This window comes from Pedobacter sp. MC2016-05, from assembly GCF_026239735.1.
Taxonomy (GTDB): domain Bacteria; phylum Bacteroidota; class Bacteroidia; order Sphingobacteriales; family Sphingobacteriaceae; genus Pedobacter.
Window position 1 is genome coordinate 57,672 of record NZ_JAPIVT010000014.1, and the last position, 57,671, is coordinate 115,342.

Below are 57,671 nucleotides of genomic sequence, written 5' to 3' on the forward strand. Positions count from 1 at the left end.
ATAGATATGCCATCCCTGCAATACCCAAAAATAATGCAATGGCTAAAATGATAATTTTTTTCATGTGCGTGCAACAAATTTAATTTATTACATTGATTACAGCGAAGTTCTATGTCATTTTATTAATTTAGCGATTGCTTCAAGCAATAACTATGAATAAACGAATTATACTTACTGCTTCTTTTTTTGGCGTAGTGGCTGTTTTACTTGGCGCTTTCGGTGCTCATGGTTTAAAGGCCGTAATAGATCAACCCTCAATAGAAATTTGGCAGAAAGGGGTAGAATATCAATTTTATCACACCTTTGCGCTTTTGTACCTTTCAACTTTTGCCAGATATAGAAACAAGTTAATCAACATTGCCTATTTCTGTTTTACATTCGGAATTGTTCTCTTCTCGGGATCTTTGTACTTGTTGGCAACCCGAAGTATGTTAAAGTTGGATTTTGTCAATCTAATAGGCCCAATCACGCCTATTGGTGGTCTTTTGTTTGTTTTAGGTTGGATAATGCTGTTCTTCGCTGCATTTAAAGATAAATAATGGATAGCTTTGGAAACGATATTTTTGCAGAAAGAGAAACACTTTTTGTTGAAGTTATCTTGCCTTTGTCTTTGGCAATAAACTATACCTATAGGGTACCATTTGATTTAAATGATCAGGTTGCGATTGGGAAAAGAGTTGTTGTTCAGTTTGGTAAGCATAAAATATACACCGCTTTAATCAGTGCCATTTCTAAGAATCCTCCCGGAGTTTATGAGGCGAAATATATAATCGATATAATTGACAGTGAGCCGGTAGTAACCCCCACCCAACTAAAGTTTTGGAGTTGGATGACGAATTATTATATGTGTAATGAAGGAGATGTGATGTCTGCGGCGTTACCCGCTAGTTTGAAACTTGCCAGCGAAACCATACTCGTTCTTCGCGATGATTTTACGGATGAGATTGTACTTACCGAAAAAGAGGAGATAATTATTTCGGCGCTAAAAAAGCAAGCAAAACTGACAGTAAATGATGTTTCAAAATTGTTAGGTCAAAAAACAATTTATCCAATCATAAATCATTTATTAGAAAAAGAGCTAATTCTGGTGGCAGAAGAAGTGGTGCAAAAGTACAAACCTCTTTTGAAATCGTTTGTGACTTTAAATGAGTTCTATACGGATGAAGAGAATTTAAAGGAACTTTTTAACGTTCTTGAGAAAGCACCAAAACAACTTGATGCTTTACTTGCCTATCTGAAACTGCAAAAATTAAATCTTCCAATCTCTAAAGAACAGCTTTTAGAAGAGAGCAACTGTGGTGTAAGTGCCTTAAAATCACTAACAGATAAAGAGATTTTTATAGTGATGAAACGTCCTGTAAGTAGGTTAGCTAATCATGATGAAGAGTTTAGTGTCAATTTTCAATTAAATACCGGACAACAGACCGCTTTAAATCTGATCAATCAATCGTTCGAAGAAAAGGATGTTGTTTTACTTCACGGAGTAACTGCTTCGGGGAAAACACAGGTTTATATTAAATTAATTGAAGAAATTATTCAAAACACTGATGGACAAGTTCTATTCTTATTACCTGAAATTGCTTTAACCACTCAAATAGTTGAGCGTATTAAGCGTTATTTTGGAAATGCAATTGGCGTTTATCATTCGAAATTTAATAATAGCGAAAGGGTTGAAATTTGGAATAAGGTAAGGACAGGCGCATATAAGGTAATACTTGGAGCAAGGTCAGCCGTATTTCTACCATTTCAACACTTAAAATTAATTGTGGTAGATGAAGAGCATGAGCCATCTTACAAACAATATGATCCCGCTCCTAGATATCAGGCGAGAGATGCCTCGATTTATCTCGCTCATTTGCATCAGGCTAAGGTTATTTTGGGCTCTGCAACTCCATCACTAGAAAGTTACTATAATGCGCTGCAAGGAAAGTATGGGTTAGTTGAGATGAAGGATCGCTTTGGCGGTGTGCAATTACCCAATCAGCAGGTGGTTAGTATTGCTGAGGAAACCAAGCGTAAAACCATGGTTTCATACTTCTCTAGCGTATTAATTAAAGATATTGATCTTGCCTTATCAAAAAAGGAGCAAATTGTTCTTTTTCAAAATAGAAGAGGCTACGCAACCATTTTAATTTGTGCAACCTGTGGCTATACTCCAAAATGTGTGAATTGCGATGTAAGCTTAACCTATCATAAAAGTAGTGGTAAACTGCATTGCCACTATTGCGGTTTTCAACAGAGCAGCGTTAATATTTGTCCGGCATGTGGCTCTGTTCACGTAGAGCAGAAAGGCTTTGGAACGGAGCGTATCGAAGAGGAGCTAAAATTACTGTATCCAGATATTACTATTGCCCGTTTGGATATGGACAGCACACGGACAAAAAATGGTTTGCAACAAATTTTAACCGATTTCCAGGAAAAGAAAACGGATATTCTGATCGGTACGCAGATGGTTGCTAAAGGCTTAGATTTCGATAATTTAAATTTGATTGGCGTTATTAACGCAGATACACTTTTGGGTTATCCAGATTTTAGGGCTTATGAACGTAGTTTTCAGCTGTTAGCGCAGGTTGCAGGAAGGGCTGGGAGACGAGCTGACCAAGGAAATGTTTGCATTCAAACTTACGATGCCGATAATCGGATTATTAAACAAGTTGTTAATAACGATTACGAAGGCATGTACAATGATGAAATAGCAGAGCGTGATAAATTTCTATATCCGCCATTTTCTCGGATGATATTTCTTTACGTCAAACATAAAGATTCTCATGTATTAGATCATGCAGCACTAACATTGGCAAATATTCTTAAAGCTAAATTCGGTAAACGTGTATTAGGACCGGAGCAGCCATTAATCAGCCGTGTACGTAATCTGTACATCAAACAAATTATCATTAAAGCCGACAAGCATACCGCCATTCAAAAAGTTAAAGATGCGCTTCGTGAAACACTAACGCAATTCAATGCTACTAAAGATTTTAAAGGCGTTTTTACTCAAATTGATGTAGATCCGTACTAATTTTTACTATTAAAATTAAATTGAATACCTGCAGAAACGGGGTTTAATAGAAATTCCCATTTGTTAAATGTAGTTACAGTTCTATCTGCAACATTTATAGGCGTTCTATCTTGTTTTTCGTAAGAATAATAGAAATCTAAGCTACTTTCGGCGAAGATTGATAGATAGGGTATAATGTTGACCTTAAAGCCTAAAGTGGGCGTAATAACTAATCCGTTTTTTGTAGCATCTGCTGATTGATTCGTGGTTCCTATTGAGCCATTTGTAGGCGTTAATGTACCTGTAAAACGGTTTGATCTGTATCCTAGATCGAATGCAAAATAGGGTTGAATTCTTGAATAGTTGAAGTTTTTTTCAAATCCAATCTTGAATGAGTAATCTGTTACTTTTCCACTAGCTATTTCGCAGGTTTCGCAAGTATTTTGAAAACGAACCATCGGATCGCGAAAATAATTCCCACTTATTCTATAGCTAATTTGATTGTCGTTAAATTTCAAAATTGCACCATTGCCGTACATTTTGGTGTAATCCTGAGTGTTTGTTTGGTTTAAAATTTTGGGCAGCTGCATTAAACTAAAACCTCTAGCGGCTATGGAGTAGTTAAAGTCCGCTCCAGTTTGAGCGAAGCTTGAAAATGAAATACACGCAACAAAAACACTAAGTATAATTTTTTTCATAAAGAAGAAGGCAATTCAATTTGTAATTGGACTCAAAAGTAAAGATAATTCCTTAATACACACAATTGATGCATTTGCTTTGTCAAAAGACAAAGATTTTAGTTTTGATTTACTGTAAGTTATATTAATGTTGATTTCTTTATCTTGTATCACCGCTTGAAAAAGCTAATTTTGAGACTTCATGGCCTATAAATTTGTTGATAATTACCGAGAGCGTGGCGCGAGAAAGAAGTTGGTTGAACTCCTAAAATCTCGCGGAATTGAAGATGAAAATGTACTAAAAGCAATTGGCAAAGTACCACGTCATTTCTTTTTTGATGAGACTTTCTGGAATCAGGCTTACAAAGATATTGCCTTCCCAATTGGTGATGGACAGACCATTTCGCAGCCCTACACTGTTGCCTATCAAAGTGAGTTGTTACACATTAAAAAAGGTGATAAAGTTTTAGAAATCGGAACTGGTTCCGGATATCAAACATGTATTTTAATGGAACTTGGTGCAAATGTTTTTACCATCGAAAGACAAGAGAACATTTATAACCGAACCATTCAGGTATTGCCTGGCATGGGCTACAGACCAACATTTTACTGTGGAGATGGTTCAAAGGGAATTGCAAAACATGCTCCTTACGATAAAATAATTGTTACCGCTGGTGCCCCGCTTGTTCCAGAGATTTTATTGAAACAATTGAAAATTGGAGGTATTTTAGTTATCCCTGTTGGAGATGAAAGCACGCAAAAAATGGTTACCGTTATTAGAGTAAGTGAAACGGATTATGATAAAATAATATTAGATACGTTTAGATTTGTGCCTTTGGTGGGCGATCAGGCATGGTAATAGTTAGCAATTTTCAGTTCAAACTGAACTGAAAATTGCTAACTATAGACTATCTTTTCAATGCTCTATCTAACTCACGTTTAGTATCTCTATCCTTAATGCTATCACGTTTATCAAATTCCTTTTTACCTTGGGCCAACGCAATTTCCATTTTAGCGAAACCTCTTTCGTTAATGAAAATCCTTAAAGGCACTATGGTATAACCCTTTTCTTCACCCTTAAGACGAAGTTTTCTGATTTCCTTTTTTTGAAGTAGTAATGCTCTATCTCTTTTTATATCATGATGATAAAAGGAGCTATGACTATATTCAGAAACATGAAGGTTTCGAACATACAAAATTCCGCCTATGAACATGCAAAACGCATCGGTCATATTGGCTTTACCTTGTCTAATGGCTTTTATTTCTGTTCCCAAAAGTGCAATACCTGCCACATATTTATCAAGTAAATTATAGTCAAAGTATGCTCTTTTATTTTTTATATTGATATCGTTTTTCAAACTATTTGTATTTCTGGGTAGATTTGCTTCTACATTTAAAAACAGCAAAATGCTGGGTTGCAAATATCTTAAAATTTGATGTTATAATTTCGTTTTTATTTATTTCGTTGTCAGCTATTAGTAACACTTTGTTATCTTCATCTGTTTGTAAAAGCTAAACGATAAATCTATTGCTTGTAAAAATTATATTTATGTTTGATTTTTAAACATTATTATGAAATTTAAAATCCTTGTTTTAGCATTATCTTTTTTCTTCTTCGCTCATGTGAAAGCACAGCAACCTACAATTTTGCCGCAATTCACATTTTTTAAATTAGATGGTAAAGCATTTTCGAATAAAAATCTTGTTCCGGGCAAACAGAATCTGTTTATGCTTTTCGATGTAACCTGCGAGCATTGCCAACGAGAAACTAAGCTGCTCGGTGCCAATTATGCCCAATTTAAAAACCTAAATATCTATATGATTACCTTGGATGAGGCTTATATCATTCCACAATTTTTTAATACTTACGCTAAAGGTTTGAATGCAAAACCAAATGTGACCGTTCTTCAAGATAAAAATAAACTTTTCATTCCGTTGTTTTTGCCAAAAATGTATCCCGCTATGTATTTGTATTCTCCAGCAGGAAAACTTATCATTCATAATTCGGGTGATGGAGGAATTAAAAAGTTAATGAAAGTAATTAAAAATTAGTTATCTAATAATTAATACGGGAATATTCACTTTGTGCCTCACCGAATCTACTGTTGTACCAAAAATCAAATCTTTAAGTCCTTTATGACCATGAGCGCCCATTACTAAAAGTTCCAGTTCGTTTTTATTACTAATATCTGCAATTTCTTTAGCAGTGCTTCCAAAACCTATAAATGGCGTTGAATCATAACCCAAGTCTCCTAAGTTAGCTTTGTATTTTTCAAGATTTTCCCGGTCACTTTGTGTTTCATGGTCCATAACTTCTTGGCCGTGATATCTGGCGGCGGCAGTTTCTACTACGTGGATTAGGTAATAGTGAGCATCTTTTCCACCTTGAATAAGTGCGTGTCGGATGGTATTCCGGTCATTTTTAGAAAAATCTACTGCAATACCAATTCTGGAATAGCTAATCTTATCAATTTTCCCAATGTCCAAAGCATTACCATGCGGAACCATTTGCCTGTTTCTATTTTTTTCTTCAATCATCGGATGAAAGAATACATAAAGTAGTAGAAACACAATAAATATTAAGGCGGGAACGATAATTACATAAATCCACCAGGTATTGGCTTCTTTAGTCCACCCACTTATTTCTTCAACTACCAGTTTGACATTTAAGGCGATGATAGCCAATGCACTGGCCCATGCTAATACTTTAACCCATGTTTTTATCGCAAAATCTTTCATCAGTTTTTTATCTGATGTAAAGTGGATTAAGGGTATAATCGCAAAGCCCAGCTGCAAACTCAACACCACCTGACTCAAAACCAAAAGTCCACCCAGAGCATCATCACCATAATGAAGAATAGTGAAAAATGCGGGAATGATTGCCAATAATCGGGTAATCAATCTTCGTAACCAGGGCTGGATTCTTAGATTAATATGTCCCTCCATGATAATCTGACCAGCCAATGTACCCGTAACAGTAGAACTTTGCCCTGCGGCAATTAAAGCAATTGCGAAAAGAGCTGGCGCAACATCACCAAAAATATTTGATAATAATTTGTGTGCATCTTGAATTTCTGCCACTTCGTGTAATCCATTTTTATAAAACGCAGCTGCAGCCAATATCAAAATCGCCGCATTTACGAAAAAAGCCAGGTTCAGTGCAACCGTGGTATCGATTAAATTAAATTTTAAAGCCTCTTTAATGCCTTTATTTGTCCGTTCGATTTTTCTGGTTTGAACCAATGAAGAGTGCAAATACAGGTTGTGTGGCATTACAGTAGCGCCAATAATGCCAATAGCAATATATAAAGCATCGCCGCCTAAAATAGAAGGTTCGAAACCTCTAACAACTTCTTTTAATGAGGGTTCAACAATAAACATTTCCACTAAAAACGATATTCCAACAATGAAAACCATTGAAACTATAAAGCCTTCCATTGCTCGCATTCCTTTGTTAAGAAGAAATAGAAGCAAAATGGTGTCAAATATGGTAATGGAGATTCCCCAAATTAACGGTAAACCAAAAAGTAACTGTAAACCGATTGCCATCCCAATAATTTCAGCTAAATCGCAGGCAATAATAGCGGTCTGCGCTAATCCAAATAAAGGAATATTTGCCCAGCGGGGGTAAGCATGTTTAGAGGCCTGTGCCAAATCTAATCCTCTAACAATGCCTAAACGAGCACTTAACGATTGAAGTAAAAGCGCTATTAGATTTGACATGAGCAACACCCATATCAGTTGATATCCAAATTTACTTCCACCTGCTAAATCTGTAGCCCAGTTTCCTGGGTCCATATAGCCTACGCTTATTAAATAAGCAGGTCCAATAAAAGCTAAAATGCGACGCCAACCTTTTCTTTTGTCTGTGCTTACACTTTGGTGTACCTCACTAAGCGATTCAGTTTTTGCCATTACTGCTAATTAAAATATGCTTTGCCACTTCTCTACTAATATTAATTTGTTTGTCTGAAATCACAATTTCTACAGAACCATCGAAATCGGTAACATCATTAATTTGAATTTGTTTGCCTAAGGTCAATCCCAACTTTTCAAGATGTTTAAGAAATGCTGAACTGTGTTGACTAACACCAGTGATTGTTCCTGAATCCCCGATTTTCAATTCGATCAGTTTTGTAAACTGCGTTTTTGCAAACCTTCCATTTTTATCTGGAATAGGGTCGCCATGAGGATCTGATTTCGGGAAACCAAGAAACTCATCTAACCGTTCGATTAACGCAGTTGATTTTATATGTTCTAATTCCTCGGCAACATCGTGCACTTCATCCCATTTGAAATTAAGTTTGTCAACTAAGAAAACCTCCCAAAGCCGGTGTTTGCGTACAATATCTATAGCGGCATTCCTTCCTTTTTCTGTCATGGTAACGCCTTGATATTTAACATAATCTATAAACCCCTTGTCGGCAAGTTTCTTAATCATATCCGTTACTGATGCGGGTTTGGTCTGCATTTGCTCAGCAATGGCATTGGTTTGTACGTTATTAGTATTTTCTGCTAAATGATAAATTATTTTAAGATAATTCTCTTCAGTAAAACTTTGCATTTATGTCTATCTAATTAAATTTTTAGGTAAATCTAAAAAAAATAATTTAAAATATATTAGATAAATTTTGTTAAAATTTAGAATATAATTTGGTTATGTTTGTGTTCTCAATACCTTTGAACTAATATGGCATCAGAATTAGATAAGATCGATTTTAAAATTTTAAGAATCTTACAAGAAAACGGTAGAATTACTAACTTACTTTTATCACAAGAAATTGGATTATCGCCCGCACCAACTTTGGAGCGTGTTCGTAAATTAGAAATGGCTGGTTTTATTAAAAGCTACCATGCTTTAGTAGACGAAGAAAAATTAGGTTTAGGCATTAAGACTTTTATTCAAATTCAACTTGACTTCCATAAAAACAATACCATTCAGATTTTTCTTGATGAAGTAAACCAAATTAAAGAAATTACTGAGTGTCACCACGTAACAGGCCAGGCAGATTTCCTTTTAAAAGTTTATGTGAAAGACATCAAATCTTATGAACGATTGATTATGGAAAAAATCAGCAAAATTTCTGTTGTTAAAACTTTTCAAACCATGATGATTATGTCGACAACAAAGAAAGAACCTATTGTTCCTTTGGAATATTAACCCAAACCTAAGGAGGAGTTTTTCTAGCCATTGCCATCGATTTTCGATTTTTATCTGAACGGGGCAATCTTATGCGTTGATGATTAATTGATTGATGATCTCCGAGATTTCGGCTGCATTTTGATAAACCATGAAATGGGTTCCATTTTCAATTACAAAATCGGGTTTAGATTTTTTTGAATACAAAATTTTATCTTTCGTGCCGTGAATGTGAAATAATCGTTCAGGTATTAAATTGTTTCTCCAGCTCAAAATACTTCCAATTGCCCATTTTAGGAATCGTCGATCGGTATCGTTAATAATCTTTGTTAGTAGTTTTTTTTCAGCATTTGATTGCGTACCAAAAAAGAAATTCTGGGTAAGCCTGTTAGAGGACTTTATCAACCATGACGGAATTATTTCAACCAACTTCAGCTTACCTGCAAGTTTATAAAGCGGAGGTAATGTATTACTTTGAATGGTACTCGAGATTACAATTGTAAAAACCGGATTTAGAATTTTAGCGATCTCAACCGCAATCATTCCGCCAAAGGAAAGGCCAACCAATGCAAATTCTTCCGAGGTATCTATTATTTCGCTTAACCTTTTGGCATATTCAGACAGCGATTCTTTCCTTAATGGATTGATCCATTCAACATGGATAATGTTAATGCTTCGGTGTAATTTTAAACGAGAAAATATACGTTTATCAGCGCCTAATCCGCTAATGAAATAGGTATTCATTAAGCGGGTAAATTCCAGTCGACTGGTTTCAGATTATTCTGAATCAGCAGCTGGTTTGTTTTTGAGAACGGCCGGGAACCCAAAAAGCCAGTATGTGCAGAAAAAGGAGAGGGGTGAGCAGAAGTTAGAACATAATGTTTTTTTTGATCAATTAAGGTCGCCTTTTGTTGCGCATATTTCCCCCAGAGTAAGAAAACTACATGTCCTAGTTTCTGAGAAATGGCCTTGATAATTTCATCTGTAAAAATTTCCCATCCACGATTCTGGTGTGATCCTGGTGTAGATGCTCTGACTGTTAACGTCGCATTCAATAGCAAAACACCCTGTTCGGCCCAGTGGGTTAAATGACCATGATTAGGAGCTTTGAACCCTTCGATATCGCTTTCCAATTCCTTGTAAATATTTTTTAACGATGGGGGGACAGCCACGCCACGCTGAACAGAAAATGATAATCCATGAGCCTGGCCTGCTCCGTGATACGGATCCTGACCCAGGATCACCACCTTTACCTTATCGAATGGAGTGGTGTTCAGCGCATTAAAAATATCTGCATTTTTAGGATAAATGTTAACACCCGCGTCCTTTTCAGCTTTGAGGAAAGACTTAAGATTGATCATATAATCTTTTTCAAATTCCTGCTCTAAAACAGATAACCAACCAGGTTCGAGTGCTGCAGACATGTATTTATTGTTATATTTTTAAGAGGTAGTAGTTACTTTGTTGGAGGTAAAACCAAAACCCGCACCTAAAAGTTTTATGATTTCTTTTTATAGATTTCCAACAAATCTGCTTCAAGTGTTGCTTTAGGATGTTCCACTATTCTACCCAATTCTTTTCCTTTCTTGTCAAAAACGATAAACGTTGGTACTCTTTGGATATCTAACCCGTCAATAATGCCGTTTTCTGCTTTCTTGTTTCCATCAACAGCAATTATTTCTACATTCTTTTCTTTGAAGTGAAGCGCATCTAAAACTTTGAAAAAATTAGGAACATTCACTTTGCTATCTCCGCACCAAGTGCCGAAAACAATTTTGATCTTTTCGTTCTTAACCAGCTTTTTCAATTCAATCAGTGTAGCTGCATCAGGAACATAAGCCGCATAAATTGGATCGTGCATTTCCTTAAATTCTGGGAATGTGGTGATACCTTCCCTTGTACACACATTTATTAATACATCTTTATTTCTAGCTTGGTCGTGAATTTTTTTGTTGATTTCTTGAGCTGAGACGTTCATGGCAAGTACAATTAGGGTTATGGATAAGAGAATTTTCATATTAATTTGATGAATTGTTTAGACTGTGAAATTTTTAATGAAATTATTGTTTTAAAATCTAAATTATGCCATTTAAAAACGATATTTGCAAAAAAAAATAATTAGAATAAATTTTATGCCAAATATTATCAGATTAATTGCGGGGGTTGCTTTACTGGGTGGCGCAGTAGCTTTATTTATTTTCGGTTTTTGGCCATGGGGAATTGTGGCTATTTTATTAGGGTTAATTATATTGGTAACCTTCTTTTTTAACGAAAACATGCTTTTAGCACAGTGGTTTCTAAGAAAAGACAATATGCCAAAGGCAAAGGCTTACTTAGATAGAATTACAAATTATGAAAAGCAGTTGATTAGGGTGCAACATGGTTATTATAATTTACTTGTTGGTTTAATTGAAAGTAGAACTGCTCCATTAAAATCAGAAAAATATTTTAAAACGGCCTTGAACCTAGGGATGCAGATGGAACATAATGTGGCCTTGGCAAAGTTAAGTTTAGCTGGAATTGCAATGGCTAAGCGCAATAAACGTGAAGCAACGATGTATTTAGCAGAGGCTAAGAAAGCCGATAAAAATAAATTATTAGCTGATCAGATAAAACAAATGAAAGATCAGATGGGGATGATGGACAAACAACAGCAAGTTCGTTATAGATAAATTCCCGATATTGAAATAAATTAAAGCCGATGCGAATCGGCTTTTTTTGTGCTTAAAAATAGACCAATTAAAGTAATAATCTAAAAAATAATTTAGATTAGTCGAAATTATTTAATATTTTGGGGATTTACGTATCCTTCAAGAATATTTATGGAATTATATTACTCTTTCTCCGTTCTCATCGTACTAGCCTCCTTCTTTTCCTACCTCAATCTTCGCTACCTCAAACTACCATCAACCATTGGTATAATGATTATTGCGATGTTAAGTTCAATAGTTTTGGTTTTTACTGGGAGTTTGTTTCCAAAAACCTTCGATCATTTCTCTACTCTATTACAAGATGTAGATTTTACAGAAGTGTTGATGGGAGCGATGTTAAATTTTCTATTATTTGCTGGAGCAATTCACATCAATTTGGTCGATTTGAGAGAGCAACGTGCTCCCGTAATCATATTTTCTACCGTTAGTGTAGTGATATCTACTTTCGCAGTTGGTGCACTAGTGTTTTATATTTCCCCACTATTAGGATTTCAGGTGTCGTTTATTTACAGTTTATTATTTGGAGCCTTGATTTCACCAACCGATCCCATCGCAGTGATGGGTGTTTTGAAGGATGCCAATGTGCAAAAATCTCTGGAAACAAAAGTTGCAGGCGAATCACTATTTAATGATGGTGTTGCAGTAGTAATTTTTGCGGTTATTCTTCAGCTAGCACAGGGAAGTGATATCGCCATCAGTTTCACCAATATTTCCTGGTTACTAATAAAAGAAGCCTTTGGTGGATTTCTATTGGGGACGTTGTTGGGCATTGGTGCTTCTAATGCCATGAGAAAGATTGATGATTACAAAGTTTCAGTTTTGATTACTTTGTCAGTGGTGATGGGCGGTTATTTACTTGCACACTCCATTCATATTTCTGGTCCTTTAACTATGGTTGCTGCAGGTATTGTAATAGGTAATTATGGAAAACGGACTGCAATGTCTGCAGTTACCAAAGATTACCTTAACAAATTTTGGGAGCTTATCGATGAAATCTTGAACGCCATTTTATTTTTATTTATTGGCTTCGAATTGTTAATCATTAGAAATATTACAGATTACTGGTTGATCGGATTATGCGGTATTCTCATCGTCTTGTTTTCACGTTTTCTATCCATTTATATTCCTGTTAAGGTTATTCCATTTAAAAACAAGTTTAGTAGCGGAACCATAAAAGTTTTAGTATGGGGCGGGCTGCGTGGCGGTGTTTCGATTGCACTAGTGTTATCAATGGATGAAGGTCTGTACAAACCACTATTGGTAGGAATAACTTACTTTGTTGTGGTATTTTCTATTATTGTACAGGGATTAACAGTGGGTAAACTGGCCAAGAAAGTTCTTTCTGTCGAAGAAGTTTAGCCTACGTTTGAAAGCCCTGCTTTCACAATTTTGAATATCTAAATTCAGGTTTATGTTTGCTAAACCTGTTAGAACGGTTGTACTTTTTGTTGCACAAAGTTTAAATAAACGATAGCCGCTCGCAAAAAGATATTAGTGATAGCAGGGCGAACTTGGATAGTAGCAATTACATTGCTTTTCAAAATTTAAAACTAAACTCGCATTCTTATTGTAGTAAATAGAAAATTCTATACTATGGCAACATCACAAGAAGGAAGTACTAACAATACTCAGGAAGAAGATAATATTAAAGATTTAGGTGGCAAAGAAGCGGTTGAAAAATTACGCAGCCTTGCTGAAAAGGCAGAAAGCTGCTTTTTTTGTACAAATATTAAAACCGGAGTTCCTTTATCGGTAAGGCCAATGGCTATTCAGCAGGTTGATGATGAAGGAAATATTTGGTTTATGAGTATGAAAGACAGTCATAAGAACGACGAAATAGCTACTGATCCATTTACACACTTACTATTCCAGGCGGGTGCACATTCGGGCTTTGTGAACATTTATGGCATTTCTGAAATTAGCAGAGACCAGGCTAAGATTGATGAGCTGTGGAGTCCATTTATTAAAACCTGGTTTCAAGGTGGGAAAGAGGATCCAAATATCACGTTGATAAAAGTGATCCCATCAGAGGGTTATTATTGGGACACTAAAAATGGAACGGCCGTGGCATTTTTAAAGATGGCAGCCTCGGTTATTACAGGCAAAACAATGGATGATTCGGTGGAAGGTACGTTGGATATAGATTAGTTAGTGAATGGTTAAAAGTTAAATTTTGTATTTACAACTTTTGATTTTTAACCTATTTATCGTCTAAATTATCATATCCTTCTAACTCTTCTCTTTGAGATCTTTTGCTCAAAATATCATCTTCTTCATTTTGAACTTTAGAGAAGAATAATGCTTCGGCTTGTATTCTTTTAATTAATTGGCGGACAAGGGTTAAATCAAATGCATCTTTACTCAGTTTGATGCAGTATTCTCTTTCGTTAATTTCTAAGCTTGAAGTATTCATAAGGCAATCTTTTTCTATTGATTGCTGTAAATATAGAAAAGGCTTGCTAAACAATTGTTAGCAAGCCTTTTAAATTTTTGTTATGTTTATGTTAAGGTTTTTATTTATGCGACAAAAACAAACCTTCGTCGGTTTTGGTAACTTTTAAAACCCCTTTACCGGTAAGACCTTTAAGGGTGGTATCCCACTTTTTGTTGCTCCAATCTGTAAGTTTAGCCTTAACAACGGTTAATAAAAGTTGTTCGTCTTCTTTTACCAAAACAAATAATTCAGTTTCTTCCGGAGATAATTCAATCTTCTTTTGCTCAGGGCGCATTTGTGGGAAGAATAATACTTCCTGAATGGTGCTTTGGTTGGTCATTAACATTACAATTCTGTCGATACCGAAACCTAACCCTGATGTTGGCGGCATACCATATTCCAAAGCACGAACAAAATCTTCATCCATGGCCATTGCCTCATCATCACCACGATCTGCAAGTGTCAATTGATCTTCAAAACGTTCTTTCTGATCGATAGGATCATTTAACTCTGAATAAGCATTTCCGATTTCTTTACCATTTACAAAAATCTCAAAACGTTCTACTAAACCAGGAGCAGACCGGTGTTTTTTAGCTAACGGCGTCATTTCGATAGGATAATCGGTAATGAAAGTAGGCTGAATGAGGTTCGCTTCTACTTTTTCACTGAAAATCTCGTCTACCAATTTACCACGACCCATGGTAGAATCGGTTTGAATACCCAAAGTTGCACAGGTTTGAAGCAACGCTTCTTCATCCATTGCAGAAACGTCAATTCCTGTATATTTTTGAATTGACTCGTACATGGTTAATTTCTCATACGGTCCTTCGAAATTGATATCGTTATCGCCCACTTTAACCACAGCTGAGCCGTTGGTTGCAATCGCTACTTTCTCTAAACATTCTTCAACCATGGCCATCATCCAGATATAATCTTTATAGGCTACATATATTTCCATTGAAGTAAATTCAGGGTTATGGGTACGATCCATTCCTTCATTACGGAACATTTTACCGAATTCATAAACGCCATCGAAACCAGCAACAATCAATCTTTTTAGGTACAACTCATTTGCAATACGCAAATAAAGCGGCATATCTAAAGTATTATGATGCGTAGCAAAAGGACGAGCGGCTGCACCGCCGTGAATTGGTTGAAGAATAGGCGTTTCTACTTCCATCCAACCTTGTTCATCAAAATAGTTGCGCATGGAGTTAATTACCTTACTCCGTTTGATGAAAATTTGTTTGTAATCTGGATTTACGGTTAAATCAACGTAGCGCATTCTATAACGCAATTCCGGATTAGTAAATCCATCGTAAACGTTGCCCTCATCATCCCGTTTAACAATAGGAAGGGGGCGAAGTGATTTCGCTAATACTTTAAATTCGGTAACGTGGATAGAAATTTCACCAGTTTGAGTAGTGAAAACATAGCCTTTAATCCCAATGAAATCGCCAATATCCAAAAGTTTTTTGAATACGGTATTGTATAATGTTTTGTCTTCGCCTGGGCAAAGCTCATCTCTTTTTAAATAAACCTGAATACGGGCAGTAGAATCTTGAATTTCGGCGAAAGAAGCTGCACCCATGATGTTACGCCCCATAATACGACCAGCCAAGCTAACCGTCTTATAAGCAGTTTTATCCTTTTCGTAGTTCTTCAATATATCAGCAGCACTTACATTTACATCATAAGATTCTGCAGGATAGGGCTCGATGCCTAACGCTCGTAATTGTTTTAGCGACTCACGTCGTAATATTTCTTGTTCTGATAATCCTATACTCATTTCGGGTATTTTTTGCAAAAGTAAGAATTTTGCAAGATGTTTAATAATAGTATTTGCCTCTCCTCACGCAGAAAAGATTTATACCTTTTTATTTTTCCTGTTGGAGTTGCTTTTAATTGAAATGGTAAAGGAATATTACGTTGCCGGTATAGGCTGTTTTGGTTTGGCCTTTAATATCAAGATTGGCTTCGATTACCACTTTTGTAATGCCTCTTAAATCAGATATTGCTTTCAGTTTCGCCCTTAATTGAACTTCATCATTTACTAAAACAGGTTTGTTAAACTTAAACTTTTCAATTCCATAGTTTACCTCCATTTTTACATTCTGAATGTCAGCGATTTGTTTCCATAAATAGGGGATAAGAGATAGGGTCAAATAGCCATGAGCAATAGTAGAACCGAATGGTCCTTCATCTTTAGCTTTCTGTTCATCACAGTGGATCCATTGAAAATCCAAAGTTGCCTCGGCAAATTTTGTGATTTGTTGCTGATCTATTTTGTGCCATTGAGAGCTGCCAATTTCTTTTCCCAAAAATGATTCGTACTCTTCGAAACTATTAATTACAACCATATTCACTTCCGTCGGGTTTAAAAGAGTGATGTGAATTACATTACTCTGACAGTTGAAAGGTAGGTAATTTTATAGGATAAAAGAAATTATCAATTTAAAGCCATTAATCGATAATAGCTAGGGTAAATGATGAACGTAATTAATAGCAAGTTACTCTTTATGATTCTGCCTCGATCCCTTCTTCATACATTGAATCGATTGTATCACTATATTTCTTTTCTACAATTCTACGTTTAACCTTCATTGTAGGTGTAATCTCACCTTCATCAATACTAAATGGATTGCGTTTGATTTTGAAATTCTTGATGCGTTCGAATTTGGCAAGTTCGTTTGAGATTTTCTTGATGTCTTGCTCCATCCAGTCAATTATTTCCTGTTCGCGTATAAATGGATCGGCAATCTCGAAATAAGATGATTTTAGTTTAAACGTTTCTTCTAATGTTTCCCTATTTGGAATTATGATAGCGGTAATGAATTCTCGTTTATCTCCTATTAAAAATAACTGATCGATCTTCGGGCTTTTTAGATAGATATTTTCTACAGGAGTTGGGTAAACGTTTTTGCCATACGCATTGACGATCATGTTTTTGAGGCGATCTGTTATTTGTAGGTTACCTTTATAAAATCGACCAATATCACCAGTGTGGAACCACATGTCCCGATCGATTGCTTCAGCTGTTTCTGCTGGTTTATTGAAATATCCTTTCATTACACAGTGGCCCCGAACAATTATCTCGCCTTCAGCGCACTGAAAATCTTCGTTAAATGTGTCATGCGTTTGGATGTTAATGATTTCCTTGCTTTCTACATCCTGAACGCCCACTTCAATACCTGGAATTATGCGACCCACGGTGCCATAAACCTGGCGATGGTATTCGGTTACAGACATTACCGGCGAAGTTTCGGTTAAGCCAAAACCTTCCAATACTTTAATCCCTAAATCGCCGAAAAACTCACCCACATTTTTCGGTAGGGCAGCCCCGCCAGATATCATAAACTTTAAACGGCCTCCGGTTTTCTCCTTAATTTTACTGAAAACTAATTTCTCGGCAACTGCCTTTTTAGTCGAAAGAATAAATCCAGGATTTTCACCTGCCTCTTTTTTTACACGATATTTTTTGCCGTTTTCTAGCGCCCAAGTAAATATTTTAGCCTTAGTACCTCCGCCAGCTTTACCAGATTTAATTGCTTTATCATGTATCCGTTCCAATAATCTAGGTACGCAACTCATTACCGTCGGCCTAACTTCGCCCATATTTTTCGCCAGTAGTTCCAAGCTTTGAGCGAAAGCAATTTTACAGCCTTGAGTGCAACAGACATGATAGGTGGCTGTGCGCTCAAACACATGCGACAGAGGTAAAAATGAAAGGAAAGTTTCGGTTTGATCGATTACCGGGATTTGTTGCAGACAGACCTCCACATTTTTAACAAAATTATGGTGCGTAAGCATTACCCCTTTTGGCGTTCCTGTAGTACCCGAGGTATAAATCAAAGACGACACATCTTCTGGTAGCACTAAACTTCTGCATTGATCTATTTCTGCTTTTTCTGCTGCTGTAGTTTGGTGCTTCAAGGCCAAGATGTCGGAAAAGGATATAATTTCTACATCAACATCTGATGGCACTTTTACTTTCTCGAAATCTTTAAACGCGGGAATAATATATTTTAGATCTTTACAGTTTGAAGCAACTTTTAGTACCTTTCTATAGAGAAAATTGTTACCAACTAATATTCCTTTAATGCCAGAATCATTAATGATGTAGCCTACTTCTTGTTCTGATAGCGTTGGGTAAATAGAAACATTTATTACGCCAATTTGCTGAATGCCTTGATCATAATAGACATATTCGGGTGAGTTTTCGATCATTAATCCTAACCGATCGCCTTTCTTTATTCCTTTTTCCAAAAAGAAAGCAGAAACTGCATCAGCTCTTTTTAAAGTATCTTCAAATGATATCTCCACCCATTCAGCACCTTGTTTATGTATTAAAAAAGTTTCTTCGGGTTTGTGAATGTTTTTTACAACATTTCTTAAAAGGGTAGGGATGGTTGAAAATTCGTTAATTAATGGCATCGCTCGTTATTTGGTAGTCAATATAATTAACAATAATAATGCTTTTTGGTTTAAAAAAGCAAATCGATATACGCTCGCCCGTTTTGATTGGAATATGTTTTCCCGTAGATTAGAGAAATCTACGAAGTTTTGGATTAAAAAATCCGTTATCTTTTTAAAATCTAAGCTCAGAAATCATTTTTAGTCTGCGAGATCTGCGTTAATCAGCGAGAGAAGATATTGATGTTCCTGAGAATTTGATTTATATCATGTTGATAAAATTTATATCCCGCAGATTAACAAGATTTACGCGGATTATAGTATAATCGCCACAGCGAGGAAAAAATTAATCTCCTTTATTCTTTGAAATCAGATTGTTTCATCAGCAATAATAAGTGCTTTAAACGCAAAAAGGCCTCGAAAAATCGAGACCTTTAAATATTATTTGTTAGAAATTCTAAACGGAGAAACTCTCGCCACATCCACAACTGCGACTGGCATTTGGATTGATAAAGTTGAAACCTTTTCCATTCAATCCATCAGTAAAATCTAACTCCGTACCCGCTAGGTAAAGGAAAGATTTCATATCTAATGCGATTTTAATTCCTCTGTCTTCAAAAAACTGATCGCCTTTTTGTTCTTCGTTATCAAAATCCAGGTTATACGATAAGCCAGAACAACCGCCACCTTTTACGGAAACACGTAAGAAATAATCAGAACCCATTTCTGAATCCTGCATTAAATGCGTGATTTTTTCTTTTGCTTTATCTGTTATAGTAATCATTTCTTTTAGTATTTAGTATAAAGTAGCTAGATCAAATTCGTAATCATCCTACCTTTAATAACATTGTAGAAAGACAAATAGCGTACCAATCTAAGTACCCAATACTTTCTACTATATACTTTTCTAGTGGTGTGACTTTTCCAATACAATTGCCTCTAAACCATTTTTAACGCGGTAATCGTTAATGGCAGATTTAATTGCATCTTCTGCCAACACCGAGCAGTGAATTTTTACTGGAGGTAAAGCCAATTCTTCAACAATATCCATGTTATCGATAGATAAAGCTTCATCAATTGTTTTTCCTTTTAACCATTCTGTAGCTAAAGACGAAGATGCGATAGCCGAACCACAACCGAATGTTTTAAATTTAGCATCGGTGATGACATTATCTTCTCCAACCTCAATTTGTAAACGCATCACGTCACCACACTCAGGTGCGCCCACCAGACCAGTTCCTACAAATTTGCTGTCTTTATTTAATGTACCTACGTTGCGTGGGTTATTGTAATGGTCAATTACTTTTTCTGAATATGCCATGATTTATATTTCTTTAAATCCCTTGCGGGATGGTTTTAATTTTTGTTATACGTTTCTAGTTGCGAGTTAAAGGTCAGGTGTCAAACAAGTTGCTTATGCTCCCGGACTTAAAACTTGTGACTTACAACTTTTAACTCATAATTTGCTTCGCAAATTAATGTTCTGCCCACTCAATTTTACTCAAGTCAATTCCTTCTTTAAACATTTCCCAAAGCGGAGAAAGTTCTCTTAAGTGATTAACTGCTTTTTGAGTAACCGCAATTGCCTGGTCAATTTCTTCTTCGGTAGTAAATCTTCCTAAGCCATAACGGATAGAAGAGTGTGCTAAATCATCAGATAAACCTAAGCTCTTTAATACATAAGATGGCTCTAAAGATGCTGAAGTACAAGCTGAACCCGAAGATACCGCTAAATCGCTCATGGCCATCATTAAACCTTCACCCTCAACGTATTTAAAAGAGATGTTTGCTACATGTGGTAAACGGTGTTGTGTATTACCATTAACATAACTTTCTTCCATTTGGTTTAACGTCGATTCTAATTTATCACGTAAACCAGATAAACGAATTGCTTCGCTTTCCATCTCTAAACGACAAAGTTCGCATGCTTTACCCAAACCAACAATACCAGGAACGTTAAGTGTACCAGAACGCATGCCACGCTCGTGGCCTCCGCCATCCATTTGTGAAGTAACTTTAACTCTTGGGTTTTTTCTGCGAACGTAAAGTGCACCAACGCCTTTCGGCCCGTACATTTTATGTGCTGAAAACGCCATTAAGTCGATTCCGTCTGCATTAACATCAACTGGAATCTTACCAACTGCTTGCGTAGCATCCGTCATAAATAAAGCACCATGTTTGTGTGCAATTGCCGAAATTTCTTTAACCGGTTGGATTACGCCAATTTCGTTGTTACCATACATAATCGATACTAAGATCGTTTCCGGAGTCATTGCAGCTTCTAACTCAGCCAAGTCAATTAAACCATCTTCTTTAACGCCTAAGTATGTCACTCTAGCGCCGTTTTTCTCCAGGTGTTTACAAGTATCTAAAACGGCTTTGTGCTCTGTAACCGCAGTAATAATGTGGTTACCTTTATCTTTATACATTTCGAACACACCTTTAATAGCCAAGTTATCAGCTTCGGTTGCGCCCGATGTAAAAATTACTTCTTTTTCAGTACAGCCGATTAATTTGGCTACCTGCTCACGAGCATAATCTACTCCCTCTTCAGCCACCCATCCAAAAGCGTGATTACGGCTTGCGGCATTTCCAAATTTTTCAGTAAAGTAAGGTAGCATCGCTTCCAACACTCTAGGGTCTAAAGGTGTTGTTGCGTTATTATCTAAATATATCGGCTGTTTCATCTCTATTCTGTTAATTATGATCACAAAGATACAAAAAAACTTTTTGAACAATTATAATTAATAGCTATGACCTTATAGATAAAACACGCATTTTTACATTCAACCAACCTTTTTAAACGATGAACAAGATAGAACATATCGGTATTGCCGTAAACAACCTCAATAAATCAGTTCCACTTTATGAACTCTTATTAAATACCTCCTGTTACAAAACGGAAATTGTTGCATTAGAACACGTTAACACTGCATTTCTAAAAGCAGGCGAAAATAAAGTTGAACTTTTAGAAGCGACTTCCGACGATAGTATAATCGCGAAATTTTTGCAGAAAAAAGGAGAGGGGATTCACCATATTGCCTTTGCGGTTGATGACATTATCGAGGAGATGGAGCGACTAAAAGCCAATGGTTTTACACTGCTTAACGACGTTCCAAAAAAAGGCGCCGATAATAAAATGGTATGTTTCGTACATCCAAAAGATACGAATGGAGTTTTAATAGAGCTTTGCCAGGAAATTAAATGGGTTTAGAAAGATAGGTGATGGTTATTGAGAATAGGAATTGACAAGGTTGACGAATGCGACTAATTTGTTTTATTTGAAAATGAACGGTTCTGATTTTATCGCTTACGGCAGGCCTGCTAACCGCTATAATCTCGATGAAGAATCGGGAGCTACCGCTTTTATCAGGTTTAATTTAACGTCATGCAGTAATTCTAACCTAACAAATAACCAAACTAAGCCTAAAATCTTTCAATCCCAAAATCTAGTTTCATGTCGCTAATTAAAATTATAAATAAAGATTTTGATCTTCCTGATGAACTTTCTGAACGCCAACTTCGGGAAACATTGGTTGATGCATTTGCTTACTTAGTGGATAATGACTTTCCTAAACTCGTTCAAATTTTATATAAAGCAGATGTTGATCAGTACAAATTGAAAGAGTTGTTGGAAAATGTGGAGGGAAAAAGTTCAGCAGAAGTAATTGCAGATGCCTATCTCGCCAGACAAATTGCAAAAATTGAAACCTGGAAAAAATATAGTAAGTAGCTGCCGACAAATTTATTATAGTCTAATTATTTGTATTTTGATACCTTTAAATAATGAGTTGCCGTTTCCTGACCATCTTACTGTTTCCTGTTTTAGTTTTGGCTCAAAGAAATTCGAATTCCGAACTTGAGAAGAACGATCAGGATTTCGTTTTAAAAGCATTTAACAATGCTGATCATTACATGAATTCTGATCATTATGACTCTGCACAGCTATGGCTAAATAAAATTTATTTAAAAGTCAGCTATCGTAAACCATCTCTTTTCTCTTATTTCCTAACTTCCCGACAAGCTGAAGTATACTATTACAATAACCTGCATGAACTAGGCTTGCAAGAGGCTTTTAAGGGTGAAAACATCGCATCGATATTAAAAGACAGCATCCTTATGGCCGATGCTTGCAACTTTATCGGCTTGTTTTATATGAATAACAATAAGCTAAACAATGCAGTTAAATATTTTAAACGGGCACTAAATTTTGCTCATCAACCTCCATATCCATCAAAGTATATAGATCTATCCAAACCTCATCATATTTATGGCAATTTGGCCGAGGCATTTGAAAAGCTTAAAAAGCTGGATAGTGCAGTTTATTACAGTCGAGAATCACTCAAAGAGGCAAAAGAAATAATTGCTAAGCGAGGTATTGCCACAGCCTATTTAAATTTAGGTAGCGCTTTCATCCAAAAGAATTCTAATGATAGTGCAAGTAAATATTTTGATTTAACACGTATTGCAGCAATGAATGGGCAAGATTTCGATGTCGAGTTGAATAGTTACAGTGGTTTAGCGAGTTGTGCAGCGAGAACGAATGAAAAAATAATAGCCTTTAATCATTTGAAAAAAGGATTCTCTTTGCTTAAAAGATATCCTCAATTAAATGATTTTTATGCGCTTATTTTTTTAGAAACCGCAATTGAAGTTTACAGGAAATACAATAGTCAGGCAGATTTAATTAATACCCTCGAACTTAAAAATCAAATACAAACGGCTACTTACGCCCGAAATAACACACAAATACAAACCCTTTTATTAACAGGGTTAAAAAATGAAAAACTCATTTTCAATTTAGAACTGGCTAAAGCGGAAAATAAGCAGAGTTTGGCCAATACCAGAGTTTATGTATTGTTGTTAACCTTACTTTCTATCATTATTGCCTTCATTGCTTATCGGTATTATGCACTGCAGCGTTTGCGCTTGGCAAATCTGAGGAGCAAAATCAGTCAAGATTTACACGATGAAGTGGGTGCTACCTTAAGCGGAATAGCCATGTACAGCTACATTACAAAAGAACAAATCAAAAACGAGGAGCATGTCGCCGTTAACAATTCTCTCGATATTATTAAAGACAATGCAGGCGAAATGGTCTCAAAACTTAACGATATTGTTTGGGCTGTTAATCCACATGAGGATAACCTTCTTTCGCTTTTAGAAAGACTAAAAGATTTCGCCGCTCAATTGGTGGCGGTAAAAGAAATTGAGCTAAATTTTAATATTCCAGAATCACTTGGCGTTTTAAAGTTATCAATGGAACAGAGAAAGAATGTCTATTTAATATGTAAAGAAGGTATCAACAATGCCGTGAAATATAGCGACTGTAAGCATATTATAGTGGAAGTTTATCATCAAAATAAAATGATTAATATTCAATTAAAAGATGATGGGAATGGTTTTTTGCCTGATGAAGCACGGAAAGGGAATGGACTAACAAATATGAGGAATAGAGCAAAAGAAATTAATGCTGTTCTAAATATCGCTTGTAATATTGGGTTGGGTACAAAGATTAATTTAAGTTGCAAAATCACCTAATGGGGGATATGTTTAAAATATAAAACTGCTCATATTTATGCCTGAAACTGAAGTTGTGGAAATCAAGATAGCGATATTCGAAGATAATAAACTCATTCGTGAGGCATTGCAGACCATTATAGACGGGACTCCAGGCTTTATTTGCACGGGCACGTTCCCTAACGCAAACCAAATTGAAGCAGATATACGCTTTAGTAGGCCAGATGTGATATTAATGGATATTGAAATGCCTGGAAAGACAGGCATTGAAGCCACAAAAATAATCACAGCACAATTTCCAGAAGTGAAAGTGCTGATTCAAACAGTTTTTAATGATAATGACAAAATATTTAATGCACTTTGCGCTGGGGCTTCAGGCTACATTTTAAAAACCGATTCGCCTTCAAAGCAGCTTCAGGCTATTGAAGAGGTCTACAATGGTGGCGCTTCCATGTCATCAGCAATTGCCCAAAAGGTGATGCAGTTTTTTGTGCGCAAGAACGTCATTCTGGTGCAGCCACAAGAAACTGACTTTGATTTGAGTGCCCGTGAAAAGGAAATTCTCTTATTGATGACGGAAGGAAATCACTATCGTAGCATCGCTGATAAAGCTTTTATCAGTTATGAAACAGTTCGGACCCATGTTAAACACATCTATAAAAAACTTCATGTTGCTTCCAGATCCGAAGCGATTTTAAAGGCTAAACAACAGGGATTGTTTTAGTAAAATCACTCATTGGGGTATTTCCAGGCGCTGATTTATGCTTCAATTTTGATTAACAAATCAGAATTAAACATAAATTAAGAAAACATGAAAACAATTACGAAAAGCCTAAAGTGGTTATTAATTATTTTTCTTATCACAGCCGTTGTGGCCTGTAAAAAGAAAGAGCGTGATGATGCAGTTGAAACCATCAACAAGGAAGAAATGAAGCGTAAAATTGCAGACATTATTCCAGTGCAGTACCAGGATACCCTCACCAAACTGGGTATCTCACTTAATCAGGAAACGACACCACCGATGCTTGAAGGAGCTTATGCGTTTAAGCCTCTTCGGTTATTGAAAAGTAACCGTACTCAAGATGTCGCCAATATGTCGTTTGTTGATGGCTCAATTAAATTTTTCGCACAAGACAGCGAGAATAACATCAAGCTAATTGGCAAATCTTTATTAAATAGTGCAGATACAAGCTTGGTTACGGCAATAAGTGGCAATGGAAACAATTTTACAGTTTACGGAAAGGTTAAATCTGTTCGTGGTAGCGATTCTGCTATATTTGGAATAATTATCTCTGGTGAGAAAGATGGAACACAACTCAGAAATATTCGCTATGGCTTAATTAATATTGATAACTCAAAAGGGGGAACATCGTTTATTAAACAAGGTGAGGCGAGGGTAGTTTTTGATACAGATCAAGTTTCGCCAACTATTTCGGTGTTTTAAAATATTTCTAAAAGTCTCTTGTAAATCAAAAATAAAATTAGGATATTTGCATCCTCTAAAATAGAGGTTAGAAAAGACTAATAGAAATTATCATAAGCGTTGTTGCCAGCAAATTGCAAGAATGTTCTTGATGCTTTCACACAAATAACTTAAAATAATATTCAAATGAAAAAAGATTTGCACCCTACAAGCTACAGACCAGTTGTTTTCAAAGATATGTCTAACGAATATGCTTTCTTAACAAAATCTTGTGTAGATACTAAAGAAACTATTAAATGGGAAGATGGTAATGAGTATCCTCTTTATAAATTAGAGATCTCTCATACTTCACACCCTTTTTATACTGGTAAAATGAAATTGGTTGATACTGCAGGACGTATCGATAAATTCAAAAACCGTTACGCTAAGAAATAATTTTAGCTGTAAAAAGCATTTTTTGAAGTCCCTTTGCCAAAAGCATCGGGACTTTTTTTATTTTTGTTGCTTATGACAATCAATTTATTTGATGATGCTTGCTGGGCGTCTCTCCGTCCGCTTACGTTTACAAGGCCCGTTGCTGATTTGCGAATTGGTATTTTAACCATCGCAGAAAAATGGGCGAAATACTTAAATGCCGACTTCGGTTTCCAAACTCAAGAATATCTTTCTATAAAATATGCAGTCAAGAAAAACGCTAGTCTTTTTATAAACGGTTCAATTTGTCCTGATCAAAGTTTGCTCGATGCAATTTCAGGACTTAAAGAAGGGGAATTTCTTGTAGCTAAAGATGTTATTATTGCTTTCAACTGCAATGAAGAACTGACTTATAAGCAAGCAGAACAGCAATTAAAGCCCATAAATTACGAGTTTGAGTCTATTAGAATAACCTACCCAGAAAACATTTTCGCAAATAATCCAGCAGAAATTAGGAAAGATTTCGAGTTGTTAACCAAAGGGCGTACTTCTGCAAAAATCAGTAGCACGAATCAATTGTTGGGCGATGAAATCTTTTTTGAAGAAGGTGCTAAAGCCGAATGCAGCGTTTTAAATACTGGCTACGGACCAATTTATGTTGGGAAAAATGCTGAGATTTGGGAAGGAAGTTTAATACGGGGATCTTTTGCGCTTTGCGAAAATTCATCAATTAAAATGGGTGCGAAGATTTATTCAGGTACGACCATCGGACCAAATAGCCGTGCAGGTGGCGAAATTAATAATTCGGTAATTTGGGGAAATTCCGCCAAAGGACATGAGGGATATTTGGGCAACTCGGTACTTGGTGAATGGGTTAACATTGGTGCCGATACCAATAACTCGAATTTGAAGAACAATTATGCCGAAGTAAAGCTTTACGATTACGAAACTAAAAAAATGCGTAATACCAATTTGCAGTTCTGTGGCTTAATTATGGCCGATCATGCTAAATCGGGCATTAACACGATGTTTAATACGGGCAGTATTGTAGGCGTGAGCGCAAATATTTTTGGGGGTGGCTTGCCTCCAAATCATATCCCGGATTTTAGCTGGGGTGGTGCAGATGGCTTTTTGGATTACAAACTAGATAAAATGTTCGAAACGACGGAGAAAGTATTCGCAAGAAAAAATGTAATTTTCGACAATACAGAAAAAGATATTCTAACAAAGGTTTTTGAATTAACAGCTCCTCACAGATACTTTTAATATTTAACCACGATTTCAATGGAAATCATCGAATTAACAAAATAAAACACAATGAGAAAACAAATAGTAGCCGGTAACTGGAAAATGAATTTAGATTATAACGAAGGTATTTCGTTATTCAGTGAGATTGTAAATATGGTTAAGGATGAACGTAAAGGGAATCAATTAGCTGTTGTTTGTGCTCCTTTTATTCATTTAAATAGTTTGGCCAAGTTGGGTGGAAATGATGTTAAAATAGGAGCTCAAAATATTCACGACAAAGAAAGCGGTGCTTACACAGGCGAAATTTCCGCAAAGATGATCAAATCTGTTGGCGTGGAGTACGTAATTTTAGGTCACTCTGAGCGCAGACAATATCAGGCTGAAAGTGATGAGCTTTTGGCTGCAAAAACCAAAACTGCTTTGACTCACGGGTTAACACCAATTTTCTGCATCGGCGAAACTTTAGATGAACGTGAAAACGGAAGCTATTATGAAGTATTGAAGAAGCAATTGGTTGAAGGTGTTTTCAGTTTAAGTGATCTTGATTTTTCTAAAATCGTAATCGCTTACGAACCAGTTTGGGCGATTGGTACAGGTTTAACCGCTTCGCCAGAACAAGCACAAGATATCCACGCATTCATCCGTTCGGAAATAGAGGCTAACTATGGTTTCAAGATCGCAGATGATACCACAATTCTTTATGGCGGAAGTTGTAATCCAGGAAATGCGGCAAGTTTATTTGCTCAAAAAGATATTGATGGTGGTTTAATTGGTGGTGCATCGTTAAAATCTCGGGATTTCACAGATATTATTAAAGCATTAAATAGCTAAATGCAATACTTAAAAGCAATATTTAAATTCGAAAGTATCGAAGACTATCAGCAGGATCTACTCATCAGTGATCTTGCTGATTTAGGTTTTGATACATTTGAGGATAGTGAGAATGGGTTCACTGCTTTTGTAATGAAAGATAATTACAGTGAGCAGGCATTGAAAGAACTGCTTGCTCATTATACCGATGATTTTGTAACAAATTATACCTTAGAAGATGTTGCCGATGAAAACTGGAATGCCGAGTGGGAAAAGAATTTCAATCCGTTGATTATTGATGATGTATGTTACGTGAGAGCAACTTTTCATGAGCCGCAACCATCTTATCCTTATGAGATTGTGATCGATCCGAAAATGTCTTTCGGAACAGGTCACCATCAAACTACATCAATGATGATGCAGTATATTCTAGCTGCAGATTTAGAAGATAAAACTGTTTTGGATATGGGGTGTGGCACCGCAATCCTCGCAATTCTTGCCGCTAAACTTGGTGCAAAGGATTTGGTAGCGATAGATTATGATAATGTATGTTACGAAAGTACCATCGAAAATGCGACGTTAAATAACATCTCTAATCTGAAAGCGCTATGTGGCAGTAAAGAAGTTATTCCAAACGAAGAATATGATGTTATTTTTGCGAACATCAACAGGAATATTCTGCTTGATCAAATTCATCGTTATGCAGAGGTGCTTCAATCAGGTGGAAAAATCTTTTTCAGTGGTTTTTATTTAGATCCCGATTTAGGAATGATCACTGCTGAGTGTGCTAAATATGGTATTCAATACCTCGATCACAAACAAAATGGTGATTGGGTTGCTGCCCAGTTTGAGAAAAAATAATGATTGAATTTTAAATGGGAGAATGATAGAATGTTTTCATTTACATCGCTTTACCATTTAATCATTCTCTAATTCTCTCATTCAAATAATTAATTTATATGCGTATACATTTTATTGCAATTGGCGGAAGTGCGATGCACAACCTGGCCATTGCACTTCATAAAAAGGGTTATCAAATTTCCGGTTCTGATGATGTGATATTTGAACCAGCAAAATCTCGTTTGGAAAAGTATGGTTTATTGCCGGCAGAAATGGGATGGGATGAAAATCGCATATCAACTGATCTTGAAGCTGTTATTTTGGGCATGCATGCTCGTATTGACAATCCTGAGCTAATTAAAGCGCAAGAACTGGGTATTAAAATTTATTCCTATCCAGAATACGTTTATGAGCAAAGTAAGAATAAACTGCGTGTAGTAATTGGCGGCAGTCATGGTAAAACTACCATCACAAGTATGATTTTACATGTGCTCAATCATTACAATCGTGATTTTGACTATTTGGTTGGGGCACAACTTGCTGGTTTCGAAACCATGGTAAGAATCACAGATGCTGCACCGGTTATGATTATCGAAGGCGATGAGTATTTATCGTCACCGATTGATAGACGGCCAAAATTTCATCTTTACAAAGCAAATGTAGCAGTGATCAGTGGCATCGCCTGGGATCATATCAATGTTTTTCCTACTTATGCAGATTATACTTTGCAGTTCGATAAGTTTATCGATACCATTGAGGAAAACGGAACATTGATATATTGTGAAGCAGACCAAGATTTAAATGAAATTGCTTTAAAATCAAAAGCAAAGATTCACAAGATAGGTTATGCCATTCCTGAACACGACATTAGAAATGGAATAACCTATTTATTGCCAAAGAAAACTGCTTTAAAAATATTTGGCGACCATAACTTGATGAATTTAAATGCAGCTAAATTAGTTTGTGAGCAGTTAGATGTAAATCAAAACGATTTTGATACTGCAATAGCCTCATTTACCGGCGCTGCAAAGCGTTTAGAAGTAATTTCAGCTGATGACTCTACCAATGTTTACAAGGACTTTGCCCATTCTCCATCGAAACTAAAAGCTACTATTGAGGCTGTTAAAGCACAGTTCACAGATCGCAGGTTGGTTGCTTGTATCGAATTACACACCTTTAGTAGCTTGAATAAGGATTTTTTAAAGGAATATGCTGGCGCAATGGACAAAGCTGATGAAGCAATCGTCTTTATTGATCTTAAAAGTTTTGAGCAGAAAAGAATGGAGCCATTTTCAGAAGAAGATGTTCAACAGGCTTTTGCCAACCCGAAGCTAAAATTCTTTAACGATGCAGCTCAACTGAAAGCCTATTTGTTAAGCTTGAACTATAAGAATGCAAATCTTTTAATGATGAGCTCTGGAAACTATGCAGGCTTTGATTTGCCTGAATTAGCTGCGGCTTTACCAAAATAATAGTTAATCTGTACATGAAGTTTTTAGGAGATCGTATTAAGCAGAGTAGGGTTGCGCTTGGACTAAATCAAGCGGAAGCTGCTAAAATGCTTAATATTTCTACTCCCGCGTTTTGTAAAATAGAAACCGGGCAAACAGATTTGAATATCTCACGCTTATTGCAAATTTCTAAAGTATTTGAGGTATCAATAATTAAATTACTAACCGGAGAAGAGGAGTCATCAAATTCATCAGAAGATTTAGTTGACCTGAAAGAACAACTTCTGGAAAAAGATGAAGAAATCAATAAACTTCGAAAGAAGGTTATTGATCTTTATGATAAATTGGGAATGTAGATAAGAGGAATAAAGATGAACGAGCAAAGAATAGTAAGGCCAATTAATCTAGGCTACTTAATCTTTATTCCTTGTTCTTTGCTCACTGATGCTTAAGCTGCTTAAAACACTTTCCGCATCGTTAAATGCTTCTTACCAAACGTAGCGCCAGTAGCTTTATGTATAGCAATCATTTGCTCGTTAAAATCGCCAACCCAACTCAATTCCAGTTCTTTGTATTGATTTTTTGGCAACACATATTCACCTAACCTGATAAAGAGAACTGATTCTAAGCCATGTTTCTGGAATTTTGGTTTTGTACCCATCACGATTGCTCTCATGCGTGTAACACCCACCCATCGGCGATAAGCAAATTTAAGCTTCTCTAATAAACCAAGCTTTCCATTAAAACCTTTAATCATCTGGTTGGCATCAGGAATTAAAACCACAAATGACGCGGGCTCACCATTAAAATAAGCAAATTGAATCAAGTGCTCATCCATAATGGGTTCCATACTTTTGAAGCTTTCTTCGAGAGTTTCCTTTTTTATCGGAACGAAGTTTTCAAAATCCTGCCAGCCATCATTGTAAATTTCCATCAAATCCGCGATGTACTTTTCGGCGTTTGCTTTGCTAAAATATTCGAAAGTGTAGCCAGGCTTGTTCCTTACCCAATTGGCTATCTTGGTAAATCGCTCTGGAAAAGGAATGGTTAAGTTAATATGGTTGGTTAACTGTTCATATTCGGTTACGAATCCGTAAGCATCAAAAAATTTCTGGTAATATGGAAAATTGTAATTCATTCCAAATGAAGGAGGAGTGAAACCTTCAACTAACAAACCCCAAAATGAATCGTTTTCGCCAAAGTTGATGGGGCCATCCATTGCTTTCATTCCATTTTCGATAAGCCATTCCTTTGCGGTATCAAAGAGTAAAAAGGCAGCTTTTTCATCTTCAATGCATTCAAAAAAGCCCATTCCGCCAGTTGGTTGATCGTAATTAAATGCTTTTTTTTCGTTAATAAAAGCAGCAACCCGACCGATTAAATCTCCAGCATCATCTTTTAAAATCCAACGTGTACATTTTCCATGACTGAAAAAGCTATTCTTCTCTGGGTTGAAAACATTTTCAACTTCACTATCTAAAGGACAAATGAAATTTTTGTCGTTTTTATAGAGGATTTTTGGAACCGTTAAGAAGTCTTTTTTTAGTGATGAATTGCTTACTGATATAATTTGCATGGGCAGATTTTAAAATTAAAAAGCACCCAGCCTAATGGCAGGATGCTTTTTCAAATATATAGTTTTTTAATGATTAGTAATCGTCATCGTCATCATCGAAGTTGTCGAAATTATCAAGGTCATCTAATGGCAAATCAAAATCGTCTTCATCTTCATCTTGAGGCTTTTTTTTCGTGGTTTGAATATCGTCATCTTCAAGATCATCGTCTTCATCTACCTGTTTTTTGGTAGTCGGCTTAGTAGGGAGTTTCTTTGGCGCTTTCATATCACAAAAATAAAAATTGCTTTTCTACTTTAAAAATACAAAAAAACTTTTTCTAATAACAACCTGAAAACAAATAAATTAATTTCTTCTATTCCGCATTTTCACCTACCTTATTTTCCTCCTTCGTAATATCTTTTAGCTGTGGAAGCTGGGTTAAATTGTTTAAACCAAAATAGTCCATGAAAATATTACTAGTGCTATAAAGAATTGGCCTACCGGGAGTTTCAGCTTTACCATCAATACTTATAAGTTCTTTTTCCAGCAATCGCTGAACAGAATAATCAGAATTTACACCTCTAATTTGTTCAATTTCTAATTTTGTAATCGGCTGGCGGTATGCGATAATGGCTAAGGTTTCCATAGCAGCCTGACTCAGCTTTTTCTTTGAGCGATGCAATTGAAGTTGATTTACCGTTTCATGGTAATCCTTTTTTGTTAGAAACTGATATCCTTTATTCAGGTTTACCAATTCGATTGCGAAATCATGATGTTTATACTTTTCTTGAATAAGATCTAAGCTTTCAAAAATTTGTGTTTCAATAAACTCTGCTTCGAAAACCGCATTTAAAGCTAAGATGATCTCTTGAACGCTAATGCTTTGAACAGAAGAGAATATGAGCGCTTCTATGTGCCTGGTAATATTGGTTTGGGACATATACAAAAATATAATTTTTGGACATTAAAAAAGCGGTCTCGCTTTTTAAAAAACAAGACCGCTTTCAACACACAAATGAAACCTGAATTAAGATATAGTTTTAGGTTAGGTTATTAAATATCTATATCAATTCTATAAGAACGTTTTGATAAACACTATCGTTTATTTCTAACACAAGTTTAAGGCTAAACGAGATTCGGTGTAAGTTCTATTTAGTGAGTGGTATTAATAATTGAGTAAACGGTAAAAAATCTATTTTAAAGGGATAGATATAGAAACGATTGTACCATTTATGGCCTTTTGTTTAACACTGAGGTGTATAGGTTTTGCTGCAATCTGTCCTAACAAATGCAATCTTTCTTTAGTTAGCTGCATGCCTTTGCTAATGTGCGTTTCCTTTTTCTCCTTCAAAGAATTGTCAATACCAACACCATCGTCAATTATCTCGATGTTTAAATACTCTGGAACATCAATTTTAATATTGATTTGTATTTCGCCACCCGTTTCTTTCGGCATAATGCCATGCCAAATTGCATTTTCTACGTAAGGCTGTAACAACATCGATGGGATTAAAGTTTCTTCCTTATCTATTTGATCATCAATTAAAAAGGAGTATTTTAACTTATCTCCAAATCTATTTTTCTCGAGCTTTAAATACAAATTCAAATATTCAAGTTCTTCTTCCAAACTGATATAGCTTTTGGTACAAATTTCCAGGTTTTTTCGTATTAACCGAGCAAACCCGGTTAATACCCGATTAGCTGATGCTGTGTTCTGCGTATTAATGTAATGCTGTATAGAATTCATCACATTGAATACAAAATGTGGATTCATCATTGCCTGTAAAGCCTGCTGCTCTAACATTAACACCTTGTTTTTTAGCAAAAGCTGCTCTTGTTCCTTATCCTTTTGTTTTCTGGTGATGTAAACCGCAACTTTATAAAAAATGTAGGCCACCAGAAGGATCAAGATGGATAAAAACCATAAGCTTTGCCAAAAATGCTTTGTAATGGTAAATGAAATTTTTGCGGATGGTCCCCAGTTTCCGTTTTGGCTTTTGGCCGAAACTTCGAAATTATATTCTCCGGACTGAAGCGATGAAAAATCTAAACGGCGAGTTCTGGTTTCTACCCAGGCAGAATTTTCACTCAACCGATAACGATAAGTAATGTCGCTTGTGGTAAAGTCTACCGCACTAAAGGTGAATAAAATGGTATTATTTCCTGTTTCGAAGGTGAAGTTTTTTTGATTTACAGGCAATCTATCCTTGTCTTTAATGATCGAGGTTACATAAACCTTCGGTAAATTTCTGCTGATGTTTTTATTGTTGTACTTGAAAAGAATCAGCCCTTTGTTGGTAGCGAAATAAGCTGTGCTGTCATCAATAAATAAACTGTTGATATCATCACTCAATAAATCTTTCCCATAATCGAAATTGGCAACGCTAAGCTTTTCCGGATAATTGGCAATTTTATTAACGCCCTTGTTGGTGAGCACCCAGATCTCGTTATTTTTTACGAATATTTTAGTACAGATATCATTGGTTAAGCCATCTTTTTGAGTGATCTGTTTTACAATTTGGTCATTTTTGTAAAACAGCAATCCATATCCATCTGTAGCCAAAATCAATGTGCCATCAGCCAATTGTCGAATATCATTAATTCTTTTAGTGAGTAGTGGATGTTTTTCAAAATGCTTGACTAGTTTTCCGTTTACAAACTGAGATAAGCCATTGATATTTGAAAACCACAAATTACCTGTTCGATCGTAAAACACATGGTAAGAGCGATCTTTAAAGAAATCTTCCTTCTCCCGATATTTTAAGGAATTGAACTCAAAGTTGTTTATTCTATCAGATAAAAAAACAACTCCTGAAGAAAGTGCCAGGGCTAAACGATTGCTTTTTTCATCAACGCTAAAATGTTTAATTACAAACATGGAATTATTAGCTTCCTTTAAATAGTTTACTTCATTTGTGGTGCTGTAGATATTTTTGAAAACACCCATTCCATAATCTGAAGAAAAATATATCGATTGATTTTTTGGGTCGAAGTTTAGTTGCTTTATGGTTTTGTATTTCTTAAAATCATCTAACCCAATTTCATTTACCTGATAGTTATTGATAGTCAAAACATCAATAACAGCATCATCCGTACCTAGCCAAAGTCTGTTTTTACCATCTTTGGTAATGCTTTTAATTACATTACTGCTCAAGCCAGATTCTGCATCAATAATGGATAAACGATTGCTAGCATTTGGTAACATATAAATTCCAACATTGGTGGCAAACCACATATTCTTATTGCTATCTTTTATTACCTGGTTTACGGGAATATCCTGAAGGTATTGAACTGTTTTTCCATTTTTATCCAATGCAAAGGAACCATTCGCATTGGCAATCCAAACCTCTTTAGCTGCGCTATCATAATAGAAATAACCCGACATATTTTTTATCAGGTTTTGGGGAATGGAAATTATGCTATTGATATTCCCTTTGCTCAATTCTTTTAGTCCACTTTTATCCAGATAAATTAACGACTTCGATTTAGTGTTTATCGCTGTCATGTAAGAAAGCGGCTGAACATTAGATTTTAAGATCGAAAAAGTAGCGCCATTAAATTTCTGAACACTTAAATCGCTATACGAATAGATGTCGCCATTTTCGTCTTCGTGAATAAACGCGTTGATGAATTTATCTTTCGGATTTGGAGAAACGTATTTTCTAATTCTTTTACCATCCCAACAAACAATTAAATTTGAGTTTGTACCTAGCCAAATTCTTCCTTGCTTATCCATCAAAAAAGAAACAATAACAGTGTTTAGGCTAAGTCGCTTTAATAATTGACTGTTATCCTGATTATAAAATTTGCCGTCTTGTAGATAACTTAATTGCCCATTTAATGCAAAAAACCAAATTCTTCCAAATTTATCTTCTTTCATTTGAAGGATTTGCGTGTCGGGCAAGCCATCTTCAATGGTAAAATTTTGAAAGTTTGTGCCATCGAAACGGCTGATTCCATTATCGGTTGCAATCCAGATAAAGCCCTTCTGATCTTGCAAAATATAATAACAATTGTTGCTTGCTAAACCATTTTTAGAGGTATAATGTGGCAGATAGGTCATTTGTGCCACAGCATTTGATCCGTTAATCAATAAGAAAATCAGAAGTAAAAAAGCAATTGAAAAACCTTTCCTACAGATAAGAAGTAAAGCCTTTGAGACTAAATTAGATGCTATTTTAGTTGATTTAATGATCACTTCCAGCTTTTGTAAATGATTTTATCTTGTCAAAAAAATCGCTGGCTCTTCTTCTAGAGATGTTGATGCTTTCGCCATTTTTTAAAAAAACCTGCAAACCATTTTTCGAATTGTATTCTTTTAAGTGATTTAGATTGATAATGTTCGATTTATGTACCCTAACAAATTGTTCGGTTGGTAACAATTCTTCGAATTCTCTCAATACCTTCGAAACGGTAATTTTTTCCTGATTGCTTAAATGAACGATAGAATAATTGCTATCGGCCTCAATGTAAATAATATCATCTACATCTATCATTTTAAAGCCCTGGCCATAAGGGAGAGTGAGTTTTCTAATGTCCGATCTGGAAGTTAATGTAGAAGCCAGATTACTAATCCGTTCATCATTCTCATTTCGATTTTTAAAAAGCTTAATGTGTTGCGATACCTTAACAACCGCAGTCTTAAGTTCGTCGATATCTATAGGCTTCAACAAATAATCAAGGGCATTCGCCTTAATAGCTTTTAAAGCATATTGATCGTATGCGGTAGTAAAAATAACAGCAGCATTTTGCTTTTGTGCAGCGGGGATTAGATCGAAACCATTGCCACCTGGCATGGCGATATCTAGAAAAATGAGATCGATATTATGATTTGCCAAAATATCCTGTGCTTCGGCTACAGATCTGGCTATTCCGGTAATTTCTACCTCGGCACAATTTTGCTGAAGCAAAAAAAACAGTGAAGAACGTGCAAACTCCTCATCATCAACAATAATGGCTTTTAGTACTGTCATAATTATAGGTTTGTGAATGTATCAAAATCGATCAATAAAAAAAAATGTAAAAACAAAAAACCGAGGACAGAAATGTCACGTATGTATCATCAACGAATTTAAAAAACCCTAAACATAGTCACTATGAAAAACAATGAACTAGAAACAAAAAGTGAACTTCAAGAGGAAAGTTTATTAAAAAGCACTGTTGGTAGGAGAGGTTTCCTTCAATATGCTGGTGCAAGTGCAGCAGCCTTAGCCTTAGTAGCTGCTGGTTGTAGAAAAGACCGTAACTACACTGATCCTGTAGCCGGTGTAACCCTTGATTTTAAAGATGATTTTGGTGTATTGAATTATGCTTACGCTTTAGAGCAATTAGAGGCTGCGTTTTACATCCAGGTTGCTAACTCAAATCCATCAGGTTTTACTGCAGCACAGAAAGCATATTTTCAAGATGTACAATTTCACGAAATTGCACATAGAGAATTCTTTAAAAAAGCATTAAGTACAGCGGCAATTGGAAGTTTAGAAGTAAATTTCTCAGCAGTAGATTTTACAAGCGGTGCTAGCGTTTTAGCTACAGCAAAAACATTTGAAGATTTAGGCGTAGCCGCATATAACGGTGCTGGAGTAAGATTAAAAGATACTGGTTTCTTGGTAATTGCTGGTCAGATTGTTTCTGTTGAAGCTCGCCACGCGGCATACGTAAGAGATCAGATTTCTAACGGTACGTTTGCTGATTTAGGTACATTAACCGCATTCGGCGCTGTAGATGCAAACGGATTAGATGGAGCATTAACTCCAGATAAAGTATTGCCATTAGCTGCTCCATTCATTAAAACAAAAATTAACGTTATCAACCTATAATCTTAAACTCAGAAATCATGAATATCATAAATATATTAGACGAAATTGAAAAAGTTGATGGAGAGATCTATGAAAGATTAAATCCACGTAGAGCAGCAATGAAGAGTTTCTTCAACGTTGGAAAGAAAATTTCTTTGGCAGCTTTACCATTGGCTTTAGGTTCTATGTTTCAAAAAGCTTATGGTCAATCGAACCCAGCAAATGTTACAGAAGTATTAAACTTTGCTTTGGCTTTAGAGCATTTAGAATATAATTTTTACAACAGAGCATTGTTGAGTACTGGTCTAATTCCAGCAGGTGCTGCAACAGGTGCAATTACAACCATTCGTGCTCATGAGTTAGCTCACGTAAACTTGTTAAAAAGCGCAATTACTGGTGCTGGTGGAACGCCTATCGCCTTGACAGAAGCTAACTTCGATTTTACAGCTGGAAATACTTTCGGCGATGTTTTCACAAATTATGGAACATTTTTAAAAGTAGCAACAGCTTTTGAGGATACAGGTGTTAGAGCTTACAAAGGTCAGGCGCCAGTGTTAAAAGGCATGCCGGTATTAACTACAGCATTGCAAATCCACTCAGTAGAGGCTCGTCACGCTTCTCACTTACGCCAAATGACAGCAGCGTTTTTAAATGTTCCGTTGAAACCATGGGTAGGTTTAGGTGCTAACGGTGTCTCAAACGATACTGGTGTTCCTCAAGTAGATCCTGTTTATGCTCGTGAAAATAATACCATTCAGGCAACTTATGAAATTACAGGTATTAATGGAACTGCAGTAACAAGAGCTGCAGCAGCAGAATCTTTCGATGAATTTTTAACAGGTGCTGAAGTTAAACAAATTGCAAACTTGTTCCTAAGAGCAGGTTCAAAATTAACCTAAGCCAAAATAGAATTTACATTATTGATTAGGTAATGTTTAGTTTAAGGTAGGGAGGCAGAACTGAGTTCTGTTTCCCTTTATTTTTGATCAGGATTTTTTGAGGATTTAAGGATGATAAGATCAAAGTCTTGCTCAAGATGGATTAAGTTCCATATCTCTGCATTCGCCTTTACGTTTTTGATAGAATACAGATTTTTAGTACAGCAGGCTTCAATTAATGAGCCAGTCTTCTAAGATGGATTAATACAAATCAACTAATTAGCTCGTTTACTAATCCTCACATCCGCCAATTCATCCTAGTAAGTGATTACCTGTTCTTCCAAGTGTTCTGGTAAATCTCGGTAATTATATTTTTGTCCTCTTAATTGCGGTTCGAAGCCCGCTGCTTTTATTGATTGTTGAATACCATTCGCTGTAAAACGATGCGGTGCACCAGCAGCAGAAACTACGTTTTCTTCAATCATAATTGATCCAAAGTCGTTTGCGCCAGCATGTAAGCAAAGTTGTGCAGTTGCTTTACCCACCGTTAACCAACTTGCCTGAATATTTTTAACGTTTGGCAACATGATTCTGCTTAAAGCAATCATACGGATATATTCATCAGCTGTAACATTGTTACTAATGCCGCGTAAACGTTTCAATAAAGTTCCATCATCCTGAAATGGCCATGGAATGAATGCCAGGAAACCATTGGCATCAGCAGGTTTTTCACTCTGTACCTGGCGAATCCAAACCAAATGTTCAAAACGCTCTTCAATGGTTTCGACATGGCCAAACATCATGGTTGCCGATGTGGTTATATCCAACTGATGGCAAGCCCTCATCACATCAAGCCATTCCTGACCGCCGCATTTTCCTTTAGAAATAAGCCTGCGTACGCGGTCGTTTAAGATTTCAGCGCCAGCACCTGGAAGTGAGTCCATGCCAGCATCTTTTAAAGTTTGCAAAACTTCGGTATGTGAAATGCCCTCCAGTTTTGCAACGTGTGCAATCTCCGGCGGGCCCAATGCATGAAGTTTTAAATCAGGGTATAATTCTTTTAACTTTCTGAAAAGATCAGCATAGAACGCTAATCCTAAATCAGGGTGGTGCCCACCTTGCAAAAGCAGTTGATCGCCACCTAAACGGAAAGTTTCTTCAATCTTAATTTTATATGTTTCAATGTCAGTAATGTAACTCTCCTCATGACCAGGTCTGCGAAAGAAATTACAGAATTTACAGTTAGCAATACACACATTAGTAGTATTTACATTGCGGTCTATTTGCCAGGTAACCTTACCACTCGGAACTTGAATTTTTCTTAGCTCATTTGCTACAAACATCAACGATGCAGTATCGGCATTATGGTATAAAAAAACACCTTCCTCTTGGCTTAAAAAATCAAAATGCAAGGCCCTTTGCAGTAAATCGGCTGTATTCATAGCACAAAGATAGTTAAAAGTCCTAAGTCGAAAGTCGAAAGTCGTCAGTCTTTAGTCAAAGATTTTAAGGTCGAAATAAACTATCGTTAATCCCTTCAACATTATGTCTTCCATCTTACATTTTCCATCTTACATTTTACCCTAAAAGTATATCTTTACGATTCTAAAAAATTATATGGTAGATTTTAATCGTTTTACACTTGCTAATGGATTAAAGGTTTTGGTTCATGAAGATCCAACAACTCCAATGGCAGTTCTAAATATTTTATATGATGTTGGGGCTCGTGATGAAAGTCCTGAAAAAACTGGTTTTGCGCACTTATTTGAGCATTTGATGTTCGGGGGTTCTATCAATATTCCTAATTATGATGAGCCTTTACAAAGGGTAGGAGGTGAAAATAATGCCTTCACCAGTAACGACATTACCAATTATTACATCACTTTGCCAGCTGAAAATATTGAAACAGCTTTTTGGCTGGAAAGCGACCGTATGTTAAGCCTGGCTTTTTCAGAAAAGAGCTTAGATACGCAGCGTAACGTAGTGAGTGAAGAATTTAAACAGCGTTATTTAAACCAGCCTTATGGTGATGTTTGGTTAAAACTTCGTCCACTGGCTTATAAAAAACATTCGTACCGTTGGGCAACGATTGGAAAGGATCTTTCCCACATCGAAAACGCTACGATGGAAGATGTTAAGGCATTTTTTAAGAAACATTATACGCCACAAAATGCTATTTTAGTAGTAGGTGGAAATGTGAAAACCGAAGATGTTAAAAAACTGGCTGAAAAATGGTTTGAGCCCATCCCGGCAGGAGAAAAATACGAGCGTGACCTAGTTCAAGAAGATCCTCAAAGGGAAGAAAGAATTGAAACCGTTAAGGCAAATGTGCCTTTGAATGCTATTTATATGGGTTTTAAAATGCCTGGTCGTTTAGATCCAGATTATTATGCTTTCGATTTGTTATCAGATATTATGTCTCGAGGGCAATCCTCACGATTGTACAATAGCTTATTAAAAGAGCAAAAGTTATTCAGCGATATCAATGCTTATATATCAAGCAGTCTTGATCCTGGTTTATTTGTCGTGGAAGGAAAACTGGTTGAAGGCATCACAACTGAACAGGCAGAACAGGCAATTTGGAAAGAGCTCAATCAGTTGAAGGCAGAACTGGTAACTGATAACGAACTTACTAAAGTAAAAAATAAGGTCGAATCTGTTCTTGTGTTTTCGGAGATGAGCTTATTGGATAAAGCGATGAATCTTGCTTACTATGAATTGCTTGGCGATGCAGCTTTATTGAATAAAGAAGCAGGCGAGTTTTTAAAAGTTACTGCTGAAGATATCCAACGTATTTCGAATAATACCTTCAAAAAAGAATCATCATCTACCTTGTACTATTTAACAGAAAATAATGCTTAACAGACAACAGGCGCCTGATTTTAAGCAGGTATCAACCATAAATATTATCCAGCCACAGCAGAAAAAGCTGCAGAATGATGTTCCGGTTTACATCGTATATTCTGGCGAACAAGATTTAGTACGCATTGAATTTATATTTAACAATGTGAATTGGAATGTGGAAAAACCATTGCAGGCCATTGCTGTAAGTGCTATGCTTAATAACGGAACCAGCAAGCTTTCATCAAAAGAAATAGCAGAACAAATTGATTTTTATGGCGCATTTTTCCAAACCGAATATGCTCAGGATCAATCTACGGTAACACTTTATACCTTAAACAAGCACTTGGCTTCGGTTCTTCCAATAGTTAAAGATGTATTGAGTGATAGTCAATTTCCGCAAAACGAACTTGACATTTATATTCAAAACCAAAAGCAAAAAATGCAGGTAAACTTGCAGAAGAATGATATTTTGTCACGGAAGGAATTTGCTCATGCCTTATTTGGAGACACTGCTTATGGTGTAGATATCCAGGCAAAACATTACGACGAGCTGAAAAGGGATGATCTGGTTGAGTACTTTAAAGTGGCATATACGCCAAATAATTGTACCATAGTGGTATCTGGAAAGTTCGATGAGGCGAGCTTCGACTTGCTGAACCAGCAATTTGGGAACACTTGGGAGAAAAGTGATTCGATTACGAATAAATTCACATTTGCGACTTCAATGAATCAATCGGTTTACCGGGAAAGACCTGAAGCGATCCAATCGGCCATTCGGATTGGTAAAATAGCAGTTAACCGTACGCATGAAGATTTCCCTGGGTTGCAGATTTTAAACACAGTTTTGGGTGGATATTTCGGTTCTCGTTTAATGAACAACATTAGGGAAGATAAGGGCTATACCTATGGCATCGGATCAGGAATATCATCATTACAGGATGCCGGCTACTTTTTTATTGCGACAGAAGTTGGCGCTGAGGTTTGCGCAGATGCACTGGTGGAAATTTATAAAGAGATTGATTTACTTAAAAATGAGTTGATTGGCGAAGAGGAACTCAATCTGGTGAAAAACTATATGCTGGGCTCCATGCTGGGCAGTTTAGAGAATATTTTTTCTCATGCTGATAAGTTTAAGAATATTTACTTCTTTGGTTTAGATTACGATTATTATGATCGCTACATCGCAAAAGTAAAAAGTATAACTGCCGAAGAAATAAAAGATTTAGCCAACAAATATTTGAATACCAGCGAATTTACCGAGGTCGTAATCGGGAAGAAATAATAAAAAAAAGTAAGTCAGATTTTTTTAGCTGACTTACTTTTTTTATCGATACTGACAAATGTAGGCGGTTTGAACAAGCGTTTTAACAGAAAATGAAGAGTTAGCCTGAACAGTGAAATGCGAACCTTTCTCAAAAGTTCTCCATTCCGCCTCGTTAGGTAAAAGTACAGTTAATGTTCCCTCAATAACATGCATTACTTCTAACTGTGCGGTTCCAAATGTATATTCACCGGCGTTGATTACTCCAACGGTTGATTTTCCGTCTCCGGTTTCATAACCTAAAGATTTTACATTTCCTTCAAAATAGGTGTTTTCTATTATCATATTTGGGGCTTTAGAATAATATGCAATTATAACAAAGCAATTGAACAAACTGTAAATCTCCATAAAAATTTCATTTGTCACCTCAGCTCAATATTTACCCATTTTTATCTTTGCCCTTTGATTTACCTGGCTTTTTTGTATCTTTGCCTGGCAAATAATAAATCGTAATTTATTTGCTATGCAACTCGACTCCACAAAATTTATTGCTACAGGTTTGACTTATGACGACGTACTTTTGGTACCCGCATATTCAGAAATTCTGCCTCGTGATGTTAATACAGCCACTTTCTTAACCAAAAAAATTAAGCTTAACGTTCCATTGATTTCTGCAGCCATGGATACGGTGACAGAAGCTGAGCTTGCCATTGCCATTGCGCAAAATGGGGGGATCGGTATGTTGCACAAAAACATGACGATCGACAGACAAGCGGAAGAGGTGAAAAAAGTTAAAAGATCGGAAAGCGGAATGATTCAAGATCCGGTTACGTTATTGGAAACTGCGGTAGTTGCTGATGCTTTCAAAATCATGAAAGAACATAAAATTGGTGGCATTCCGGTAGTTAGCAGCGATAATAAACTGGTAGGCATTATTACCAATCGCGATTTACGCTTTCAGAAAGACATGGCAAGACCAATTGCCGAGGTGATGACCAAAGAAAACCTAATTACTGCTCCGGAAGGAACAAATCTGATTCAGGCTGAAGAAATTCTTCAAAATTATAAGATCGAGAAATTACCTGTTGTTTCTAAAGATGGTTACTTAAGTGGATTAATTACTTTTAAAGATATTTCGAAAGTTAAGAACTATCCTGCCGCATGTAAAGATGATCGCGGCCGCTTACGTGTTGGAGCTGCGGTTGGCGTAACAGCCGACACCTTACAACGTGTTGATGCATTGGTTCACGCCGGCGTTGATGTGATTACAATTGATACGGCTCATGGCCACTCAAAAGGAGTAGTGGATAAACTAAAAGAAGTTAAAGCAAAATATCCTGATTTACAGGTGATCGTTGGTAACATTGCAACGGGTGCTGCTGCAAAATTCTTAGCGGATGCTGGTGCTGATGCTGTTAAAGTTGGTATTGGTCCGGGTTCTATTTGTACCACCAGAATTATTGCCGGTGTTGGTGTTCCGCAGTTATACGCAGTTTATGAATGTGCTAAAGCATTAAAAGGTACAGGAGTTCCGGTTATTGCCGATGGTGGAATTAAACATACAGGCGATATTGCCAAAGCAATCGCATCTGGTGCAAGTACGGTAATGGCAGGTTCGTTATTCGCTGGCGTAGAGGAAAGCCCAGGCGAAACCATTATTTATGAAGGACGTAAGTTTAAATCTTACCGTGGAATGGGTTCTATCGAAGCAATGGAACAAGGTTCTAAAGATCGTTATTTCCAGGATGTGGAAGATGATATTAAAAAACTAGTTCCTGAAGGAATTGTTGGTCGCGTACCATTTAAAGGAACTTTAGCTGAAGTGATGTATCAATACATTGGCGGTTTACGTGCCAGTATGGGTTACTGTGGTGCAGCAAGTATCGAAGCTTTACAAGAAGCGCAATTTGTTCAAATTACAGCAGCGGGTATGCGTGAAAGCCACCCACATGATATCACCATTACTAAAGAAGCACCGAACTATACGAGGTAATTTTAGTCCGGAGTCGGAAGTCAAGAATTCACACACATAATACAAAGCAGGGCGTCGTCTATGATAGCCCTGCTTTTTTTTGATGCTTGTTTGAAAATTAATAGTCATTGCGAGGGTTAATTTTTCATAAAAACATATTTGCGTAAACGGGGTTAGTTTGTTGGCTGCTTAGTTTTTTCGCACATTCCGTCATTTCGAAATAAGCCCTTCGCGATTGAGAAATCTTTCTTCGGGATAAACTTCTTAGATGAGATTGCCACAGCCCTGAAAAACGGCTTGGCTTCTCGGTTAAAAAATCTTCCTTATTAAAATGCCTTTTACAATAGCTGTGCACATTTTCAAGAAGAGTCGTTATTTCGAAGCCGGGCTTGTGCGAGGTGAAGCATCTTTCTTAGCTAAATAGATTGCTTGTCCCGGCTATTCGGGAAAGCAATCTTAAACTACTAAATATTAAGATTAAGTTCAGATTTTTGATAACATCGGCTTCTTTGAATTTAGCTTTCTCACCGAAATAATCGAAATTAATATTCCAAAGCCAAGGAAGAAGTAATTTTTATCAATAGGGCATTCCACCATCGTAAATGTGCCTTTGACGCCGAGGTATGATCCACCAGCTTTACAGTTTCCTGGGTATTAAATCCCCCAATGCAAATTTCGCATATTGGCGATGAAATACTCGGTGCCCAGGAGCAATAATTAGATGATAATTGGGTTTTTGGACCTACGTAGTCGAACCTATCAGAAGTTGGGTGAGCTGAAGTATAAACTACATTGTTATACAAGCAACCAGCAGCTGATCCTTGAGCAAAGCAATAATTATTTGCAAATGCTAATATAATTATCAAAAAAGATAATAAACTAAATTTTCCCACAATTTAAATGATTTGTGGGATGCGAAAACAATAGGATTTGAATTTCTAAGTGTACAAAATTTTAAGCAGTTTGCCTAAACTTCACCTACTTAAATAAATAAACAAAATAAAATTTGGTAAATACATTTTTTTAATATATTTGTCGACTAAATCTATAGGGTTTATATATTTTAATATGAAGCAAGCAAAAAACATTAAACGCAATTGTTGTTGTAGCCATCAAAAAATCACATTCACTATTTTCGAAAGGATAACTAAAAGATAAAATCTAACCCAAAACACATTAATACGATCATGAAACGAAGTTTACTACTCATTTTTTCTTTAATACTTTCAGCTTCCGCTGTACTCGCTCAAAATACAGTAAAAGGAATTGTAAAAGGGGGCAACGGTACTACAATACCTGGAGCTACTATTACAGTACGTGGTACTAAAATTGCCACCATTACAGATACAAATGGTGCTTTTACAATCGATGCCAAACAACAACCTCCATTTTATATCCGGGTAAGTTATGTGGGTTACAAACCTCAGGATTTTCAAGTTTTGCAGCTGCAGGAAACGCAAATTGAGCTTATTTTGGTTGAAGACACCCAGCTTGACGAAATCGTAGTAACCTCTAGAAGACGCTCGGAAGTCTTACAGGATGTGCCCATTCCGATTACGGTTATTGGCGGACAAGCAGCAGAAAATGCAGGTGCTTTCAACGTCAACCGGTTAAAAGAGTTGGTTCCATCAGTTCAATTATATGCTTCAAATGCCCGTAATACCACATTAAACATTCGTGGTTTAGGTTCAACTTTTGGCTTAACGAACGATGGTATCGACCCCGGTGTAGGCTTTTATGTTGATGGTGTTTACCATGCCCGTCCGGCTGCAACTTCAACAGATTTTCTTGACATTGAACAAATTGAAGTAATTCGCGGTCCGCAGGGCACTTTGTTTGGTAAGAACACCACTGCTGGTGCTTTTAATATTACCACAACTAAACCAACACAAACCCCAACAGCTAAAGTGGAAATGAGTGTGGGTAATTATAATTTTATTCAGGCGAAAACATCAGTTTCTGGTGGTGTAGCAAAAAATCTTGCTGCAAAAATCTCCATTTCTGGAACACAACGCGATGGTACGATTTGGAATTCCAGAGAAGAACGCCGTTACAGCGGACAAAATAACCTCGGTTTTAAAGGGCAGCTTTATTTTACACCATCAGATCGGTTGAAAATTCTTTTAAGTGGAGATGTGAGCGTTCAGCATCCGGCAGGCTATCCATTGGTAATTGCTGGTGTTACGCCAACCGAAAGAAGCGCTTACCGTCAGTACGCCCGAATAGTTTCTGATTTAGGCTACCAACAACCCAGAATAGATCCATTTTCAAGAGAAATAAATACCAATACTCCTTGGAGACATAATCAATCGATAGGTGGAATTTCCTTAAACGTAGATTATAAAATTGGCGGGGGAACTTTAACTTCCACCACAGCATGGAGATTCTGGAACTGGGATCCAACAAATGATAGAGATTTCTCCGAATTGTCAGCCCTTACTAAATCACAAGGAAATTCCCGTCACGATCAGTATTCGCAAGAAATTAGATATGCAGGTAACATTACAGAAAAGTTAAGTGGGGTAGTAGGGGTGTTCTTACTTGGGCAAAATTTACAAGGCTTAGGGCAAACTGAAGAGGTAGGCAAAGATCAATGGAGATTTGTACAAACTGCCAATACAGGCGCACAGGCACTATATTCTACACCCGGATTGTTAGATGGTTTTGGCATCAGAACAAACTCTACCATCAAATCGCTTAGTGCAGCGGTCTTCGGTCAGGTGGATTGGGAAGTGCTTAAAAATCTGCATGTTTTACCAGGCCTTCGGTTTACTTATGATAAAAAAGATGTTGATTATGACAGAAACACTTACGGTGGTTTGCAAACAACTGATGCCGCTTTGTTAGCACTAAAATCAGCAGTTTACAGCAATCAGCAATTTAATACCAGTACCAATAACAATAATTTGTCTGGAAATATTACAGTTTCCTATCGTCCTACACCAAAATTAAATGTTTATGGAACTTTTTCTACCGCTTACAAACCAGTTGGGGTAAATGTGGGTGGCTTGCCAACAGCTTCCAACGGTCAGGCCGATTTGAGTTTGGCAGTAGTTAAACCTGAATATGTAGAACACTACGAACTGGGCCTGAAAACAAAGCCATTTAAAGGTGCAATTTTAAATGTAACCGCTTTCAACACCGACATAAAAGATTATCAAACCAACGTTCAATCGCCGCAGTTAGGGGTAAACAGAGGATATTTAGCGAATGCTGAAAAGGTAAATGTAAAGGGTTTGGAGATTGATGGAACCTACCAGTTAGAAAGATTTTTAACTTTAAATGCTGCATTGGCATACCTGGATGGTAAATATGTAAGTTTTACCAATGCGCCGCTACCTTTAGAAGAAACCGGCCACACCGAAACGATAAATGGTGTTGCTACACAGGTTGCATTTAAAGATGCATCTGGTGGCAGGTTGCCAGGAATCTCCAAATGGAATGTTTCTGGTGGTGCAGAATTGAGTACGCCGGGTAATTTGGCTACTAAAGCTGGTCGCTACTTTATTGCTGGCGATGCAAGTTACCGCTCTACCTATTCCTCAAATCCAACACCTTCAAGTGTGTTGAATGTTCAGGGGTATTCATTGCTTAACGCCAGGTTAGGGTTTAGATCAGAAAAGTTTTCTGTGTTTGTGTGGAGTAGAAACATTGCTAATAAAAATTACTTCGAGCAATTGCAGGCTGCGGCAGGTAACTCTGGTTTATACGCTGGGGTGCTCGGCGACCCAAGAACTTACGGCGCAACCTTCCGTTATAGCTTCTAACGTTCTCTGTTATATTTGGTTGAAGGCGTCGGCATTGTCCGGCGCTTTTTTTTGTTTTGGAGAGCAGGCTTCGGTACCTTTCGGTTACGGTAACCCTGCTGTACGTTCAATCTTTTTGTGATGCTTGTAGTTAAACCTCGTAGGTTTTTGTTAGGGCAACAAAAAGTATTTCACTTCCATCAGGTCTACTTTACGCTGGTCAGTGTTCCTTTTGCCAGCCAAAGTGCCTAAACCTTATAAAGCGGAAAGCCCACAGCCCCGATTTTTTTTCGGGGCGAGGACTTGAAGCGATAGAAGGGCAAACTTTAAAATAAACTTCTGCAACTGCTTTCCAAATCTTTTAAAAAATGATTGTTAACCATCTTGTGCAGAATTAAAATTTACAGAAAGCCGATAAAATCTTAACTTCGAAAAATTTTAATCCAAATGAATAAGCTTAAAGCAGTTTGTGTGTATTGTGGCTCAAACTTTAATGGCGATCCGGAATTGCGGAATGCGATAAAACAACTGGCGGATGTTTTGGTGAAACAAGACATTAAGTTGGTTTACGGTGGTGGGAGCGTAGGCGTAATGGGTGTAATAGCCGATGATGTGTTACAATCAGGTGGTTCGGTTACTGGCGTTATTCCTCAGTTTTTGATGGATAAAGAAGTTGGACACAAAGGCGTAAAGGAAATGATTATCACCGAAAATATGCATCAGCGTAAACAAAAAATGGCTGATTTAAGCGATGGATTTATCATTTTACCAGGTGGATTTGGTACGCTTGAAGAATTTTTTGAAGTTTTAACCTGGTTACAGTTAGGCTTACACAATAAACCCATTGGCGTTTTAAATGTAGGTGGTTTTTACGATCCATTATTTGCGCAAATGGAAATGATGGTGAAAAGCAGATTTTTAAAACCAGCAAACCGTGATTTGGTTTTTAACGAAGCAGACGCAGAAACTCTGGTTAATAAAATGGATGAGTTTTCTGCTGTTCCGGATGAAGTTTGGTTTAAAGACAGAAACTTAACTTAAGAAGATTATAACATACATTAAACAATTTTGAACCGCTCTCGCTAAAACGCGGGGCTAAAATATTTTCCAATGCAAATTATTACTTCACACGCAGAGTTTGAACAACATTTAGGTAAAGAGCTTGGTGTATCCTCTTGGCATACCATTACCCAGGAGCAAATTAACAAGTTTGCCGATGCTACCTTAGATTATCAATGGATTCATACCGATGAGGAGAAAGCAAAGAACGAAGGTCCGTTTGGAGGTACCATTGCACATGGATATTTAACACTTTCATTAATCCCATTTCTATGGAAAGAGATTGTTGATATTCAAAATTTAAAAATGGAAATTAACTATGGCATCGAAAGTTTAAAATTTGCACAACCTGTATTGGTGAATAGTAAAATCCGGTTAAAAGCTAAATTAGCTTCAATAGTTAATTTGCGAGGGGTTACAAAAGTGCACATGGGTATTGAGATGGAAATAGAAGGACAAAAAAAACCTGCTTTTACAGGCGAGGTTGTTTTCTTGTATCATTTTATTACTGCCTAAGCTGTAATAAAATGATTTTAACTTAGCTTTTTTTTATCCTTGGCTTATTCAATTTTTTTAAATTTCTTTTTGATAAATCCACCTAGAGATTCACTTTCTAAATCTTCCAAGGTACTAAGTTCGAGTTCAAGTGCTTTTGTGCTGAATTGGATTTCGATTAAAGAAATGATCAACGATATCATGAAGAATATCAAGCTTAAAGCAAAAAGAATTTCTGCAACAATATTCCATTCGAGATAAATAAAGAACATGCAAAAAAGGCAAAGACAAAAACTTAAAACGCCAAAAGCCTGCATGTTTTTAATAAGCTTTAATCGGTAGCGCAAATTTTTGATTTGGTTTTGCAAACCGATATTTTTCTCACTTTCTTCGTATTTTGCTTTTAAACTTCTCACCAGGGCAGCCAGTGCTAAAAAGCGATTGGTATAGGCCAACATGATTAAGCTAATGGCAGGAAATAATAATGCAGGGATATTTACGGTGAGTTCCATTTATTGAGATTTATTCAAAAATATTATTTTAATTGGATATCTGTTTGTTTAACCACAAAGGGCGCAAAGTTTTTCGCAAAAAACAAAAGCCCAATTGCCAAAGGCCATTGTTCCCCCTCTTAAAGGAGAGGGATTGTTACACAAGAACAATTATTACTGACTTTAATAGGGTGAGGCTTTTATTTCCCCTTCGCCTATTTCTCTATGCTTTTTTGTCTATTTATTTAACCGCAAAGGGCACAAAGTTTTCGCAAAGAACACAAGGTTGAGTATTTCTTTGTTTGAGAATAAACCACGGAGCACACAGAGTTTTGACAGAGAATACAGATTTAGGTAAATATTTTCTCTGTTCTCTCTGTTATTTTTTCTCCGTGTACTCTGTGGTTAAAACTGTCTTTGTTTCCCTCTCTTCAAGGAGAGGGACTGTAATAGAAGGACAATTACTACTTACTTTAATAGGGTGAGGTTTTATATTTCAAGGTCAATATTTTCTTCGTACCACTCCATGCTTTCTTTGTACTCCATATTTAATATTCACCCCGATAGACTAGAAACCATTTCGGTCTTCTCAATATTTCTGAAAATAAATTTAAATTGCCATCATGGATATCGAATTCAACAAAAATGAGGATGTAAATAAACAGCTTGTTTACGAGCTTAAAACCAAACTCAAAAAGATTTATCAGGGTGGTGGCGAAAAAAACGCGGCTAAACAAAAAGAGAAAGGGAAGTTATTGGCCCGGGAGCGCATTGCTTATCTTATTGATAAAGATTCTGATTTCCTGGAAGTTGGCGCTTTCACTGCTGATGGAATGTATCAGGAGCAAGGCGGTTGTCCTTCTGCGGGGGTTGTTTGCGGTATTGGTTATGTAAGCGGTCGCCAATGTATGATTATTGCTAACGATGCCACGGTTAAAGCCGGCGCCTGGTTCCCGATGACAGCTAAAAAGAATCTTCGGGCTCAGGAAATTGCCATGGAAAATCGTTTGCCTGTAATTTATTTAGTTGATAGTGCGGGTGTGTATTTGCCCATGCAAGATGAAATTTTTCCAGATAAGGAACACTTCGGGAGAATGTTCCGAAATAATGCAATAATGTCTGCCGACGGGATTGTACAAATCTCCGCTATTATGGGTGCTTGTGTGGCCGGTGGGGCATACCTACCCATTATGAGCGATGAAGCCATGATTGTCGATAAAACCGGATCAGTATTTTTGGCCGGATCTTATTTGGTTAAATCTGCTATAGGAGAAGAGGTTGATAATGAAACCTTAGGCGGTGCGACCACACACTGCGAAATTTCTGGGGTTACCGATTACAAACATCCCAATGATCAGGCCTGTTTGGATAGTATCCGAAACATTATGAGCATGTTGGGTGCACCCCAAAATGCCGGTTTTAATAGGATTAATCCTGCTAAACCGAAAGCCAAAGAGGACGAGTTGTATGGGATTATTCCTGAAAACAGAGATAAGCAGTATGAGATAATGGATATCATTAACCGTTTGGTTGATGATTCTGAATTCGAGGAATATAAGCAGGGCTATGGACAAAGCGTCGTTTGCGGTTTGGGCCGTATCGATGGTTGGGCAGTTGGAATAGTGGCCAATCAGCGCAAGGTTGTTAAATCTAAAAAAGGAGAGATGCAGTTTGGGGGCGTAATTTATTCTGACAGTGCAGATAAGGCAAGCCGTTTTATCATGAATTGTAACCAAAAGAAAATTCCATTGGTGTTTTTACAGGATGTAACCGGTTTCATGGTTGGCAGTCGATCAGAGCATGGCGGAATTATTAAAGACGGTGCTAAAATGGTAAATGCTGTGGCCAATTCAGTTGTGCCAAAATTCACTATCGTAATGGGCAATTCTTATGGAGCTGGCAATTATGCTATGTGTGGAAAAGCCTACGATCCAAGATTAATTTATGCGTGGCCGACGGCTAAAATAGCAGTAATGGGCGGTGCACAGGCGGCTAAAACGTTGTTCCAAATTCAAGAGGCTTCGTTAAAGGCGAAAGGAGAAGTGATAACGCCAGAGCGAGAAGCGGAGATGTTGAAAGAAATTACTAACAAATATGATAGTCAAACTACTCCTTACTACGCCGCATCCCGACTTTGGGTAGATGGCATTATCGATCCTTTAGAAACCAGAAAAGTGATATCAATGGGTATTGAAGCTGCAAATCAGTCGCCGATAACAAAACCTTTCAATGTTGGTGTGATCCAAACGTAATATTCGTATGGTATGATATTTGGTGAAGTTAAAGGGAATTTAATCCAACCAAATATGAAAAATCTAGGAAAGATTGCTTGGCTATTTGTGCTTACGTTTTTATATACAATGCCTCTAATTTCGCAAGCACAGACGACCAATAAGGAAACATCGGAAACGATAAATGTTGTCGGCAGCGGTATCACCAAAACAGTTGAAGCTACAGGAAATGAAAATATCAATATTTCAGGTAGTGATCAATGTAACCATCATTGGGGCATGTAATACCATAACGGTTACTGGCGCAGCCATCAAAGTGAGGGCGCAAAGTGTAAGAACCATTAGGGTTCAAGGTGCAGATTCGGGCGTGGCGTATAAATCAAGTCCAAATAAAAATGGAAAAGCAATTCAAGTGTAACTGGCGCTGATGCTTACGTCACTAAAATTAAATAGCAAAATTAAGATTAGGCATTTGAATGATTAAAAGTTCAAATGCTTAATTTTAATTTATGAAAACCCTTTATTTTTTTCTCTTTTTTGTGCTGCTTCAAAGCAAAATCCTGGCACAAGTTTCAAATCAAATTCACCAGGAAGCTATCGTAGTTGATACCCATGGTGATATTCTTTTCAATCAAATTAAATCAGGAATTGATATTGGAAAACTCCAGTCGAAAGGGAATTTCGATCTTATCCGTGCAAAAGAAGGTGGTTTGGATGTCCAGTTTTTTTCTATTTGGTGTGATGAAACCGGGGGTTATGCACTCGCTAATCAAGAAATAGATTCGCTATACAGTTTAATTAAAAGATATCCAGAAAAAATTCAATTGGTTAACACTGCCACTGATTTGGACAGAGCGGTGAAGCAACAGAAAATGGCTGCGATGATCGGTGTGGAAGGCGGGCACATGATTGAAAACCGTTTAGATTATATCGATAGCCTGGCCAAACGCGGAATGGCCTATTTAACCTTAACATGGAACAATAGTACACCTTGGGCAAGCTCAGCAGCCGAAGAAACTTCTGGAAAAGTGAAACCAAAAAATGCTAGATTGAATGCTTTTGGTAAGCAGGTAGTGAAAAGGTTAAATAAACTTGGTGTAATGGTCGACTTATCTCACGTAGGCGAAAAAACTTTCTATGATGCCATTGCAGCCTGTTCAAAACCTGTAATTGTATCCCACAGTTGTGCATACAGTTTAAATCCCGTTCCACGAAATTTGAAAGATGATCAAATTAAGGCTGTTGGAAAAAATGGAGGCGTAATCTGCATTAACTTCTACAGCGGATTTTTAGATTCAACATTTACTAAAAACCAAAAGCTATTTTTAGCAAAATACGATCAGGAATTAAAAATTCTTTCCGCTAAATATGGAAGGAGCAGTGCTATCGATACGCTAATTTCAAACCATGGCGCTGATGCCGAAGCTATTCGGCCGCCGATTGCTTTAGTGGTGAAACACATTAACCATATTGTGAAATTAATTGGAGTAGATCATGTAGGTTTAGGTGCTGATTTTGATGGGGCAGAATCCTTTCCTTCAGGGATGAATAGTGTTGCCGACTATCCTAAAATTACTGCTGAGCTGATTAAGAATGGTTATTCGGAAAGTGAAATTAAGAAAATCCTTGGTGGAAATGTGATTCGATTAATTAGGGAGAACAAGGGATGGTAGTTGAACGAACATTTTACATATGTGGGAAATTTCGTATCTTTAAATCATATTTTAATGAAAAATATTAACGATGAATTACGAAATATCATTGTCGGCGATGGATCAGTTAGCGAAACAAGCCAACTCAAAAAAACGCAAAATTTCCTTACAAGATATGCGCAGACAGGCTTCAGAGCTAAAAAAATAAGTATCTCAAAAGTGAAGAAGAAATCAGATTAATTGATTTCGCTATTAGAGAAAATCTCATTTATTCGAACGAAATTTCAGAAGAAGAGTTCATAAGCGCCGGAGCCGAACAAAGAGTTTATCGAGATGACGACTGCAATGTCGTTAAGCTGAACGACTCTGTTTTTTATTAACATTGGTTAGATTACTTCAACAGTTTACTTATTCACAATTATTTCTTTCAAGCGACAGCTTACAATTTTTTAGGTTTTAAATTAATAGATGAAAAGCTTTTCGCAGTTGTAAAGCAAGAATTTATAATTGCGAACGAACTTACAAACTTAACATCTGTTAAAAAATTTCTTTTGTTCAATAATTTCGTAAATAACAGAAATCACGATTATATCAATAAAGATTTTCGAATTATTTTCGAAGATTTACACGATGAAAATGTGCTCTCGAATAATGGAATAGTATATTTTATCGATACAATTTTTTAAGATAACTTTTATGAGGGGTGAAGCATGGTATTTTCAATGTTAATAAGTAAACTATGTTGACAATGCGCATTTGCTAACGATTATTTAATGCGTTAAATTTGCATTACAATTAATGAATTTCAAACACACCATATAATGTCACAAGAAAACGAACACGTTCAGTGTTTAATTATAGGTTCTGGTCCGGCAGGATATACAGCAGCGATTTACGCAGCTAGAGCAGATTTAAAACCAATTATGTATACCGGTATGCAAGCCGGCGGTCAGTTAACTCAAACCACTGATGTAGAAAATTTCCCTGGCTATCCGCAAGGAATTATGGGTCCGGAAATGATGGAAGATTTTCGCAAGCAGGCGGAGCGGTTTGGTACTGATATCCGTTTCGGTTATGTAAGTTCTGTTGATTTTTCTTCTGCTCCACACAAGGTCGTAATTGATGAAATTAAAACCATCACTGCCGATACCGTAATTATTGCTACAGGGGCAACTGCAAAATGGTTGGGTTTACCTAGTGAGCAACAATATAATGGATTTGGGGTTTCAGCTTGTGCCGTTTGCGATGGTTTCTTTTTTAAAGGCCAGGATGTTGCAATTGTAGGCGCCGGAGATACGGCTGCTGAAGAAGCTACTTACTTAGCTAAGCTTTGTAAAACTGTCCATCTATTGGTGCGTCGCGATGAGTTTAGAGCTTCAAAAACAATGGTGAGTCGTGTTTTAGCAACTCCAAATATCGTAGTACATTATAATACCGAAACTCAAGAAATTTTGGGTAATGGTAAAAATGTAACCGCTGTAAAAGTGCTTAATAATCAAACCAGCGTAACTTCAGAAATTCCTGTCGAAGGTTTCTTTGTTGCCATTGGGCACAAACCAAATACCGATATTTTTAAAGGTCAGTTGGAAATGGACGAAACGGGTTACTTGTTAACTAAACCAGGTTCTACATTAACTAATATTGAAGGTGTTTTCGCTTGTGGCGATGTTCAAGATATGTATTATCGCCAGGCAGTAACCGCTGCGGGTTCAGGCTGTATGGCTGCCCTAGATGCTGAGCGTTATCTTGCTGCTAAAGAACATCCGGTGGAGGCATAAACTCATTTGACAATATTTTAAATCTCCTCAACTTTTGAGGAGATTTTTTTTGTCTCAAATTTCGCAAAACAAACGTTTGATTAAGATTGTAACAAAAAAGTGAGCTATACATTCTTTTCGTAATCTATATCTTAGGTAAGATTTAAAAACTATTTTTCTAAACCAAAACCAATCATGAACAAAGCATTATCGATTTTTATTGGAGTATTAATCAGTACAAGTGCATTTGCGCAGGGCGATCCAAACCTCGGGATAATTCCTGCACCAGTATCTATTACCCGAGCGAGTGGCAACTTCATCCTCGACAAAACAACTATTTTAATTAATCAAAGTGTCGATGGCGCAAAATCGGCCGATTTATTAAATGCCTTCATTGTAAACAAAGCTGGTTTCGCATTGCGAGAAAGTAAATTACCTCAACCAAACCAAAAGAGTATTTTACTAACATCAGCTGGAGCAGATAAATTGCCTGCAGAAGGATATACAATTAAGGTTGGCCCAACTCAGATTGTAATTACTGGAAAAGGAGCGGGTTTATTTTACGGGGTGGAATCTGCCATGCAAATGATACCAGAGAAAAGCGGAGACAAAATAACTATTCCGGCGGTGATGATCAACGATTACCCTCGTTTTGGTTACCGTGGCGCCATGCTGGATGTTTGCCGTCACTATTTTCCAGTTTCATTTATCAAAAAATATATCGATCAGCTGGCTTACTATAAAATAAATACTTTCCACTGGCATTTAACTGATGATCAGGGATGGCGGTTGGAAATTAAAAAATATCCAAAGCTTACTCAGATCGGTTCTACCAGACCTGGTACAATCATTGGCAATTATCCTGGCTATGGCAATTATTTAACCGAAGTAAAGGGTTTTTACACACAAGATGAAGCTAAGGATATTGTAAAATATGCCGCAGAGCGATACATCACCATAATACCAGAAATCGAATTGCCTGGCCATGCATCAGCAGCAATTGCGGCCTATCCAGAATTAAGTACATTCCCCAACCGTGATACATTTATAAGTGATAAAACACCTTGGGCAGGAGCAAGAAAAGGAAAGTTAGTTCAGCAAACCTGGGGCGTTTTTGATGATATTTTCACCCCGACAGATAATACGTTTACCTTTTTAGAAAATGTGTTGGATGAGGTAATTGCAATTTTTCCTTCCAAATATATCCATATTGGAGGAGATGAAGCGCCGAAAACGTATTGGAAAGAATCGCCATTTTGCCAGGCTTTGATGAAAGAAAAAGGCTTGAAAGATGAACACGAATTACAAAGCTATTTTATTCAAAGGATTGAAAAACATGTAAATGGCAAAGGACGTTCAATTATTGGATGGGATGAAATTTTAGAAGGTGGTTTAGCGCCAAATGCAACGGTGATGAGTTGGAGAGGTGAAGCGGGGGGCATTGCCGCGGCTCAACAAAATCACGATGTAATTATGACTCCAGGTTCTATGGGGCTATACATCGACCATAAACAATCAAATTCTCCTGATGAACCTGTTACAATCGGTGGTTTTGCACCTTACCAAAAAATTTATGCTTATGATCCTATTCCGAAAGTTTTAACAGCCGATCAGCGAAAATACATCAAAGGAGTGCAGGCTAACATGTGGACTGAATATATTAAAACACCTGAGAAAGCAGAAAACCATGCTTTTCCACGCTTATTGGCACTATCTGAAATTGCCTGGAGCCCGGTTGAACGCAAGGACTTAAAGAATTTTTCGGAGGAACGTTTACCGAAACATTTAGCTCGTTTAGATAAAATGAATATTAACCTTTGGGTGCCAACACCTATTGGTCAAAGTGACAAAC

The 57,671-nt window shown here is 36.7% G+C and carries 56 protein-coding genes and 1 pseudogene (2 of these 57 cut by a window edge); 34 read left to right on the forward strand and 23 right to left on the reverse strand.

The genetic code is table 11. The features are described 5' to 3' along the window. Window positions 1–64, reverse strand: the start of a protein-coding gene (locus tag OQZ33_RS16640) for a hypothetical protein (RefSeq protein WP_265800239.1). 1,505 nt of this gene lie to the left of the window's left edge; 64 of the gene's 1,569 nt are visible here — the first part of the coding sequence; it begins with the start codon at window positions 62–64; the stop codon falls past the left edge of the window. Between the two features lie 88 nt (window positions 65–152). Between OQZ33_RS16640 and OQZ33_RS16645 the strand changes: the two genes are divergently transcribed. Together OQZ33_RS16645 and priA are read left to right on the forward strand one after the other, a co-directional pair. Further along, on the forward strand, window positions 153–539 hold the full coding sequence (locus OQZ33_RS16645; RefSeq protein WP_265800240.1) for a DUF423 domain-containing protein: 387 nt from the start codon (window positions 153–155) through the stop codon (window positions 537–539). Further along, window positions 539–3,019 carry a replication restart helicase PriA gene (priA, locus tag OQZ33_RS16650; protein ID WP_265800241.1) on the forward strand — a complete coding sequence of 827 codons (2,481 nt, stop codon included), beginning with the start codon at window positions 539–541 and terminating at the stop codon, window positions 3,017–3,019. The genes OQZ33_RS16645 and priA overlap by 1 nt, the downstream gene beginning before the upstream one ends. On the opposite strand, the gene OQZ33_RS16655 is transcribed toward priA, so the two are convergent. After that, window positions 3,016–3,696 (reverse strand): hypothetical protein, encoded by a 681-nt coding sequence (locus tag OQZ33_RS16655; protein WP_265800242.1) that lies wholly within the window; start codon window positions 3,694–3,696, stop codon window positions 3,016–3,018. The genes priA and OQZ33_RS16655 overlap by 4 nt on opposite strands. A 181-nt stretch (window positions 3,697–3,877) precedes the next feature. On the opposite strand from OQZ33_RS16655, the gene OQZ33_RS16660 reads away from it, so the two are divergent. Next, window positions 3,878–4,534 carry a protein-L-isoaspartate(D-aspartate) O-methyltransferase gene (locus OQZ33_RS16660; RefSeq protein WP_265800243.1) on the forward strand — a complete coding sequence of 219 codons (657 nt, stop codon included), beginning with the start codon at window positions 3,878–3,880 and terminating at the stop codon, window positions 4,532–4,534. A 49-nt stretch (window positions 4,535–4,583) separates the two neighbouring features. Here the strand turns inward: OQZ33_RS16660 and smpB are convergent, their stop codons facing one another. Continuing rightward, window positions 4,584–5,033, reverse strand: a complete 450-nt coding sequence (gene smpB, locus OQZ33_RS16665; RefSeq protein WP_056850421.1) for an SsrA-binding protein — start codon at window positions 5,031–5,033, stop codon at window positions 4,584–4,586. Window positions 5,034–5,247: 214 nt separating this feature from the next. Here smpB and OQZ33_RS16670 point away from each other — a divergent pair, with 214 nt between their 5' ends. Beyond that, window positions 5,248–5,727: a TlpA family protein disulfide reductase gene (locus OQZ33_RS16670; RefSeq protein ID WP_265800247.1), complete on the forward strand. Its 480-nt coding sequence runs from the start codon at window positions 5,248–5,250 to the stop codon at window positions 5,725–5,727. Here the strand turns inward: OQZ33_RS16670 and OQZ33_RS16675 are convergent, their stop codons facing one another. Further along, the gene (locus tag OQZ33_RS16675; protein ID WP_265800249.1) at window positions 5,728–7,590 is read right to left on the reverse strand and encodes an Nramp family divalent metal transporter; all 1,863 of its coding nucleotides are present in this window, start codon (window positions 7,588–7,590) and stop codon (window positions 5,728–5,730) included. Next, entirely contained in the window at window positions 7,577–8,239 is a 663-nt protein-coding gene (locus tag OQZ33_RS16680; RefSeq protein WP_265800251.1) for a metal-dependent transcriptional regulator, read from the reverse strand. Before OQZ33_RS16680 ends, OQZ33_RS16675 begins: the two co-directional genes overlap by 14 nt. Window positions 8,240–8,365: 126 nt before the next feature. On the opposite strand from OQZ33_RS16680, the gene OQZ33_RS16685 reads away from it, so the two are divergent. Then, on the forward strand, window positions 8,366–8,836 hold the full coding sequence (locus OQZ33_RS16685; RefSeq protein WP_056850310.1) for an Lrp/AsnC family transcriptional regulator: 471 nt from the start codon (window positions 8,366–8,368) through the stop codon (window positions 8,834–8,836). A 69-nt stretch (window positions 8,837–8,905) separates the two neighbouring features. Here the strand turns inward: OQZ33_RS16685 and OQZ33_RS16690 are convergent, their stop codons facing one another. From OQZ33_RS16690 to OQZ33_RS16700, 3 genes are all read right to left on the reverse strand, one after another. Continuing rightward, window positions 8,906–9,559, reverse strand: a complete 654-nt coding sequence (locus OQZ33_RS16690; RefSeq protein ID WP_265800253.1) for an alpha/beta hydrolase — start codon at window positions 9,557–9,559, stop codon at window positions 8,906–8,908. Next, complete coding sequence (gene ung, locus OQZ33_RS16695) at window positions 9,559–10,239, reverse strand: uracil-DNA glycosylase (RefSeq protein WP_265800255.1); 681 nt, start codon at window positions 10,237–10,239, stop codon at window positions 9,559–9,561. The genes OQZ33_RS16690 and ung overlap by 1 nt, the downstream gene beginning before the upstream one ends. Before the next feature lie 74 nt (window positions 10,240–10,313). Continuing rightward, window positions 10,314–10,832, reverse strand: coding sequence for a thioredoxin family protein (locus OQZ33_RS16700; RefSeq protein WP_265800256.1), 519 nt, complete (start codon window positions 10,830–10,832; stop codon window positions 10,314–10,316). A 115-nt stretch (window positions 10,833–10,947) separates the two neighbouring features. On the opposite strand from OQZ33_RS16700, the gene OQZ33_RS16705 reads away from it, so the two are divergent. The 3 genes from OQZ33_RS16705 (at window position 10,948) to OQZ33_RS16715 (ending at window position 13,674) form a co-directional block, all read left to right on the forward strand. Then, window positions 10,948–11,487: a DUF2892 domain-containing protein gene (locus OQZ33_RS16705; RefSeq protein WP_056850420.1), complete on the forward strand. Its 540-nt coding sequence runs from the start codon at window positions 10,948–10,950 to the stop codon at window positions 11,485–11,487. A 150-nt stretch (window positions 11,488–11,637) separates the two neighbouring features. Beyond that, a complete protein-coding gene (locus tag OQZ33_RS16710; RefSeq protein ID WP_265800258.1) occupies window positions 11,638–12,885 on the forward strand; it encodes a cation:proton antiporter in 1,248 nt (415 codons plus the stop codon). 234 nt (window positions 12,886–13,119) lie between these two features. After that, on the forward strand, window positions 13,120–13,674 hold the full coding sequence (locus tag OQZ33_RS16715; RefSeq protein ID WP_056850306.1) for a pyridoxamine 5'-phosphate oxidase family protein: 555 nt from the start codon (window positions 13,120–13,122) through the stop codon (window positions 13,672–13,674). A 52-nt stretch (window positions 13,675–13,726) separates the two neighbouring features. Here the strand turns inward: OQZ33_RS16715 and OQZ33_RS16720 are convergent, their stop codons facing one another. From OQZ33_RS16720 to OQZ33_RS16750, 7 genes are all read right to left on the reverse strand, one after another. Continuing rightward, window positions 13,727–13,939, reverse strand: coding sequence for a hypothetical protein (locus OQZ33_RS16720; protein WP_265800261.1), 213 nt, complete (start codon window positions 13,937–13,939; stop codon window positions 13,727–13,729). Between the two features lie 100 nt (window positions 13,940–14,039). Beyond that, window positions 14,040–15,749: a lysine--tRNA ligase gene (lysS, locus tag OQZ33_RS16725; protein WP_265800263.1), complete on the reverse strand. Its 1,710-nt coding sequence runs from the start codon at window positions 15,747–15,749 to the stop codon at window positions 14,040–14,042. Between the two features lie 112 nt (window positions 15,750–15,861). Next, entirely contained in the window at window positions 15,862–16,320 is a 459-nt protein-coding gene (locus OQZ33_RS16730; RefSeq protein ID WP_265800265.1) for a MaoC family dehydratase, read from the reverse strand. Window positions 16,321–16,477: 157 nt separating this feature from the next. Beyond that, window positions 16,478–18,394, reverse strand: a complete 1,917-nt coding sequence (locus OQZ33_RS16735) for an AMP-dependent synthetase/ligase (RefSeq protein ID WP_265800267.1) — start codon at window positions 18,392–18,394, stop codon at window positions 16,478–16,480. 436 nt (window positions 18,395–18,830) lie between these two features. Continuing rightward, window positions 18,831–19,157, reverse strand: coding sequence for a HesB/IscA family protein (locus OQZ33_RS16740; protein ID WP_025142623.1), 327 nt, complete (start codon window positions 19,155–19,157; stop codon window positions 18,831–18,833). A gap of 123 nt (window positions 19,158–19,280) precedes the next feature. Beyond that, window positions 19,281–19,694 carry a Fe-S cluster assembly scaffold IscU gene (iscU, locus tag OQZ33_RS16745; RefSeq protein WP_025142622.1) on the reverse strand — a complete coding sequence of 138 codons (414 nt, stop codon included), beginning with the start codon at window positions 19,692–19,694 and terminating at the stop codon, window positions 19,281–19,283. Window positions 19,695–19,848: 154 nt separating this feature from the next. After that, window positions 19,849–21,060, reverse strand: a complete 1,212-nt coding sequence (locus tag OQZ33_RS16750; protein WP_056850300.1) for an IscS subfamily cysteine desulfurase — start codon at window positions 21,058–21,060, stop codon at window positions 19,849–19,851. 119 nt (window positions 21,061–21,179) lie between these two features. Here OQZ33_RS16750 and mce point away from each other — a divergent pair, with 119 nt between their 5' ends. The 11 genes from mce (at window position 21,180) to OQZ33_RS16805 (ending at window position 30,435) form a co-directional block, all read left to right on the forward strand. Further along, the gene (gene mce, locus OQZ33_RS16755; RefSeq protein ID WP_265800275.1) at window positions 21,180–21,587 is read left to right on the forward strand and encodes a methylmalonyl-CoA epimerase; all 408 of its coding nucleotides are present in this window, start codon (window positions 21,180–21,182) and stop codon (window positions 21,585–21,587) included. Window positions 21,588–21,830: 243 nt separating this feature from the next. Further along, window positions 21,831–22,106 (forward strand): hypothetical protein, encoded by a 276-nt coding sequence (locus OQZ33_RS16760; protein WP_265800277.1) that lies wholly within the window; start codon window positions 21,831–21,833, stop codon window positions 22,104–22,106. A 53-nt stretch (window positions 22,107–22,159) separates the two neighbouring features. Further along, on the forward strand, window positions 22,160–23,914 hold the full coding sequence (locus tag OQZ33_RS16765; RefSeq protein ID WP_265800278.1) for a histidine kinase: 1,755 nt from the start codon (window positions 22,160–22,162) through the stop codon (window positions 23,912–23,914). 37 nt (window positions 23,915–23,951) lie between these two features. After that, complete coding sequence (locus tag OQZ33_RS16770; protein WP_265800279.1) at window positions 23,952–24,617, forward strand: response regulator transcription factor; 666 nt, start codon at window positions 23,952–23,954, stop codon at window positions 24,615–24,617. An 87-nt stretch (window positions 24,618–24,704) separates the two neighbouring features. Then, complete coding sequence (locus tag OQZ33_RS16775; RefSeq protein WP_265800281.1) at window positions 24,705–25,337, forward strand: hypothetical protein; 633 nt, start codon at window positions 24,705–24,707, stop codon at window positions 25,335–25,337. 165 nt (window positions 25,338–25,502) lie between these two features. Further along, a complete protein-coding gene (locus OQZ33_RS16780; RefSeq protein ID WP_025142617.1) occupies window positions 25,503–25,751 on the forward strand; it encodes a type B 50S ribosomal protein L31 in 249 nt (82 codons plus the stop codon). 72 nt (window positions 25,752–25,823) lie between these two features. Then, the gene (locus OQZ33_RS16785) at window positions 25,824–26,996 is read left to right on the forward strand and encodes a putative sugar nucleotidyl transferase (RefSeq protein WP_265800284.1); all 1,173 of its coding nucleotides are present in this window, start codon (window positions 25,824–25,826) and stop codon (window positions 26,994–26,996) included. 51 nt (window positions 26,997–27,047) lie between these two features. Next, complete coding sequence (tpiA, locus tag OQZ33_RS16790; RefSeq protein WP_265800285.1) at window positions 27,048–27,809, forward strand: triose-phosphate isomerase; 762 nt, start codon at window positions 27,048–27,050, stop codon at window positions 27,807–27,809. Further along, window positions 27,810–28,649 carry a 50S ribosomal protein L11 methyltransferase gene (gene prmA, locus OQZ33_RS16795; protein WP_265800286.1) on the forward strand — a complete coding sequence of 280 codons (840 nt, stop codon included), beginning with the start codon at window positions 27,810–27,812 and terminating at the stop codon, window positions 28,647–28,649. A gap of 98 nt (window positions 28,650–28,747) precedes the next feature. Beyond that, window positions 28,748–30,100, forward strand: a complete 1,353-nt coding sequence (locus OQZ33_RS16800; RefSeq protein WP_265800287.1) for a UDP-N-acetylmuramate--L-alanine ligase — start codon at window positions 28,748–28,750, stop codon at window positions 30,098–30,100. A 14-nt stretch (window positions 30,101–30,114) separates the two neighbouring features. Then, on the forward strand, window positions 30,115–30,435 hold the full coding sequence (locus tag OQZ33_RS16805; protein WP_265800288.1) for a helix-turn-helix domain-containing protein: 321 nt from the start codon (window positions 30,115–30,117) through the stop codon (window positions 30,433–30,435). A gap of 101 nt (window positions 30,436–30,536) precedes the next feature. Here the strand turns inward: OQZ33_RS16805 and OQZ33_RS16810 are convergent, their stop codons facing one another. The 5 genes from OQZ33_RS16810 to OQZ33_RS16830 all read right to left on the reverse strand — a co-directional run bounded on the left by OQZ33_RS16810 (window position 30,537) and on the right by OQZ33_RS16830 (window position 36,608). After that, window positions 30,537–31,655: a GNAT family N-acetyltransferase gene (locus OQZ33_RS16810; protein WP_265800289.1), complete on the reverse strand. Its 1,119-nt coding sequence runs from the start codon at window positions 31,653–31,655 to the stop codon at window positions 30,537–30,539. Between the two features lie 73 nt (window positions 31,656–31,728). Then, window positions 31,729–31,920, reverse strand: coding sequence for a hypothetical protein (locus OQZ33_RS16815; protein ID WP_056850291.1), 192 nt, complete (start codon window positions 31,918–31,920; stop codon window positions 31,729–31,731). An 88-nt stretch (window positions 31,921–32,008) separates the two neighbouring features. Beyond that, a complete protein-coding gene (gene scpB / locus OQZ33_RS16820) occupies window positions 32,009–32,575 on the reverse strand; it encodes an SMC-Scp complex subunit ScpB (RefSeq protein ID WP_265800290.1) in 567 nt (188 codons plus the stop codon). 252 nt (window positions 32,576–32,827) lie between these two features. Beyond that, window positions 32,828–35,728 (reverse strand): ligand-binding sensor domain-containing protein, encoded by a 2,901-nt coding sequence (locus OQZ33_RS16825; RefSeq protein ID WP_265800291.1) that lies wholly within the window; start codon window positions 35,726–35,728, stop codon window positions 32,828–32,830. A 94-nt stretch (window positions 35,729–35,822) separates the two neighbouring features. Further along, the gene (locus tag OQZ33_RS16830; RefSeq protein ID WP_265800292.1) at window positions 35,823–36,608 is read right to left on the reverse strand and encodes a LytR/AlgR family response regulator transcription factor; all 786 of its coding nucleotides are present in this window, start codon (window positions 36,606–36,608) and stop codon (window positions 35,823–35,825) included. Between the two features lie 123 nt (window positions 36,609–36,731). On the opposite strand from OQZ33_RS16830, the gene OQZ33_RS16835 reads away from it, so the two are divergent. Both OQZ33_RS16835 and OQZ33_RS16840 read left to right on the forward strand, forming a co-directional pair. Further along, window positions 36,732–37,454 (forward strand): ferritin-like domain-containing protein, encoded by a 723-nt coding sequence (locus OQZ33_RS16835; protein ID WP_265800293.1) that lies wholly within the window; start codon window positions 36,732–36,734, stop codon window positions 37,452–37,454. Between the two features lie 17 nt (window positions 37,455–37,471). Further along, window positions 37,472–38,332 (forward strand): ferritin-like domain-containing protein, encoded by an 861-nt coding sequence (locus OQZ33_RS16840; protein WP_265800295.1) that lies wholly within the window; start codon window positions 37,472–37,474, stop codon window positions 38,330–38,332. A 296-nt stretch (window positions 38,333–38,628) separates the two neighbouring features. On the opposite strand, the gene mqnC is transcribed toward OQZ33_RS16840, so the two are convergent. Beyond that, window positions 38,629–39,753, reverse strand: a complete 1,125-nt coding sequence (gene mqnC / locus OQZ33_RS16845) for a cyclic dehypoxanthinyl futalosine synthase (protein ID WP_265800297.1) — start codon at window positions 39,751–39,753, stop codon at window positions 38,629–38,631. A 175-nt stretch (window positions 39,754–39,928) separates the two neighbouring features. On the opposite strand from mqnC, the gene OQZ33_RS16850 reads away from it, so the two are divergent. Continuing rightward, the gene (locus OQZ33_RS16850; RefSeq protein WP_265800299.1) at window positions 39,929–41,173 is read left to right on the forward strand and encodes a M16 family metallopeptidase; all 1,245 of its coding nucleotides are present in this window, start codon (window positions 39,929–39,931) and stop codon (window positions 41,171–41,173) included. Then, window positions 41,166–42,437 (forward strand): M16 family metallopeptidase, encoded by a 1,272-nt coding sequence (locus OQZ33_RS16855; protein ID WP_265800300.1) that lies wholly within the window; start codon window positions 41,166–41,168, stop codon window positions 42,435–42,437. The genes OQZ33_RS16850 and OQZ33_RS16855 overlap by 8 nt, the downstream gene beginning before the upstream one ends. 42 nt (window positions 42,438–42,479) lie before the next feature. On the opposite strand, the gene OQZ33_RS16860 is transcribed toward OQZ33_RS16855, so the two are convergent. Next, entirely contained in the window at window positions 42,480–42,761 is a 282-nt protein-coding gene (locus OQZ33_RS16860) for a pyrimidine/purine nucleoside phosphorylase (protein WP_265800301.1), read from the reverse strand. 178 nt (window positions 42,762–42,939) lie between these two features. On the opposite strand from OQZ33_RS16860, the gene guaB reads away from it, so the two are divergent. From guaB to OQZ33_RS16880, 4 genes are all read left to right on the forward strand, one after another. Then, the gene (gene guaB / locus OQZ33_RS16865; RefSeq protein WP_265800303.1) at window positions 42,940–44,409 is read left to right on the forward strand and encodes an IMP dehydrogenase; all 1,470 of its coding nucleotides are present in this window, start codon (window positions 42,940–42,942) and stop codon (window positions 44,407–44,409) included. Between the two features lie 1,166 nt (window positions 44,410–45,575). Further along, the gene (locus OQZ33_RS16870) at window positions 45,576–48,155 is read left to right on the forward strand and encodes a TonB-dependent receptor (protein WP_265800305.1); all 2,580 of its coding nucleotides are present in this window, start codon (window positions 45,576–45,578) and stop codon (window positions 48,153–48,155) included. A 426-nt stretch (window positions 48,156–48,581) separates the two neighbouring features. Then, entirely contained in the window at window positions 48,582–49,175 is a 594-nt protein-coding gene (locus OQZ33_RS16875; protein ID WP_265800307.1) for a TIGR00730 family Rossman fold protein, read from the forward strand. Between the two features lie 69 nt (window positions 49,176–49,244). Further along, window positions 49,245–49,709 carry a MaoC family dehydratase gene (locus OQZ33_RS16880; protein WP_265800309.1) on the forward strand — a complete coding sequence of 155 codons (465 nt, stop codon included), beginning with the start codon at window positions 49,245–49,247 and terminating at the stop codon, window positions 49,707–49,709. Between the two features lie 44 nt (window positions 49,710–49,753). Here OQZ33_RS16880 and OQZ33_RS16885 read toward each other — a convergent pair whose 3' ends face one another. Further along, entirely contained in the window at window positions 49,754–50,200 is a 447-nt protein-coding gene (locus tag OQZ33_RS16885) for a DUF2721 domain-containing protein (protein ID WP_265800310.1), read from the reverse strand. A 602-nt stretch (window positions 50,201–50,802) separates the two neighbouring features. On the opposite strand from OQZ33_RS16885, the gene OQZ33_RS16890 reads away from it, so the two are divergent. The 7 genes and pseudogenes from OQZ33_RS16890 to OQZ33_RS16915 form a co-directional block, all read left to right on the forward strand. Then, window positions 50,803–52,431, forward strand: coding sequence for an acyl-CoA carboxylase subunit beta (locus tag OQZ33_RS16890; RefSeq protein ID WP_265800311.1), 1,629 nt, complete (start codon window positions 50,803–50,805; stop codon window positions 52,429–52,431). Between the two features lie 208 nt (window positions 52,432–52,639). Beyond that, window positions 52,640–52,828, forward strand: coding sequence for a DUF3060 domain-containing protein (locus OQZ33_RS16895; RefSeq protein ID WP_265800312.1), 189 nt, complete (start codon window positions 52,640–52,642; stop codon window positions 52,826–52,828). Between the two features lie 91 nt (window positions 52,829–52,919). Then, window positions 52,920–54,083, forward strand: a complete 1,164-nt coding sequence (locus OQZ33_RS16900; protein ID WP_265800314.1) for a dipeptidase — start codon at window positions 52,920–52,922, stop codon at window positions 54,081–54,083. Window positions 54,084–54,137: 54 nt separating this feature from the next. After that, window positions 54,138–54,302, forward strand: coding sequence for a hypothetical protein (locus OQZ33_RS16905; protein ID WP_265800316.1), 165 nt, complete (start codon window positions 54,138–54,140; stop codon window positions 54,300–54,302). Window positions 54,303–54,328: 26 nt separating this feature from the next. Further along, window positions 54,329–54,748 (forward strand): annotated as a pseudogene (locus tag OQZ33_RS24535) (hypothetical protein). 135 nt (window positions 54,749–54,883) lie between these two features. Beyond that, window positions 54,884–55,840: a thioredoxin-disulfide reductase gene (gene trxB, locus OQZ33_RS16910; RefSeq protein WP_265800317.1), complete on the forward strand. Its 957-nt coding sequence runs from the start codon at window positions 54,884–54,886 to the stop codon at window positions 55,838–55,840. A 174-nt stretch (window positions 55,841–56,014) separates the two neighbouring features. Then, window positions 56,015–57,671, forward strand: the 5' portion of a protein-coding gene (locus OQZ33_RS16915; protein ID WP_265800318.1) for a beta-N-acetylhexosaminidase. 254 nt of this gene lie beyond the right edge of the window; 1,657 of the gene's 1,911 nt are visible here — the first part of the coding sequence; it begins with the start codon at window positions 56,015–56,017; the stop codon falls past the right edge of the window.

Bases quoted from the DNA above. Each gene is read 5' to 3' on its own strand.
- OQZ33_RS16655 (WP_265800242.1), bottom strand. From the start codon at position 3,696: ATGAAAAAAATTATACTTAGTGTTTTTGTTGCGTGTATTTCATTTTCA.
- OQZ33_RS16645 (WP_265800240.1), top strand. From the start codon at position 153: ATGAATAAACGAATTATACTTACTGCTTCTTTTTTTGGCGTAGTGGCT.
- OQZ33_RS16830 (WP_265800292.1), bottom strand. From the start codon at position 36,608: ATGACAGTACTAAAAGCCATTATTGTTGATGATGAGGAGTTTGCACGT.
- OQZ33_RS16890 (WP_265800311.1), top strand. From the start codon at position 50,803: ATGGATATCGAATTCAACAAAAATGAGGATGTAAATAAACAGCTTGTT.
- OQZ33_RS16895 (WP_265800312.1), top strand. From the start codon at position 52,640: ATGAAAATATCAATATTTCAGGTAGTGATCAATGTAACCATCATTGGG.
- OQZ33_RS16660 (WP_265800243.1), top strand. From the start codon at position 3,878: ATGGCCTATAAATTTGTTGATAATTACCGAGAGCGTGGCGCGAGAAAG.
- OQZ33_RS16705 (WP_056850420.1), top strand. From the start codon at position 10,948: ATGCCAAATATTATCAGATTAATTGCGGGGGTTGCTTTACTGGGTGGC.
- OQZ33_RS16860 (WP_265800301.1), bottom strand. From the start codon at position 42,761: ATGATAATAGAAAACACCTATTTTGAAGGAAATGTAAAATCTTTAGGT.
- ung (WP_265800255.1), bottom strand. From the start codon at position 10,239: ATGTCTGCAGCACTCGAACCTGGTTGGTTATCTGTTTTAGAGCAGGAA.
- OQZ33_RS16680 (WP_265800251.1), bottom strand. From the start codon at position 8,239: ATGCAAAGTTTTACTGAAGAGAATTATCTTAAAATAATTTATCATTTA.
- OQZ33_RS16885 (WP_265800310.1), bottom strand. From the start codon at position 50,200: ATGGAACTCACCGTAAATATCCCTGCATTATTATTTCCTGCCATTAGC.
- OQZ33_RS16735 (WP_265800267.1), bottom strand. From the start codon at position 18,394: ATGCCATTAATTAACGAATTTTCAACCATCCCTACCCTTTTAAGAAAT.
- OQZ33_RS16690 (WP_265800253.1), bottom strand. From the start codon at position 9,559: ATGAATACCTATTTCATTAGCGGATTAGGCGCTGATAAACGTATATTT.
- OQZ33_RS16835 (WP_265800293.1), top strand. From the start codon at position 36,732: ATGAAAAACAATGAACTAGAAACAAAAAGTGAACTTCAAGAGGAAAGT.
- OQZ33_RS16720 (WP_265800261.1), bottom strand. From the start codon at position 13,939: ATGAATACTTCAAGCTTAGAAATTAACGAAAGAGAATACTGCATCAAA.
- OQZ33_RS16685 (WP_056850310.1), top strand. From the start codon at position 8,366: ATGGCATCAGAATTAGATAAGATCGATTTTAAAATTTTAAGAATCTTA.
- OQZ33_RS16730 (WP_265800265.1), bottom strand. From the start codon at position 16,320: ATGGTTGTAATTAATAGTTTCGAAGAGTACGAATCATTTTTGGGAAAA.
- guaB (WP_265800303.1), top strand. From the start codon at position 42,940: ATGCAACTCGACTCCACAAAATTTATTGCTACAGGTTTGACTTATGAC.
- OQZ33_RS16800 (WP_265800287.1), top strand. From the start codon at position 28,748: ATGCGTATACATTTTATTGCAATTGGCGGAAGTGCGATGCACAACCTG.
- mce (WP_265800275.1), top strand. From the start codon at position 21,180: ATGAACAAGATAGAACATATCGGTATTGCCGTAAACAACCTCAATAAA.
- tpiA (WP_265800285.1), top strand. From the start codon at position 27,048: ATGAGAAAACAAATAGTAGCCGGTAACTGGAAAATGAATTTAGATTAT.
- lysS (WP_265800263.1), bottom strand. From the start codon at position 15,749: ATGAGTATAGGATTATCAGAACAAGAAATATTACGACGTGAGTCGCTA.
- OQZ33_RS16770 (WP_265800279.1), top strand. From the start codon at position 23,952: ATGCCTGAAACTGAAGTTGTGGAAATCAAGATAGCGATATTCGAAGAT.
- OQZ33_RS16785 (WP_265800284.1), top strand. From the start codon at position 25,824: ATGACAATCAATTTATTTGATGATGCTTGCTGGGCGTCTCTCCGTCCG.
- OQZ33_RS16765 (WP_265800278.1), top strand. From the start codon at position 22,160: ATGAGTTGCCGTTTCCTGACCATCTTACTGTTTCCTGTTTTAGTTTTG.
- OQZ33_RS16855 (WP_265800300.1), top strand. From the start codon at position 41,166: ATGCTTAACAGACAACAGGCGCCTGATTTTAAGCAGGTATCAACCATA.
- OQZ33_RS16760 (WP_265800277.1), top strand. From the start codon at position 21,831: ATGTCGCTAATTAAAATTATAAATAAAGATTTTGATCTTCCTGATGAA.
- OQZ33_RS16805 (WP_265800288.1), top strand. From the start codon at position 30,115: ATGAAGTTTTTAGGAGATCGTATTAAGCAGAGTAGGGTTGCGCTTGGA.
- OQZ33_RS16670 (WP_265800247.1), top strand. From the start codon at position 5,248: ATGAAATTTAAAATCCTTGTTTTAGCATTATCTTTTTTCTTCTTCGCT.
- OQZ33_RS16900 (WP_265800314.1), top strand. From the start codon at position 52,920: ATGAAAACCCTTTATTTTTTTCTCTTTTTTGTGCTGCTTCAAAGCAAA.
- OQZ33_RS16715 (WP_056850306.1), top strand. From the start codon at position 13,120: ATGGCAACATCACAAGAAGGAAGTACTAACAATACTCAGGAAGAAGAT.
- priA (WP_265800241.1), top strand. From the start codon at position 539: ATGGATAGCTTTGGAAACGATATTTTTGCAGAAAGAGAAACACTTTTT.
- OQZ33_RS16675 (WP_265800249.1), bottom strand. From the start codon at position 7,590: ATGGCAAAAACTGAATCGCTTAGTGAGGTACACCAAAGTGTAAGCACA.
- scpB (WP_265800290.1), bottom strand. From the start codon at position 32,575: ATGTCCCAAACCAATATTACCAGGCACATAGAAGCGCTCATATTCTCT.
- OQZ33_RS16850 (WP_265800299.1), top strand. From the start codon at position 39,929: ATGGTAGATTTTAATCGTTTTACACTTGCTAATGGATTAAAGGTTTTG.
- OQZ33_RS16875 (WP_265800307.1), top strand. From the start codon at position 48,582: ATGAATAAGCTTAAAGCAGTTTGTGTGTATTGTGGCTCAAACTTTAAT.
- OQZ33_RS16775 (WP_265800281.1), top strand. From the start codon at position 24,705: ATGAAAACAATTACGAAAAGCCTAAAGTGGTTATTAATTATTTTTCTT.
- OQZ33_RS16815 (WP_056850291.1), bottom strand. From the start codon at position 31,920: ATGAAAGCGCCAAAGAAACTCCCTACTAAGCCGACTACCAAAAAACAG.
- OQZ33_RS16810 (WP_265800289.1), bottom strand. From the start codon at position 31,655: ATGCAAATTATATCAGTAAGCAATTCATCACTAAAAAAAGACTTCTTA.
- mqnC (WP_265800297.1), bottom strand. From the start codon at position 39,753: ATGAATACAGCCGATTTACTGCAAAGGGCCTTGCATTTTGATTTTTTA.
- OQZ33_RS16740 (WP_025142623.1), bottom strand. From the start codon at position 19,157: ATGATTACTATAACAGATAAAGCAAAAGAAAAAATCACGCATTTAATG.
- trxB (WP_265800317.1), top strand. From the start codon at position 54,884: ATGTCACAAGAAAACGAACACGTTCAGTGTTTAATTATAGGTTCTGGT.
- OQZ33_RS16750 (WP_056850300.1), bottom strand. From the start codon at position 21,060: ATGAAACAGCCGATATATTTAGATAATAACGCAACAACACCTTTAGAC.
- OQZ33_RS16700 (WP_265800256.1), bottom strand. From the start codon at position 10,832: ATGAAAATTCTCTTATCCATAACCCTAATTGTACTTGCCATGAACGTC.
- OQZ33_RS16905 (WP_265800316.1), top strand. From the start codon at position 54,138: ATGAAAAATATTAACGATGAATTACGAAATATCATTGTCGGCGATGGA.
- OQZ33_RS16880 (WP_265800309.1), top strand. From the start codon at position 49,245: ATGCAAATTATTACTTCACACGCAGAGTTTGAACAACATTTAGGTAAA.
- OQZ33_RS16840 (WP_265800295.1), top strand. From the start codon at position 37,472: ATGAATATCATAAATATATTAGACGAAATTGAAAAAGTTGATGGAGAG.
- prmA (WP_265800286.1), top strand. From the start codon at position 27,810: ATGCAATACTTAAAAGCAATATTTAAATTCGAAAGTATCGAAGACTAT.
- OQZ33_RS16870 (WP_265800305.1), top strand. From the start codon at position 45,576: ATGAAACGAAGTTTACTACTCATTTTTTCTTTAATACTTTCAGCTTCC.
- OQZ33_RS16710 (WP_265800258.1), top strand. From the start codon at position 11,638: ATGGAATTATATTACTCTTTCTCCGTTCTCATCGTACTAGCCTCCTTC.
- iscU (WP_025142622.1), bottom strand. From the start codon at position 19,694: ATGGCATATTCAGAAAAAGTAATTGACCATTACAATAACCCACGCAAC.
- OQZ33_RS16780 (WP_025142617.1), top strand. From the start codon at position 25,503: ATGAAAAAAGATTTGCACCCTACAAGCTACAGACCAGTTGTTTTCAAA.